Source organism: Corynebacterium sp. HMSC065H09 (genome assembly GCF_001812845.1).
Taxonomy (GTDB): Bacteria; Actinomycetota; Actinomycetes; order Mycobacteriales; family Mycobacteriaceae; genus Corynebacterium; species Corynebacterium jeikeium_D.
The window spans coordinates 115,343-173,013 of record NZ_KV810589.1 but is presented as its reverse complement, the minus strand read 5'-3'; the positions used below and the strand labels follow the sequence as shown (position 1 = coordinate 173,013).

General features: G+C 58.4%; 49 protein-coding genes and 1 tRNA gene (1 of these 50 cut by a window edge). 28 read left to right on the top strand and 22 right to left on the bottom strand.

Annotation, left to right across the window (positions count from 1 at the left end; translation table 11 throughout):
- The first annotated feature begins 22 nt into the window (after positions 1-22).
- The 3 genes from HMPREF2878_RS06735 to HMPREF2878_RS06725 are packed head-to-tail and all read left to right on the top strand — an operon-like array spanning position 23 to position 1,817.
- Complete coding sequence (locus tag HMPREF2878_RS06735) at positions 23-385, top strand: GntR family transcriptional regulator (protein WP_070549601.1); 363 nt, start codon at positions 23-25, stop codon at positions 383-385.
- Positions 382-1,101 (top strand): AAA family ATPase, encoded by a 720-nt coding sequence (locus tag HMPREF2878_RS06730; RefSeq protein ID WP_069358692.1) that lies wholly within the window; start codon positions 382-384, stop codon positions 1,099-1,101. The genes HMPREF2878_RS06735 and HMPREF2878_RS06730 overlap by 4 nt, the downstream gene beginning before the upstream one ends.
- Positions 1,098-1,817, top strand: coding sequence for a hypothetical protein (locus HMPREF2878_RS06725; RefSeq protein WP_070547097.1), 720 nt, complete (start codon positions 1,098-1,100; stop codon positions 1,815-1,817). Before HMPREF2878_RS06730 ends, HMPREF2878_RS06725 begins: the two co-directional genes overlap by 4 nt.
- Positions 1,818-2,085: 268 nt before the next feature.
- Here HMPREF2878_RS06725 and tal read toward each other — a convergent pair whose 3' ends face one another.
- Together tal and tkt are read right to left on the bottom strand one after the other, a co-directional pair.
- On the bottom strand, positions 2,086-3,201 hold the full coding sequence (gene tal, locus HMPREF2878_RS06720; RefSeq protein WP_070653086.1) for a transaldolase: 1,116 nt from the start codon (positions 3,199-3,201) through the stop codon (positions 2,086-2,088).
- Between the two features lie 170 nt (positions 3,202-3,371).
- Positions 3,372-5,471: a transketolase gene (gene tkt / locus HMPREF2878_RS06715; RefSeq protein WP_070653084.1), complete on the bottom strand. Its 2,100-nt coding sequence runs from the start codon at positions 5,469-5,471 to the stop codon at positions 3,372-3,374.
- A 290-nt stretch (positions 5,472-5,761) separates the two neighbouring features.
- Between tkt and HMPREF2878_RS06710 the strand changes: the two genes are divergently transcribed.
- The gene (locus tag HMPREF2878_RS06710) at positions 5,762-6,676 is read left to right on the top strand and encodes a heme o synthase (protein ID WP_187404188.1); all 915 of its coding nucleotides are present in this window, start codon (positions 5,762-5,764) and stop codon (positions 6,674-6,676) included.
- A gap of 373 nt (positions 6,677-7,049) precedes the next feature.
- Here the strand turns inward: HMPREF2878_RS06710 and HMPREF2878_RS06705 are convergent, their stop codons facing one another.
- The 4 genes from HMPREF2878_RS06705 to mptB form a co-directional block, all read right to left on the bottom strand.
- Positions 7,050-8,063 carry a COX15/CtaA family protein gene (locus HMPREF2878_RS06705; RefSeq protein WP_016422745.1) on the bottom strand — a complete coding sequence of 338 codons (1,014 nt, stop codon included), beginning with the start codon at positions 8,061-8,063 and terminating at the stop codon, positions 7,050-7,052.
- A gap of 93 nt (positions 8,064-8,156) precedes the next feature.
- On the bottom strand, positions 8,157-8,960 hold the full coding sequence (locus HMPREF2878_RS06700) for an ABC transporter permease (protein ID WP_070438410.1): 804 nt from the start codon (positions 8,958-8,960) through the stop codon (positions 8,157-8,159).
- Complete coding sequence (locus HMPREF2878_RS06695; RefSeq protein WP_070438414.1) at positions 8,960-9,928, bottom strand: ABC transporter ATP-binding protein; 969 nt, start codon at positions 9,926-9,928, stop codon at positions 8,960-8,962. The genes HMPREF2878_RS06700 and HMPREF2878_RS06695 overlap by 1 nt, the downstream gene beginning before the upstream one ends.
- Before the next feature lie 25 nt (positions 9,929-9,953).
- Positions 9,954-11,693, bottom strand: a complete 1,740-nt coding sequence (mptB, locus tag HMPREF2878_RS06690) for a polyprenol phosphomannose-dependent alpha 1,6 mannosyltransferase MptB (protein ID WP_048734179.1) — start codon at positions 11,691-11,693, stop codon at positions 9,954-9,956.
- 185 nt (positions 11,694-11,878) lie between these two features.
- Here mptB and HMPREF2878_RS06685 point away from each other — a divergent pair, with 185 nt between their 5' ends.
- From HMPREF2878_RS06685 to HMPREF2878_RS06655, 7 genes are all read left to right on the top strand, one after another.
- On the top strand, positions 11,879-12,577 hold the full coding sequence (locus tag HMPREF2878_RS06685; protein WP_048734176.1) for a helix-turn-helix transcriptional regulator: 699 nt from the start codon (positions 11,879-11,881) through the stop codon (positions 12,575-12,577).
- Positions 12,574-14,040 (top strand): Fe-S cluster assembly protein SufB, encoded by a 1,467-nt coding sequence (sufB, locus tag HMPREF2878_RS06680; RefSeq protein WP_016422750.1) that lies wholly within the window; start codon positions 12,574-12,576, stop codon positions 14,038-14,040. Before HMPREF2878_RS06685 ends, sufB begins: the two co-directional genes overlap by 4 nt.
- A 5-nt stretch (positions 14,041-14,045) precedes the next feature.
- Positions 14,046-15,236: a Fe-S cluster assembly protein SufD gene (gene sufD / locus HMPREF2878_RS06675; protein WP_016422751.1), complete on the top strand. Its 1,191-nt coding sequence runs from the start codon at positions 14,046-14,048 to the stop codon at positions 15,234-15,236.
- 91 nt (positions 15,237-15,327) lie between these two features.
- A complete protein-coding gene (gene sufC, locus HMPREF2878_RS06670; protein WP_070653080.1) occupies positions 15,328-16,089 on the top strand; it encodes a Fe-S cluster assembly ATPase SufC in 762 nt (253 codons plus the stop codon).
- Entirely contained in the window at positions 16,082-17,335 is a 1,254-nt protein-coding gene (locus tag HMPREF2878_RS06665; RefSeq protein WP_016422753.1) for a cysteine desulfurase, read from the top strand. The genes sufC and HMPREF2878_RS06665 overlap by 8 nt, the downstream gene beginning before the upstream one ends.
- Before the next feature lie 20 nt (positions 17,336-17,355).
- On the top strand, positions 17,356-17,871 hold the full coding sequence (gene sufU, locus HMPREF2878_RS06660) for a Fe-S cluster assembly sulfur transfer protein SufU (RefSeq protein WP_016422754.1): 516 nt from the start codon (positions 17,356-17,358) through the stop codon (positions 17,869-17,871).
- Positions 17,864-18,328 (top strand): metal-sulfur cluster assembly factor, encoded by a 465-nt coding sequence (locus HMPREF2878_RS06655; protein ID WP_016422755.1) that lies wholly within the window; start codon positions 17,864-17,866, stop codon positions 18,326-18,328. The genes sufU and HMPREF2878_RS06655 overlap by 8 nt, the downstream gene beginning before the upstream one ends.
- A 405-nt stretch (positions 18,329-18,733) precedes the next feature.
- Here HMPREF2878_RS06655 and HMPREF2878_RS06650 read toward each other — a convergent pair whose 3' ends face one another.
- Positions 18,734-20,197 carry an amino acid permease gene (locus HMPREF2878_RS06650; protein ID WP_042388689.1) on the bottom strand — a complete coding sequence of 488 codons (1,464 nt, stop codon included), beginning with the start codon at positions 20,195-20,197 and terminating at the stop codon, positions 18,734-18,736.
- 98 nt (positions 20,198-20,295) lie between these two features.
- A complete protein-coding gene (locus HMPREF2878_RS06645) occupies positions 20,296-21,504 on the bottom strand; it encodes a lycopene cyclase family protein (protein ID WP_070653078.1) in 1,209 nt (402 codons plus the stop codon).
- A gap of 20 nt (positions 21,505-21,524) precedes the next feature.
- On the opposite strand from HMPREF2878_RS06645, the gene HMPREF2878_RS06640 reads away from it, so the two are divergent.
- On the top strand, positions 21,525-23,156 hold the full coding sequence (locus HMPREF2878_RS06640; protein WP_038625400.1) for an ABC-F family ATP-binding cassette domain-containing protein: 1,632 nt from the start codon (positions 21,525-21,527) through the stop codon (positions 23,154-23,156).
- Here HMPREF2878_RS06640 and HMPREF2878_RS06635 read toward each other — a convergent pair.
- The 6 genes from HMPREF2878_RS06635 to acnA form a co-directional block, all read right to left on the bottom strand.
- Positions 23,153-23,911: a response regulator transcription factor gene (locus HMPREF2878_RS06635; protein ID WP_224433497.1), complete on the bottom strand. Its 759-nt coding sequence runs from the start codon at positions 23,909-23,911 to the stop codon at positions 23,153-23,155. The two genes, HMPREF2878_RS06640 and HMPREF2878_RS06635, sit on opposite strands and share 4 nt — an antisense overlap.
- Positions 23,904-26,180 (bottom strand): sensor histidine kinase, encoded by a 2,277-nt coding sequence (locus HMPREF2878_RS06630; protein ID WP_016422760.1) that lies wholly within the window; start codon positions 26,178-26,180, stop codon positions 23,904-23,906. The genes HMPREF2878_RS06635 and HMPREF2878_RS06630 overlap by 8 nt, the downstream gene beginning before the upstream one ends.
- A gap of 45 nt (positions 26,181-26,225) precedes the next feature.
- Positions 26,226-26,972, bottom strand: a complete 747-nt coding sequence (locus HMPREF2878_RS06625) for a glutamine amidotransferase (protein ID WP_080969614.1) — start codon at positions 26,970-26,972, stop codon at positions 26,226-26,228.
- A 47-nt stretch (positions 26,973-27,019) separates the two neighbouring features.
- Entirely contained in the window at positions 27,020-27,769 is a 750-nt protein-coding gene (locus HMPREF2878_RS06620) for a glutamine amidotransferase-related protein (protein ID WP_016422762.1), read from the bottom strand.
- Between the two features lie 142 nt (positions 27,770-27,911).
- On the bottom strand, positions 27,912-28,478 hold the full coding sequence (locus tag HMPREF2878_RS06615) for a TetR/AcrR family transcriptional regulator (RefSeq protein WP_016422763.1): 567 nt from the start codon (positions 28,476-28,478) through the stop codon (positions 27,912-27,914).
- Positions 28,479-28,700: 222 nt separating this feature from the next.
- Positions 28,701-31,487 carry an aconitate hydratase AcnA gene (gene acnA, locus HMPREF2878_RS06610; protein WP_080971469.1) on the bottom strand — a complete coding sequence of 929 codons (2,787 nt, stop codon included), beginning with the start codon at positions 31,485-31,487 and terminating at the stop codon, positions 28,701-28,703.
- A 367-nt stretch (positions 31,488-31,854) separates the two neighbouring features.
- Between acnA and HMPREF2878_RS06605 the strand changes: the two genes are divergently transcribed.
- The 6 genes from HMPREF2878_RS06605 (at position 31,855) to HMPREF2878_RS06580 (ending at position 38,807) form a co-directional block, all read left to right on the top strand.
- The gene (locus HMPREF2878_RS06605) at positions 31,855-32,364 is read left to right on the top strand and encodes an Rv1476 family membrane protein (RefSeq protein WP_048734147.1); all 510 of its coding nucleotides are present in this window, start codon (positions 31,855-31,857) and stop codon (positions 32,362-32,364) included.
- A 630-nt stretch (positions 32,365-32,994) separates the two neighbouring features.
- Positions 32,995-34,614 (top strand): DIP1281 family NlpC/P60 protein, encoded by a 1,620-nt coding sequence (locus tag HMPREF2878_RS06600; RefSeq protein WP_049193489.1) that lies wholly within the window; start codon positions 32,995-32,997, stop codon positions 34,612-34,614.
- Positions 34,615-34,668: 54 nt separating this feature from the next.
- Complete coding sequence (locus HMPREF2878_RS06595; RefSeq protein WP_016422767.1) at positions 34,669-35,673, top strand: AAA family ATPase; 1,005 nt, start codon at positions 34,669-34,671, stop codon at positions 35,671-35,673.
- Positions 35,673-36,521, top strand: coding sequence for a DUF58 domain-containing protein (locus HMPREF2878_RS06590; protein WP_016422768.1), 849 nt, complete (start codon positions 35,673-35,675; stop codon positions 36,519-36,521). Before HMPREF2878_RS06595 ends, HMPREF2878_RS06590 begins: the two co-directional genes overlap by 1 nt.
- A 115-nt stretch (positions 36,522-36,636) precedes the next feature.
- Entirely contained in the window at positions 36,637-37,629 is a 993-nt protein-coding gene (locus tag HMPREF2878_RS06585) for a VWA domain-containing protein (RefSeq protein WP_070438445.1), read from the top strand.
- A gap of 119 nt (positions 37,630-37,748) precedes the next feature.
- On the top strand, positions 37,749-38,807 hold the full coding sequence (locus HMPREF2878_RS06580; protein WP_070438448.1) for a ferrochelatase: 1,059 nt from the start codon (positions 37,749-37,751) through the stop codon (positions 38,805-38,807).
- Between the two features lie 40 nt (positions 38,808-38,847).
- Here the strand turns inward: HMPREF2878_RS06580 and HMPREF2878_RS06575 are convergent, their stop codons facing one another.
- Positions 38,848-39,705 (bottom strand): hypothetical protein, encoded by an 858-nt coding sequence (locus tag HMPREF2878_RS06575; RefSeq protein WP_070653076.1) that lies wholly within the window; start codon positions 39,703-39,705, stop codon positions 38,848-38,850.
- Between the two features lie 65 nt (positions 39,706-39,770).
- On the opposite strand from HMPREF2878_RS06575, the gene HMPREF2878_RS06570 reads away from it, so the two are divergent.
- From HMPREF2878_RS06570 to HMPREF2878_RS06560, 3 genes are all read left to right on the top strand, one after another.
- A complete protein-coding gene (locus HMPREF2878_RS06570; protein WP_049170585.1) occupies positions 39,771-40,625 on the top strand; it encodes a DUF3097 domain-containing protein in 855 nt (284 codons plus the stop codon).
- A gap of 60 nt (positions 40,626-40,685) precedes the next feature.
- Complete coding sequence (locus tag HMPREF2878_RS06565) at positions 40,686-41,123, top strand: NfeD family protein (protein WP_042388696.1); 438 nt, start codon at positions 40,686-40,688, stop codon at positions 41,121-41,123.
- 91 nt (positions 41,124-41,214) lie between these two features.
- Positions 41,215-42,615 carry an SPFH domain-containing protein gene (locus tag HMPREF2878_RS06560; protein WP_048734130.1) on the top strand — a complete coding sequence of 467 codons (1,401 nt, stop codon included), beginning with the start codon at positions 41,215-41,217 and terminating at the stop codon, positions 42,613-42,615.
- A 4-nt stretch (positions 42,616-42,619) separates the two neighbouring features.
- Here the strand turns inward: HMPREF2878_RS06560 and HMPREF2878_RS06555 are convergent, their stop codons facing one another.
- Both HMPREF2878_RS06555 and HMPREF2878_RS06550 read right to left on the bottom strand, forming a co-directional pair.
- Positions 42,620-43,192 (bottom strand): hypothetical protein, encoded by a 573-nt coding sequence (locus tag HMPREF2878_RS06555; protein ID WP_049190712.1) that lies wholly within the window; start codon positions 43,190-43,192, stop codon positions 42,620-42,622.
- 127 nt (positions 43,193-43,319) lie between these two features.
- Entirely contained in the window at positions 43,320-43,991 is a 672-nt protein-coding gene (locus HMPREF2878_RS06550) for a TVP38/TMEM64 family protein (protein WP_052317814.1), read from the bottom strand.
- Positions 43,992-44,377: 386 nt separating this feature from the next.
- Here HMPREF2878_RS06550 and HMPREF2878_RS06545 point away from each other — a divergent pair, with 386 nt between their 5' ends.
- The 3 genes from HMPREF2878_RS06545 (at position 44,378) to meaB (ending at position 49,677) form a co-directional block, all read left to right on the top strand.
- Positions 44,378-46,270: a methylmalonyl-CoA mutase family protein gene (locus HMPREF2878_RS06545; protein ID WP_049190710.1), complete on the top strand. Its 1,893-nt coding sequence runs from the start codon at positions 44,378-44,380 to the stop codon at positions 46,268-46,270.
- Positions 46,271-46,278: 8 nt separating this feature from the next.
- Entirely contained in the window at positions 46,279-48,498 is a 2,220-nt protein-coding gene (gene scpA / locus HMPREF2878_RS06540) for a methylmalonyl-CoA mutase (RefSeq protein WP_005510731.1), read from the top strand.
- A gap of 66 nt (positions 48,499-48,564) precedes the next feature.
- Entirely contained in the window at positions 48,565-49,677 is a 1,113-nt protein-coding gene (meaB, locus tag HMPREF2878_RS06535) for a methylmalonyl Co-A mutase-associated GTPase MeaB (RefSeq protein WP_048734122.1), read from the top strand.
- Between the two features lie 60 nt (positions 49,678-49,737).
- Here meaB and HMPREF2878_RS06530 read toward each other — a convergent pair whose 3' ends face one another.
- On the bottom strand, positions 49,738-50,070 hold the full coding sequence (locus HMPREF2878_RS06530; RefSeq protein WP_048734120.1) for an ArsR/SmtB family transcription factor: 333 nt from the start codon (positions 50,068-50,070) through the stop codon (positions 49,738-49,740).
- 186 nt (positions 50,071-50,256) lie between these two features.
- On the opposite strand from HMPREF2878_RS06530, the gene cls reads away from it, so the two are divergent.
- On the top strand, positions 50,257-51,750 hold the full coding sequence (cls, locus tag HMPREF2878_RS06525; RefSeq protein WP_070567081.1) for a cardiolipin synthase: 1,494 nt from the start codon (positions 50,257-50,259) through the stop codon (positions 51,748-51,750).
- 73 nt (positions 51,751-51,823) lie between these two features.
- Here cls and HMPREF2878_RS06520 read toward each other — a convergent pair.
- Positions 51,824-51,909 (bottom strand) — tRNA-Leu (locus HMPREF2878_RS06520).
- Between the two features lie 226 nt (positions 51,910-52,135).
- Between HMPREF2878_RS06520 and HMPREF2878_RS06515 the strand changes: the two genes are divergently transcribed.
- Positions 52,136-52,696, top strand: a complete 561-nt coding sequence (locus HMPREF2878_RS06515; RefSeq protein ID WP_049193504.1) for a YbhB/YbcL family Raf kinase inhibitor-like protein — start codon at positions 52,136-52,138, stop codon at positions 52,694-52,696.
- 135 nt (positions 52,697-52,831) lie between these two features.
- Here HMPREF2878_RS06515 and HMPREF2878_RS06510 read toward each other — a convergent pair whose 3' ends face one another.
- The 3 genes from HMPREF2878_RS06510 to HMPREF2878_RS06500 form a co-directional block, all read right to left on the bottom strand.
- Positions 52,832-53,932 (bottom strand): quinone-dependent dihydroorotate dehydrogenase, encoded by a 1,101-nt coding sequence (locus HMPREF2878_RS06510; protein ID WP_049193506.1) that lies wholly within the window; start codon positions 53,930-53,932, stop codon positions 52,832-52,834.
- Positions 53,933-55,096: a hypothetical protein gene (locus tag HMPREF2878_RS06505; protein ID WP_179078157.1), complete on the bottom strand. Its 1,164-nt coding sequence runs from the start codon at positions 55,094-55,096 to the stop codon at positions 53,933-53,935.
- Positions 55,097-55,204: 108 nt separating this feature from the next.
- Positions 55,205-56,140, bottom strand: a complete 936-nt coding sequence (locus HMPREF2878_RS06500; protein WP_016422785.1) for an aldo/keto reductase — start codon at positions 56,138-56,140, stop codon at positions 55,205-55,207.
- A gap of 132 nt (positions 56,141-56,272) precedes the next feature.
- Here HMPREF2878_RS06500 and HMPREF2878_RS06495 point away from each other — a divergent pair, with 132 nt between their 5' ends.
- Positions 56,273-57,154: an undecaprenyl-diphosphate phosphatase gene (locus HMPREF2878_RS06495; RefSeq protein ID WP_040361409.1), complete on the top strand. Its 882-nt coding sequence runs from the start codon at positions 56,273-56,275 to the stop codon at positions 57,152-57,154.
- Positions 57,155-57,172: 18 nt separating this feature from the next.
- Positions 57,173-57,671, top strand: the 5' portion of a protein-coding gene (mshC, locus tag HMPREF2878_RS06490; protein WP_049170567.1) for a cysteine--1-D-myo-inosityl 2-amino-2-deoxy-alpha-D-glucopyranoside ligase. The gene runs 857 nt beyond the window's last position; the window shows 499 of its 1,356 coding nt (coding positions 1-499); its start codon is at positions 57,173-57,175; the stop codon falls past the right edge of the window.

Below are 57,671 nucleotides of genomic sequence, written 5' to 3'. Positions count from 1 at the left end.
CCCATAAACCACGGAGGTGGATATGCAGGCGAAGGAGGCGGACCCTCGGCCCATCTACGTCCAGATCGCCGAGGATCTGAAATCAATGATTTTGTCCGGGGAGCTCTCGGCTGAGGATCGTGCCCCTTCAACCAAGGAGCTCTCGGAGTTCTATCAGGTCAACCCAACCACGGCCGCCAAGGCCATGACGGAACTGTCGATGGTGGGGCTTGTGGAGAAGAAAAGAGGACTCGGCATGTTTGTCACTCCAGATGCCCGTGAGCGCATTCGCGCTGAGCGTCGTGAAGCGTTCCAGCGCACCTACATCGAGCCATTAAAAGTGGAGGCCGGCATTCTCGGCCTCACGCTCCACGACATCATCGCCATGCTGGAGGAGGAGAAATGAGCATCTACGGCGTGATTGGCCCCAACGGCGCCGGCAAGACTTACTACCTGCGTACCCTCGCGCAGATGCCTACGGCGGCCCTGGCGAAGGCTGCACCCGACACCCAGGTCTTCGGTGCCACCCCGCGCGAATATTTCCAGATCCTGCGCACCGGCTGGGATCAGCTCGATGTGCCCCACGCGGAGTCCCTCCTCGATTTCCCCGCTGACACCCCTATCAAAAAGCTCAGCCTGGGCCAGCGCCAGCTGCTCATCGCCGCTGCCACCCTGGCATCGGGCAAGGAAGCATTGCTTTTCGACGAGCCCTTCAACGGCCTCGATGTCGAGCACCGCGCCACATTGCGCGGCATGCTTATCGACTCGGCCGAATCGGCCAACATTGTGGTCACCTCGCAGCACTCCCAGGATCTAGCCGGCCTAGTCGACACCTTGATTGTCATCCACAAGCAGGATGCGTACGGGCCCTATGACGTCGATAAGCTGCGCGCTAGCCATCCGGTGCTGCGAGGCCCTACGGATCTCGTGGCGCAGGTGGCCGGCCCAGTGCTCGCTAAGAAAACCCTCGGCGAGCGCTGCGAGGCAATCCTGGCTACAGAGCTCAGTTCGTCTGCCGCTGCGCATGCCCGCGCCCTCGGCGTTGAGGTGAGCTACCTCGACCCCGCGGCCCTCATCGACCTCGCAAGCACCTCCTCCTACATCGAACGGAGCAAGAAATGAGCACCGGAGCTTTCATCGCGACCAACAAGAAAACCTTCCTCGGTGTTGCCGCCGTGGCCATCCTGTACTCGGCCTTCGGGCGCATGCTCGTAGGCAGCGGAACCGGCAACACCTTGCTTGGCATTATCGCGCTGGGCATCCTCTTCCTCATCACAGCCCGGCGTTCGGTCACCCTGCGTGACTACGGCGTGAGCACCGCCCGCTGGGTACGCTCCGCAATCATCGCAATCTTGGGCACATCGTTGGTGGCTACCGCCTTCATCGTCACGGCGATGGTCATCGAGCAGAACAAGTCCGGTTACTACCGCGGATTCGATAGCTTCATTGTCACCTCCGGACCGGCCCTGTTTCCGGACACTAACGGGGAGCTGTACATGATTGAGGATTCCGGGCAGAACTACACCACAGTTCTGCTCACCGCGCTGTGCGTCTTCTTGAGCTTCCTCATGACTACCGTGGCGAGCACCGCAGTCGGCACCGTCGCCGGCGCGAAGGGCACTCGTGCAGGATCAATTACCATTGGCCTGGCCCTGGCCACGCTCTTCCTCTTCAGCTATCTGCTGGACGTGACCGACTCCGTACCGGGTGCCCCCTGGCCGGCTGTGCCGATCTTTGCCTCAATCATCGCCGTAATCTCTGCGTTCGTGATGGCCTGGGCTTTAAAGGAAGACAAACGCCCACTGCCCTCTGTGCGTCCCACCTTCGCCACGTCCTAGCACCAATAGAAAAGCTCCCCGCGCAGGGGAGCTTTTTCATGTCCAACGTTGAACATGCGGGTTAAGTAACACAACAGGCGAACCGAAACTGACAACCCCAAAAGTTACGGGCTGCAGATGTGAAACTGTGCAAGTTTATGACACCTTCAGGCTATTTTTCGGGCCGTTTTTGACATAACCGCAGTCAGTAACTCGGATCGCCAGGCGACCTGCTGGCGCCAGCCAGAAACGCAGCCACTACCAACAGGCACCTAGATAATCAGCAGGCTTACTTCAGCTGCTCCATGCGCTGTGCAATCGACTCGAGCAAGGACTGCCAGGAGTCCACGAACTTCTCCACGCCCTCGCGCTCCAGGACAGCGAAGACGTCATCGAGGTCGATGCCAATCTCGCTGAGCTGAGTCATAACGGCATTGGCTGCGTCACCCTGGCCGCTGACGGCGTCGCGAACCTCGCCCTCGAAGCCCGCGGCAGCACGCAGCGTCTTCTCCGGCATGGTATTCACAGTCTGCGGTGCAGCCAGCTCAGTGACGTAGAGGGTGTCCGGGTAAGCCGGGTTCTTCACACCGGTCGAAGCCCACAGCAGGCGCTGCGGCTTAGCACCGGCGTTTTCCAGCTGTGCCCAGCGAATATTCTGCGCCGAGAAAGTCTCCTCGAACTTGGCGTAAGCTGCACGGGCATTGGCCAGACCAGCCTTGCCGCGCAGAGCCAGGGCCTCCACGGAGCCGATCTTGTCCAGGCGAGCATCGATTTCGGTGTCAACGCGGGAAACAAACAGCGACGCAACAGAGTGAACCGAAGCCAGGTCCACGCCGTTGTCCTTCGCACGCTCAATGCCCTCGATGAACGCATCAATGACCTGCAGGTAACGCTCCACCGAGAAAATCAGGGTGACGTTTACCGAGATTCCCTCGGACAGAGCCTGGGTGACAGCCGGCAGGGAAGCATCGGTCGCCGGAATCTTAATCATCGCGTTCTGCTTGCCGACGCGCTCCCAGAGCTTACGGGCCTGCGCAATCGTGGCCTCGTAGTTGTCGGCGTAGCGAGGATCGACCTCGATGGAAACACGGCCATCGACACCGTCGGTTTCTTCGGATACACCAGCGAAAAGGTCACAGGCATCGCGGACGTCGTCGATTGCCATCGCGAACACAGCATCTGCCGGGTTCGCACCCTCTGCAGTGAGCTGCGCCAGCTGAGAGTCGTAATCCTCACCGGCGGTCATCGCCGAAGAGAAGATTGCCGGGTTAGTAGTGACACCGACAACCCGAAGCTCTTCAATAAGATTTTTCAAATCGCCCGAGGTGAGGCGCTGGCGCGAAAGATCGTCGAGCCACGCCGAAGTCCCTACCTTGGCGAGCGCTTCCATCGTGGTGTTTCCCATAGTGTTTAACGCCTTTCTGTCAATACCGCTTCGTTGCCTAAAGACTTCGCTAAAAGTTGTATGTCCTTAAACTACTGTGCGTCACAAACAATACTGGCGCTACCGGAGCGCGGTACGGTTTTCACAAATCCCGTCCCGACAACGGCCGATAGCGCCAGGTTTTAACAAACTTACTTAGCAGCCTCGATGGACTCCTTGGCGGCATCGACAACAGCCTCTGCTGTGATGCCGAACTTCTCGAACAGCTCCTTGTACGGAGCCGATGCACCGAAGTGCTCCAGGGAGACAGCGCGACCAGCATCACCCAGGTGGCGGTACCACGGCATTGCAATACCGGCCTCAACCGAGACACGAGCGCGGACGGACTTCGGCAGAACCTGCTCGCGGTAGGCATCGTCCTGCTGCTCGAACCAGTCAAGACACGGAACGGAGACAACGCGGGCGCTGACGCCTTCCTCAGCCAGCTTGTCAGCAGCTTCGACAGCGAGGTGAACTTCCGAACCGGTAGCCATCAGGATGACGTCCGGGGTCTCCTTGGCACCGTCGACAAGCACGTACGCACCACGACGGACGCCCTCAGCGGCCTTCTCCTTGGTACCTTCCAAGACCGGAACGTTCTGGCGGGTCAGGGCCAGAGCCTTCGGGCCTGCCTCGCCCTGAAGAACAGCGGCCCAAGCCTGAGCGGTCTCGTTAGCGTCAGCCGGGCGGACAGTGGACACACCCGGGATAGCGCGCAGTGAAGCCAGCTGTTCAACAGGCTGGTGCGTCGGACCGTCTTCGCCCAGACCAATGGAGTCGTGAGTCCAGACGTAAATAGGGGAGATGCCCATCAGCGATGCTAGGCGGACAGCCGGACGCATGTAGTCCGAGAAGATAAGGAAGGTGCCGCCGTACGGACGGGTGCCACCGTGGAGCAGAATGCCGTTGAGGATCGAGCCCATGGCGTGCTCACGGATACCGAAGTGCAGATTGCGGCCGTACGGGTCGGTGGTCCAGGTACCGGTGGTGATGGACTTCGGGCCGAAGGACGGCTCACCCTTCAGGACGGTGTTGTTGGAGCCAGCCAGGTCAGCCGAGCCACCCCACAGCTCCGGCAGGGTCTTGCCCAGTGCCTGCAGCGCGGCCTCAGAGGCCTTGCGGGTAGCAACGCCCTTCTCGTCCGGCTCCCAAGTCGGCAGCTCAGCGTCGAAGCCCTCCGGCAGCTCGCCAGCGGTCAGACGGTCCAGCAGAGCCTTGCGCTCCGGGTTAGCCGCAGCCCACTCGTCGAACTTGACCTGCCACTGTGCATGAGCCTCAGCACCGCGCTCAACTAGCTTGCGAGTGTGCTCAATGACCTCGTCAGCGACGTCAAAGCTCTTGTCGGTATCGAAGCCGAGAGCTTCCTTGATGCCGACAATCTCCTCGCCACCAAGAGCAGCACCGTGCGATGCGCCGGTGTTCATCTTCGTCGGAGCCGGGTAAGCGATCACAGTACGAACGCGAATGAAGGTCGGACGCTCCGTATCCTTCTTGGCCTCCTCGACAGCAGCCTCGAGTGCTGCGACGTCCTCGCCGCCGTCGACCTCAATGACCTGCCAGCCGTAAGCACGGTAGCGGTCCGCGACATTCTCGGTGAAAGCAATGGTGGTGTCGTCCTCGATGGAGATGCCGTTGTCATCCCAGAAGACAATCAGGTTGCCCAGCTGCTGAGTGCCGGCCAGCGAGCCGGCCTCGGCAGTGACACCCTCCTGAACGTCACCATCAGAAGCGATGACGTACACGTAGTGATCAAACGGAGACTCACCCGGAGCAGCTTCCGGGTCGAACAGCCCACGTTCCCGTCGCGAAGCCATGGCAAAACCGACAGCCGACGCCAGCCCCTGACCCAGCGGGCCAGTGGTGATTTCCACGCCGTCAGTGTGGCCGTACTCCGGGTGACCCGGGGTGAGAGCGTCCCACGTACGCAGCGCCTTCAGGTCATCGAGCTCCAGGCCAAAACCGCCGAGGTACAGCTGGACGTACTGCGTCAGAGAGGTGTGACCACAGGAGAGAATGAAACGGTCACGGCCGATCCACTTCGTATCCTTCGGGTCATGGCGCATAACGCGCTGGTAAAGAGAGTAAGCCAGCGGTGCGAGGCTCATCGCAGTGCCGGGGTGCCCCGAACCTGCCTTTTCAACAGCGTCTGCAGCCAGCACACGGGCCGTATCAACGGCCTTCGTATCCAAGTCAGACCAGTCCGAGGGGTAGTTGCGCACAACCCGTGCTTCATGCTCAGTCGACAGTGTCACGTGAATGACTCCTAGTATCCAAATGGATTAGTAAAATTCTCCTCCATACTAACTAGGATTGCGCGCTCCGGGTTCAAACCGGGCCGAATAGCTGAGAGATAAGTCTCAGAGGGCGCGCCGCACATGCTTTACGACGGTCATTATTGGAACCGTTATGATTACCGGTAAACTGATTGCCTGCCCCTCATTTAAATTTTGCGGAAAAACTCGTCGGGAACTTTCCGACCGTTACATCCGACTATCTGTAAACGGGGGGTTTGTTTATGGCGCGTGAAAGGGACATTGCTTTGTTGGAAACAGTCAAGGCGTATATTGCACTGACTAAGCCAAGAATTATCGAGCTCCTGCTCGTCGCGGCCATTCCCGCAATGCTTCAGGCTGATCGCGGTCATGTTCACGTTGGACTGATTCTTCTCACCTTGTTCGGTGGTTGGCTGGGTGCAGCGGCTGCGCACACCTTCAACATGGTCATGGATTACGACATTGACCAGAAGATGCGCCGTACTCGCCGTCGCCCGCTCGCGCGCAACCAGGTTAGCCGTCGAGCGGCAGCGATTTTCGGCACTGTCTTGATGATTGCGTCGTTCCTATGGCTGTGGTTGCTGTGTAACTCGCTGCTGGCCGCCGTTTTCATTCTGATTACGATTGCCTTCTACATCTTCGTCTACACGTTGTGGCTGAAGCGCCGTACTGATCAGAACGTAATTTGGGGTGGCGCTGCGGGGTGTATGCCGGTGATGGTCGGCTGGGCCGTGATCACTGACAACAACCCGGAGATTACGGGGCTGGCCCACTGGTGGCAGGCATTCATCCTGTTCCTGCTTATCTTCTTCTGGACTCCGCCGCACACCTGGGCATTGGGCCTGCGCTACAAGGAGGACTACAAGGCCGCTGGCGTGCCGATGATGCCAGTGGTCAAGCCGGCAATCGTCGTTTCCAAGCGCATTATTTACTACACCGCCGCGACCGTGATTACCACTCTGCTGTTGGTTCCGTACGCGGGTTGGATCTATCTGCTTGGCGCCGTTGGCGCTGGTGCCTGGTTCCTGTGGGGCGCCATTGACCTGCACCGCCACGTTAAGACCGGTGGCAAAATCAAGCCGATGAAGCTGTTCTTCATGTCGAACAACTACTTGTCTATCGTCTGTGTGGCGCTTTCCCTCGATGCCGTACTCGGATTGCAGACAATTTCGAGCATGTTCTAGGGCAGCTGCTGAGCTCCTTTGAAGAGGCCCTTTCCGGTTGCGGGAAGGGCCTCTTTTTGTGTGTGGAGATGGGCACGGGCTGCAAATGTGAAACTGTGCGAGTTTATGACACTTTCAGACCATTTTTCGCGCGATTTCTGTCATAAACATAGTCAGTAACTCGGATCGATAAGTGGGCAGACCGCCCCCTTGCACCGCCCGCGCAGCCCGCGCAGCCCGCTAGCCACTGGGAAACGCACATCCGAGCACACGGAGCCGAGCAGACAGCAGAACCGCCTAAACACGCACAACCAAAGCGCGTGTTTAGGCGGTTCGAGCAGGAATCAACGGCCGGTAACCACAGTCGTTAACACAGCCGCTGACCGGCAGCTAGCTACGCGGTAACCTCGACGTTCTTCTCCGAAGCAACAGTGGCGGCAGCCGCATCGCCTTCAAGCGAGCCAGTGACTTCTGCGCTCCCACCGACAGTGCGGTAACCGTGCTGGAAAAGTACTGCAGTCAAAGCGGTGCAGATACCAGATCCGGCAACGTGAACCGGCACCAATGCCTCCGGTACACCGGACCAGTACTGAATCATTCCAACTACGCCCTGAGCCAAAATGAACACAACGAGTGCGATGGCAACCTTACGCACAGGTGCAAAGGCTTCCGAGGCCAGCAGACCGAAAATGAGGCCGATAACCAGGCCAAGGTAGAGGTACATAAAACCAGCGTGGATATGCGCCAGGTCAACAATCGGTAGCTGGAGGCGATCCTCCGGGAGCACCGAAGCATCTCCAGCGTGTGGTCCCGCACCGGTGACCATAGTTCCGGTAATCAGCGTCATCGTCAGGGCCAGGCCGGAGGCGGCAGCCAGATAGCGCAGATAGCGCGGGTACATGCGGGTAGCAGTGCCGTCGTCAGGCTCCGAAATCTTGACGAAAAGCATGCCAGCGAGCCAGACCAGAATCATCGAAGGCAGGAAGTGCAGCGCTACGGCGTACCACTTCAGGTCAACCCAAACGGAGATACCGCCGATAACAGCCTGGACGATAACGCCGAGACCGTTGAGGAAGGCCAGCAACTTGATTTCCTGACGGCGACCGACACGCATAACCGAAAGGAAGAGCAGAAGTGTCAGAGCAACCAGCACAAAGGTGAGCAGCCGGTTGCCAAACTCAATAATCTGATGGAGCATTTCTGCTTCCCCCGCGACAGGAACGAAGCTGCCTGGGTGACATTCAGGCCACGAAGCACAACCGAGACCTGAACCAGTAACACGGACGATAGAACCGGTTACCGCAATTGCCGCCTGTGCAATCAAAACCAGCAGGGCATAGAGCTTCTGGCGCCCGATTGGTGTCAGCGGCAAAAACGATAGGGGCAAACTTCGATCTGCAGTATTCACATTAAGAAATTCTACCCATGCTGGCGGAAAATGGTAATAAGCGAAACCCCTGCGTTGGGCTGCGCTTTTCTATGCAGATTCCCCGACAGATTCCTAGTCATTCGGCATATCAAAACGGAACCAGCGGGCCGCGAATGCAGCGCCAAGGACGCCCCACACGAGTAGCACCCCGACAGCTGACCAATGGACGGACATGGCCAATGCCGCGGAGATCACGTCGGTAAGCGCGACGGACGGCAAGAGGTGTAGCAGTACAGAGCTGATGTCATCTAACGATGGCGCAACGGCCACATACGTAGTAGCACCAATGAGGATGAACCAGATCAAGTTGGCCAGACCTAGGATTAGCTCGGCTCCCAACGTACCTCCCATGAGCAAGCCCAATGAGGTAAAGACGAACGTTCCCAGAAGCATCCCCACATAAGCCAGCAGCCAGCCGCCAATCGACAGCTCTGCGCCAAGGGCGAGCCCCACGAGACTAAACAGTACGTACTGCAACGTGACGGTGGTGCAGACCGACACAATCTTGCCTGCGATAATGCCCCAGGGTGGCACGCCTGAGGCGCCGATGCGCTTCAGGGCTCCGTAACGGCGGTCAAAGCCCACGGCAATTGCCTGCCCGGTAAACCCTGCAGACATGACGGAAATCGCCAGCACCATGGGGAAGATACGCTCGAGCGGATCATCGAGCTCCAACACCGGCACCATCACCAGGCCGATGAGCATCGCCAACGGGATAATGATGGTGAGGAGCATTTGCTCACCATGTCGCCAGAAGAGCTTCGTCTCCAACCACGCCTGCGACATGACCAACTTCGCCATGTCCGAACGCTGTGGCGCTGGGGCGAAAATGCCCTTCGCAAAGCGGGAGGCATCAGACCTCGGTGCGGTAGTCATTAGCTCCTCATCTCCGTTCCAGTGATCTGCAAGAAGACATCTTCAAGCGATTGCGTCGCCCTATTCATCGAGGTGATCAGCACCTCTTGCTGCTCGCAACTCTGCGCCAAGACAGTCAAGGCGCGCGGTGAAGCCTCACCAATCAGGGAAAACTCTCCACCGCCAGAACGCTGCAGACGCTGTGGAAGACCGGACTCGCTGAAGTTGCGGTTGACCTCTTCGAAGTCAAGGCTGCCTCGAACGCTGATCTTCATAGCAGTGCTTGACGACGTTCCCTGGAGAGCCGATGCGCCTGCGCTAGTGATCTCCTCGGTGGTACCGGCCACAACTAAATGGCCCCGGTCGATAATCGCAACGTCGTCGGCAAGCGATTCGGCCTCGTCCATGAGGTGCGTTGTCAGGACCACAGTGACCCCATCACGGCGCAGCGACGAGATGAGATCCCAGACGGCTAGACGGGACTGAGCATCGAGGCCTGCTGTCGGCTCGTCGAGGAACACAAGCTCCGGACGTCCGACCAGGGCACATGCGAGCGACAGTCGCTGCTGCTGACCGCCAGAGAGCCTGCGGTAGTTCGTCTTACGATGGCGTTCTAGGCCAACGATTTCAAGGAGCCAATCAGTGTCCAGCGGGTTTGCGGAGTAACTGGCAACGAGGTTCAGCATTTCGCCAACGCGAACACCGGGGTAGGCACCTCCGCCCTGGAGCATGATGCCAATGCGGCTGCGCAGTGCTGTGGTTTGAGTGACCGGGTCGAGATCAAGAATGCGAATTCGCCCTTCATCCGGCTTGATGAAGCCCTCACACATTTCAACGGTTGTGGTCTTACCAGCGCCGTTGGGGCCGAGGAGCGCAAGAACCCTACCTCGATCCAGGGAAAGCGAAAGGTCTGATACAGCCTCAACGTCATCGAATTTCTTCGTTACGTTCTCAAGGCGCAGAGCAGGAGAATTGGCAGCGTTATTCACGGTTAGTCAGTCTAATCTCACAGTTTTAATGAAGGCGAAATACCTTAGATCGCGTCGAGTACGCCAAGATGACGAACATGACTGCGACGAAGAATACCAACGCCAGTAGGTAAATCTGAGCGACGGTGCCCGGAGGCAACCCCAGGCCGCGTGGTAGTACTACAAAACTGAAAATTGCCGAGTACAGAACCACGGCAATGCGAAATTGTACCCGGTTGGCCCAAGCGGACAGGGGCACGATGGCCCATAGCAGGTACCAGGGGTGCACGACGGGGAAGAGGATTACTAGAGCGAACATCGCGAGGCCGTAGCCGCCGAGCGGGTGAATGCGCCCACGGAACGTCGCTAACAGCATGCGCAGGAGCCAGGCAGCCACCAGCACTACGCCAATGCCGCGGGTAAACAGCAAAGCACTGTCGCTGATATCGCCGAGCCCCAGAAGCCTGCCGAAGAAACCAGCGATGATCCCGAGCAGGGTAGTCAACGACATCCAACTGCGCACCGTTGCGGCGCCACCCTGCGCGGTGATCCAACCAAAGCCCAGACCAGTTCCTAAGGAAACAACGACTGCCGTGACGACGGTTATTGCGCCCGTCACTACCGCGGAAAGAGCAACGGCCTTCCAAGTGCTGCCAAACTTTCGGGCCAGCCACATGCCGGCAAAGCCGAGCGCCACGAAACCGGTGACTTTGACCATTCCGGCAAGGCTGATGAGCACGATACCGCCTGCATACAGCGCCCACGATCTACCTCGGCTTTGGTTCTCGTGTCCGATCGGTCCGGGTTCTGGCAGCTCATCGGGCACCATCGATTGCGCAGGGCCGTGGATAGCTCGCAGACACAGTTCGAGACCAACGAGCAGGAGAGCCAGCAGCAGGGCCTCATTGTGGATACCGCCCACCAGGTGCAGCAATACCAACGGATTGAGCGTGCCCAGCCAGAGGGTGAACTGAGAGCTAACGCCGCAGCGGCGACCAAGCTGCACCAGCGCCCAGGACACCACGAGAAGCGAAACAATGGCGACAAGTCGATGCAGAAAGACGGAAGCGATGACCCCGTCGCTGGTTATCTTGGCGATACCCCATGCCACTGCGAGGGCCGTGGGACCGTATGGGCTCGGCGAGTGCGACCAAATCAATGGCACCGATCGGGCAAGTGGGTCGTTGGCTCCCAATAGGTCAACAGGTCCTGCGAGGTAGGGATCCATACCCCGCTCCACAATTGCAGCCTGCGCCAAATAGGAATAGATATCCTGCGTAAACAGGGGAGCGGTAAACATCAAGGGCAATACCCATGCCGCGTAGGTGCGTATGAGCATCGGAGTAGTCACTGCGGTGACGCGAGTCCGCGCACCGGCCAGAACGAAAGCGCCGACACCCAACCAGGCTGTGACTAACATGCCAATGCCCACGAAGGTGACGATTGTCGTTGCCACCAACATTCGACCGAGGATTAGCCCAAGTGGTGTACCCCAAAACTCATTTCCAACCACCGGTGTCGCGCCTGCGCCAATCCCAGCGACCATAATAAAGATCGCACCGAGAGCACCCAGCCAACGCAGCCAGGTGAAGCGTCTGAGTTCGCGGTAATTGATGCGGTGTTGGAGCGGCTGTTCTGAGCCCTGGTGGAGGGTTGCCGACCTAGAACCGGCCAGACCAATTTTCGGAATGGCGTCACGCACCCCGAGAGCGTCGTCGAAGGCGGACGAGCGGCGCGGGGTAGGTCGGTTAGTTTTCACAAAGTCACATAGTAGACGATTCGACACGCCGAAAGGGCGTTCTAATCAGCGACGTTGCATTGATATTTAAATGCGTTGGACATTGTGGCCCAATTACGACACAATTATGTTGTCTAATACACCAGCGGCGCAAGTGGGATACTTGCCTCGCTGAGCCACCTAGACACCCATTATTATCCAGCAGTCCAATCGCAGGAGGTGACTCACCAGTCATGGCAGATCGGAAGCCGACAGTCAATGATGGTGATACGCGCAAGCGCATTCTCCAATTGCTTCTGGAACACAACCCGGCGTCCGCGACTTTTATCGCAGACACCCTGGGACTATCCGCTGCAGGCGTCCGCCGTCATATTGACATTCTGGTGGACGAAGGTCTTGCCGAAACCGCTCCGGCACCCAGCACCGGCCCCCGGGGCCGAGGCAGGCCAGCAAAGTCCTATCGCCTGACAGATCGGGGCCGCGCTAGATTCGGGCACGCTTACGACGATCTTGCCAGTGCAGCTCTGACCGCACTGCGCAAGGCCGGTGGTGAGCAGGCAGTTGCCCAGTTTGCCCGTCAGCGCATTGATGACATTCTGCTCGGCGTCACCCCAGTGGGGCAGGACGCAGAGAAGGAAGAGGTCGTAGAGGCCGTCGTCGATGCTTTCCGACGGGCCGGGTACGCGGCAACTATCAACCAGAACACTGGCGGCGTGCAAATTTGCCAGCACCATTGCCCAATTAGCCACGTAGCCTCCGAGTTTCCGGAGCTCTGCGCGGCGGAGCATGAAGCCGTTAGTAAATTATTAGGTCAGCACACCCAACCGTTGGCGACTATCGCTGATGGAAACGGTATCTGCACTACGAATATCCCACTCACTCCCGTAACAAAGACACTTACTGAATCGCCACAAGAAAGGAGCGGAGAATGACCCTCGCCCATGAGAACTCCACCGACGTGGCTGAATCCACGAAGGCTGCCACTCCGCAGACTGACGAAGAGATTATCGAGTCCATTGGTGCCTACCAGTTCGGTTGGCACGACCCGGATACCGCTGGCGCTTCCGCGAAGCGTGGCCTGTCTGAAGCGGTCGTTCGCGATATTTCGGCTAAGAAGAACGAGCCGGAGTGGATGCTTGAACGTCGCTTGAAGGCTTTGGAAATCTTCGACCGCAAGCCGCTGCCCACCTGGGGCGCGGATCTGTCGGGCATCGACTTCGACAACATTAAGTACTTCGTTCGCTCCACCGAGAAGCAGGCCCAGACCTGGGAAGACCTGCCGGAGGATATTAAGAACACCTACGACAAGCTCGGCATTCCGGAGGCTGAGAAGCAGCGCCTGGTCGCAGGTGTCGCCGCTCAGTACGAGTCTGAGGTTGTCTACCACCAGATTCGCGAGGATCTGGAGGCCCAGGGCGTTATCTTCCTGGACACCGACACCGCTCTCAAGGAGCACCCGGAGCTGTTTAAGGAGTACTTCGGCACCGTCATTCCGTCCGGTGACAACAAGTTCTCCGCTCTTAACACCGCAGTCTGGTCCGGCGGCTCCTTCATTTACGTGCCGAAGGGCGTCCACGTGGACATCCCGCTGCAGGCATACTTCCGTATCAACACGGAAAACATGGGACAGTTCGAGCGCACGCTCATTATTGTCGACGAAGATGCCTACGTGCACTACGTCGAGGGCTGTACCGCTCCGATTTACAAGTCCGACTCGCTGCACTCGGCTGTTGTGGAGATCATCGTGAAGAAGGGTGGCCGCTGCCGCTACACCACGATCCAGAACTGGTCGAACAACGTCTACAACCTGGTTACCAAGCGCACCAAGTGCGAAGAGGGCGCAACCATGGAGTGGATTGACGGCAACATCGGTTCCAAGGTCACCATGAAGTACCCGGCAGTGTGGATGACCGGTCCGCATGCCAAGGGCGAGGTGCTGTCCGTGGCTATGGCTGGCGAGGGCCAGTTCCAGGACACCGGCGCCAAGATGGTGCACATGGCTCCGCACACGAGCTCCAACATCGTGTCCAAGTCCGTGGCCCGCAACGGTGGCCGCGCTGCCTACCGCGGTCTGGTGCAGGTCAACAAGGGTGCCAAGCACTCGCACTCCAACGTCGAGTGTGACGCACTCCTGGTGGACACGATTTCACGTTCGGACACGTACCCATACGTGGATGTCCGCGAGGACGACGTCACCCTCGGCCACGAGGCAACGGTTTCCAAGGTCTCTGACGATCAGCTTTTCTACCTGATGAGTCGCGGCATCGAAGAAGAAGATGCAATGGCCATGGTCGTGCGCGGCTTTGTCGAGCCCATCGCCAAGGAGCTCCCGATGGAATACGCCCTCGAGCTCAACCGCCTCATTGAACTGCAGATGGAAGGTTCGGTCGGTTAATACCAATGACTACGACGATTAACAACGAAAACCAGGCTGCTCATAGCCGTCGCGTGCTGGCGAACAAGGGCGACGTTTTCTCATCCTTCAACGTGGAGGACTTCGCCGTGCCGCATGGCAAGGATGAAGAGTGGAAGTTCACGCCGCTGCGTAAGCTCCGCGGTCTCCACAACGGCACCGCAGCAGAGCCGGTTGCAGCCTCAATTTCGGTCGAGACTGCTGGTCAGGATGGCGTCGCTGTGGACGTCGTCAAGCGTGACGACGAGCGCCTTGGTCGCGCCGGCGCCCCAACGGACCGCGTGGCAGCACAGGCGTACTCCAACTTCGACGATGCGCACATCGTGACCTTCGCGAAGAACTCGGTGTCCAAGGAGCCTGTCGTCATCGACATCGATGGTCCGGGCGAGGACAAGGTGTCCTACGGCCACATTGTCATTGACGTGCAGTCCCATGCCGAGGCCGTCTGCGTCATTAACTACCGAGGCAGTGGCACGTTCGCGGACAACATCGAGTTCGTAATCGGCGACGGCGCCAAGCTGGGCGTCGTGACCATGGTGAACTGGAACGAAGATGCCGTTCATGGCTCTGCGCACCACGTTCGTGTCGGCCGCGATGCTACGCTGCGCCACACTGTCGCAACGTTTGGCGGCGAGGTTGTCCGTATCGTTCCGCGCGTTGCTTTCACGGCACCCGGCGGCGACGTCGATCTGCTGGGCGTGTACTTCGCTGATGCCGGTCAGTACTTTGAAAACCGCATGCTGGTCGACCACGCTGTGCCGAACTGCCGCTCCAACGTGATGTACAAGGGCGCGCTGCAGGGCGAGCCGAATGTCGCTCATCGTGAGGCCCGCACCGCGTGGGTGGGAGACGTGCTCATTCGTGCAGAAGCGACGGGCACCGACACCTACGAGCTCAACCGCAACCTGCTGCTCACCGAAGGCGCGCGTGCCGACGCAGTTCCGAACCTGGAAATTGAAACCGGTGAGATTGCCGGTGCTGGGCACGCTGCCACCGTTGGCCGCTTCGACGAGGAACAGCTCTTCTACCTGCTCTCGCGCGGTATTCCGGAGCTGGCCGCTCGCCGTCTGGTGGTTCGCGGCTTCTTCAGCGAGGTCATCAACCTGATTCCGGTCGAGTCCGTTCGCGAGAAGCTTGAAAAGCTCGTTGACGAAGAGCTCAACACCGCTGGCTTCTAACCGCTTATCTTCTTTCTCACCCTTTCCGTCCTGTCAACCCGGAAGTGCCGGGGACAGGCCACTTACACCGATTAAAGGAAAAGATTTCACTATGAGCACTTTGGAAATCCGTAACCTCCACGCGCAGGTGCTGCCGACCGATGAGTCCGCCGAGCCCAAGGAGATTTTGAAGGGCGTCAACCTGACGATCAACTCCGGCGAAACCCACGCTGTGATGGGGCCGAACGGCTCTGGTAAATCCACCCTGAGCTACACCATCGCAGGTCACCCGCGTTACGAAGTCACCGAGGGCGAGATTCTCCTCGACGGCGAAAACGTGCTGGAGATGAGCGTCGACGAGCGCGCTCGCGCTGGGCTCTTCCTGGCAATGCAGTACCCGGTCGAGGTCACCGGCGTGTCCATGTCCAACTTCCTGCGCTCTGCAGCAACCGCTGTCCGCGGCAAGGCTCCGAAGCTGCGCCACTGGGTCAAGGAGGTCCGTGAGGCAATGGCTGACCTGGAGATCGATTCGTCGTTCTCCGAGCGCTCCGTCAACGAGGGCTTCTCCGGTGGCGAGAAGAAGCGTCACGAGATTCTGCAGCTCGACCTGCTGAAGCCGAAGTTCGCCATCCTGGACGAGACCGACTCCGGCCTGGACGTCGACGCTCTGCGCGTTGTCTCTGACGGCATTAACCGCTACCAGGACGAAAACGACGGCGGCATTCTGATCATTACTCACTACCAGCGCATCCTGAACTACGTGAAGCCGGACTTCGTCCACGTCTTCCACGATGGTCGCTTCATCACCTCCGGTGGCCCGGAGCTTGCAGACGAGCTGGAAGAGCACGGCTACGAGAAGTACATCAATGCCTAACGCCGAACTACTCAGCCCATCACTCCGCGAGGACTTTCCGATTCTGTCGCGCACTGTCCGTGACGGAAAGCGGCTGGTCTACCTGGATTCCGGAGCGACCTCGCAGCGCCCCAAGCAAGTCATCGATGCTGAGGTGGAGTTCCTAACCCACCACAATGCACCGGTGCACCGCGGTGCCTACGAGATTGCTGAGGAGGCCACGGACGCCTACGAAGATGCCCGCGAAGCCATTGCAGGCTTCATCGGCGCCGACTATGACGAGCTGGTCTTCACCAAGAACGCCACCGAAGCGTTGAACACAGTGGCATTCGTGCTTGGCGACGACCGCGCAGGTCAGTACCAGGTCGGCGAGGGTGACGAGATTGTCGTCACTGAGCTGGAGCATCACGCGAACTTGGTGCCGTGGCAGGAGCTGGCTCGCCGCACTGGTGCGACACTGCGTTGGTATGGCGTGACTGAAGACGGCCGCATTGATATGGACTCGCTGGAGCTCAGCGAGAAGACCAAAGTTGTGGCCTTTACCCATCAGTCAAACGTCACCGGTGCAGTAACCGATGTGAAGGAAATGGTGCGCCGTGCTCGCGAGGTCGGAGCGCTGGTAGTCCTCGATGCCTGCCAGTCGGTGCCGCATATGCCTGTCGACGTCAAGGAGCTCGATGTGGACTTCCTGGCGTTCTCCGGCCACAAGATGCTCGGCCCCAACGGGGTCGGCGCGCTCTACGGTCGCCGGGAACTGCTCGAGGCACTGCCGCCGTTCCTCACTGGTGGCTCGATGATTGAGGTCGTCACCATGGAGAAGACCACCTTCGCGGCGCCTCCGCAGCGCTTCGAGGCGGGTACCATGATGACCTCCCAGGTCGTCGGCCTGGGTGCTGCGGTGAAGTACCTGGATGCCATCGGTATGGATAAGGTAGCTGCTCATGAGCACCACCTGACCGCGCTCGCACTGGAGAAGCTGCAGGAAATTGATGGCGTGACCATCATCGGTCCGACTACTCCAGAACAGCGTGGCTCTGCAGTCTCCTTCAAGGTCGAGGGCATTCACCCGCACGATCTTGGCCAGGTTTTAGACGACCAGGGCGTGTGCATCCGCGTCGGTCACCATTGCGCGTGGCCAATTCACCAAATCCTCAACGCCCAGTCGACCGCCCGGGCATCCTTCTACATCTACAACACGGAAGAGGACGTTCAGGCGCTTGCCGACGCAGTGCGCCATGCACAGAAGTTCTTCGGTGTCACCCCGTAGCTTTAAGAAAGGAGAAGGACATGAAGCTCGAGCAGATGTACCAGGAAGTTATCCTGGATCACTACAAGCATCCGCAGCATGCGGGTTTGCGGGAGCCTTTCAATACGGAAGTGCATCACGTCAACCCGTCGTGTGGCGATGAACTCACGCTTCGCGTCACTCTGAACGACGACCTCACCGTCGTCAATGACGTCTCCTATGACGCCGTGGGCTGTTCTATCTCGCAAGCCTCCACCTCAGTTATGGCTGAGGAGATTGTCGGCAAGACTGTCGACGAGGCCATGGCCAAGCTTGCCGAGTTCGAGAAGATGGTCACGTCCCGAGGCAAGATTGAGGGCGATGAGGACATTATCGGCGATGGGATTGCCTTCGCTGGAGTTTCTAAGTACCCCGCCCGCGTGAAGTGCGCACTTCTCGGATGGAAAGCTTTCCAGGCCGCAACCGCTGAGGCCCTGGCCAACGCTGCTGAAGGCAACGGCGTTGGTACCGCGACTGTAACCGTTACCAATGACGAGGAAGGCCATCGCCATGACTGAACCAATCGCTAATGACGCCACCTCGCCCGCACAGCCTGATGCTGTCGACGAGGACACCATGACTACTGGTGCTCCCATTGATGAGGGGGATGCGTACGAGTCCATCACCGTCCCGCCGGCACCGGAGCAGACCGAAGCCGATAACAAGCTGGCTATCCAGGTTGAAGAGGCAATGTACGAGGTTGTTGACCCGGAACTTGGAGTCAACGTCGTGGACCTGGGCCTGGTATATGACATCTGGATTGAAGAAGGCGACATTGCCGCTATCTTCATGACACTCACGTCCCCGGCCTGCCCGCTGACCGATATGCTCACCGACCAGACTGCCTCCGAGGTTATGAAGGTCGAGGGTATCCGCGACTTCCGCCTCAACTGGGTCTGGTCCCCGGCATGGGGCCCACACATGATCACTGAGGACGGCCGCGAGCAGATGCGCGCTCTCGGTTTCTCGGTCTAGATGATCAGTGACAGCGGTGATTAGGGAACCGCTACGCTAAAAGTGCTTGGCGACGAGCTCCTGGCTCGTTCAGCTAGGCACTTTTTCGTTTGTTTTTTGAGTTGCTGACTGCGTTTATGGCCGGGATCGGTAGGGCGATGCGAGTTACTGACTGCATTTATGTCAAAAATGGCTCAAAAAATGGCCTGAAAGCGTCATAAAATTGCACAGTTTCACATCTGCAGCCCGTATTCACACGAGCATCCCCGCAATTTTTTCGAGCTGTCCGACTCGGAGCTAAAAACGACCCCACCTGGCGCTGAAAAGTGCCAAGCGGGGTCGCTATTGTCTTCGACTGCTAATCCAAGTTGTGAGAGTTAGATGCGAGATGCATAGCTACTCGCATCTATTCACAGCTCTTCGCAGCTATTCGCGACTCATGTCTGCGGTGGCCGGGTCAACGAGCTTGGAGCCCGTGACCTTCTTATGGATGAACCACAGCAGGACGAATACCGGAATACCCAGGTACGGAGTGAGGATAGCGAAGATATTTTCGCCAGTGCGGATCGGATCAAGTGCCTGTCCGGCCACCACAAAGAAGCACATAATCAGTGCCAGCACAGCACCGGCAGGGAAAAAGTTCGCCTTGTAGGGAAGCGAACCCAACGGGATGTTCTGGGCCTTCAGACACTTGCGGAAGCGGTAGTGACTGTAAGAGATGCCAAACCAGGTGATAAAGCCCGCGAGCGCAGAAAGTGTCAACAAGAAGGTGTACGCCACGCCATCGCCTACCAATGAAGTAATGAAGCCAGCCATACCGATCACAGCGGTGGCAATCAGAGCGCGCAGCGGAACGCCGTGCCCGGAAAGCTTGCCGAAGTAACGCGGAGCGTGTCCCTGGCGGGCCAGGGAAAACAGCATACGAGTGGACACATACATACCGGAGTTACCCGCGGACAAGACCGAAGTCAGAATGACAGCGTTCATCAGGCCAGCGGCAATCGCGATACCTGCGCGTTCAAAGACCAGGGTGAACGGTGAAATGGAAATGTTGTCCTCGGCGGCGTTCAGAAGATTCGGGTCCGTGTACGCAATAAGGAAACCAATAACAGCGATGGCACCGATGTAGAACAGCAGGATACGCCAGAAGATAGTGCGAATCGCGCGGGGAATCGTACGCTCAGGATCCTCGGCCTCACCTGCTGCTACACCAACCATCTCGGTGCCCTGGAAGGAGTATCCGGCTACGACGAAGACAGCCAACAGTCCCATTCCGCCATTGACGAATGGGGCGTCGCCCGTGGTCCAGTTTTCGAAGCCGGGGGAGGACCCGCCCAAGATGCCGAAAATCATGCCGACACCAAGAACGAGGAAGACGATGACGGTAATGACCTTGATGGTCGCAAACCAAAACTCACCCTCGCCGAATGCACGTGCGGACAGGGCATTCAGCCCGAATAGAATCGCGAGGAAGAGCGCGGACCAGATGATTGAAGGCACATCCGGGAACCAATAGCGCATCACCAGCGCAGCAGCGACGAGCTCTGCGGCCACAGTAATCGCCCAGTTAAACCAGTAGTTCCAGCCCATGGCAAAGCCGAAGGATTCTGAGACGTATCGGCGACCGTACTCCTGGAAGGAACCGGGCACCGGCAGGTAAGCGGCCATCTCGCCGAGAGACTGCATAACCAGCCACACCATGATGCCGATAAGAGCGTAAGCGATAAGCGCACCGCCTGGACCGGCCTGCGAAATGGTCGCACCGGAGGCAACAAACAGGCCCGTACCAATGGCACCACCAATGGCAATCATGTTCAGGTGGCGAGCTCTCAGCCTGCGCTGAAGCTTATGGTTTTGTGAGGAAGTCTCCTCAGATTGCGTCGAAGTCATTCATTTATCATAAGCGTTTGTACTCCGGTGAATGCAAAAACCACACCGCTTTAATTGTTGGTATCACCCCACAAATCGGCTGATGTATATGCTCCCGGTCAACGAGTTCTCCATCTCCCAGGTCCCCGCACAAACCCAGCGATGAGCTTTCCGCACGTACGCGGACTCATTTTCAGCAAAGGCACGGCCACTTTCGCCATAGCGCGAAGCGTCGTCAGTGGGGATGTCCCTATCAAATAGGCAAAAATGTCCTTCTCCGGCAACGAAAAGAACGCCCGGAAAAACGCACCCGTCTGTCGTGCATCGAACCCCAGCAACGCCGCGAGCCCACGTTCGCGTAGCCATCGCTGCAATCGCATGCTTAACGACGTCCCCAGCGTCCGGCTTCCCTTCTTTTCCATATCGGCCAAGAAGCGGTCGACATCTTCGATAACCGAACCCACCGAGTAACCAGTGGCAGGATGCATCCAACCACCAGCAAAGCCGAAGAGAGTGCCCATGGATGGTCCACTGTGCGTCACGTCACCGCGGCGAGAGGGAAGGTTTGCCAGTAGGGGAAAGGACACCACTTCTTCGTCGATGGCCAGATCTTCCGAAAGCCCCAGGGACTTCAACCGTGCACTTTGGCGTCTACGCAACAGCGCTAGAAGTACGGAGTCATCGGCCTCACCGCCGCTGCCGACTGGCGCACCGGCTTCGCCACGATACCCGTCAACCATAGGAGTCGGAGTAGCGAGAATGGTCTCTTCAATGAGGAAGGTCCTGTCATCCAAGAAAATGCGATAGGAGAAACTAGCCGGCTCTGTCGCTGGGTCAACCGGTTCAGCCGGAGTGAAGTCCATGAAAACTGCGCGGCGGTGGGCGCTGGGGACGTCGTCAAGCGAAAAGATGTGCCCGATGGCGAGCTGCCGTACCTGCCCACCTCGCCCGACTGCGGCGTGCGTGCGCCCGGTGGTGACAATTGTGATGTCAGTACCCGTGGTTTCGGAATCGGTGAGCGCGCGGCGTTCGATGTGGAAACCGCCCAGTTTTTGCAGGCAGTCCTTGTTAACAACGCCGTAGTTGCGGGCGAGCTGACGTTCGGTGCCGTCGGCAAGAATGACGCTGGGTTGAAAGGTGGCGGCAAGGAAGTCGCTGGGCAACCAGTCGGGGAGTTGGTCGCACCAGAGACCAATCGTCGAGGGCAGTGTGCCACCGGCTGGGTCATAAGCGGTGACATCCCAGCCGCGAGCGGATGCACGGTGGGCGGCGATTCTTCCGGCGGGCCCGAGGCCGACGACGGAGGCGGTCACGGGAAATGAAGTCATAACTGGTAGGCTACTCGTTCGTGATTGTGACCCATGACCTTGAAGTCCGAGTCGGCGCCCGTACCCTGCTCACTGCGCCGGGTGAGCAGCTGCGCGTCCAGCCGGGAGACCGGATTGGACTCGTCGGGCGAAATGGTGCTGGCAAAACGACGACTATGCGTATTCTCTCCGGTGAAACTGAACCCTATGGCGGTTCAGTAGTGCGCTCTGGCTCGATTGGTTACCTGCCACAGGACTCGCGCGAGGGCAACATCGACATCTCCGCCCGCGACCGTGTGCTGTCGGCGCGAGGTCTTGACCAAATCCGCCGCAGCATGGATCGCCAACAGGAGATCATGGAGACCGCGACCACTGACACGAAACGCGATGCGGCGATTCGGAAGTTTTCGCGTCTCGAGGAGCGCTACCACGACCTCGGCGGCTACGAGGCGAACGCCGAGGCAGCCCGCATTTGCGACGCGCTGGGGTTGCCGGAGCGCGTACTCGACCAGCCGCTGAAGACGCTTTCGGGTGGTCAGCGCCGCCGCGTCGAGCTTGCGCAGATTCTCTTCGCCGCTACCGAAGGCTCGGGCAAGTCCGCCACGACGCTGCTTCTCGACGAACCGACGAACCACCTCGATGCGGATTCGATTACCTGGCTGCGCGAATTCCTCAGTAAGCATGAGGGCGGCTTGATTATGATTTCGCACGATGTCGAGCTGCTCGAGGCCGTGTGTAACAAAGTCTGGTTCCTCGATGCGGTGCGCGCCGAAGCTGATGTGTACAACATGGGCTGGAAGAACTACCTGTCGGCACGCGCGACCGATGAGGCTCGACGTCGCCGTGAGTTCGCTAACGCGGAGAAGAAAGCCAGCGCACTGCGCAAGCAGGCCGAGAAGCTAGGCGCGAAGGCGACGAAGGCCCGTGCGGCCAAGCAGATGGTGGCTCGTGCTGAGCGCATGATGGACAGTCTCGACGAAGTCCGCGTCGAGGATAAGGTCGCCCACATTTCCTTCCCCGAGCCGGCGCCCTGTGGCAAGACTCCGCTCAACGCCACGGGACTGACCAAGATGTATGGCTCGTTGGAGGTCTTCGCCGGTGTTGATCTTGCGATTGACAAGGGTTCCCGCGTGGTTGTCCTCGGCTTCAATGGTGCTGGTAAGACGACGCTGCTGAAGCTACTCGCCGGTGTGGAGCGCACCGATGGCGAAGGCGGCATTGTCTCCGGCCACGGCCTGCGCATCGGCTACTTCGCCCAGGAGCACGACACGATTGATCCGGACAAGACTGTCTGGGAAAACACCGTCTACGCCTGCCCTGACGTCAACGAGCCGGAGCTGCGGAGCCTGCTCGGTGCCTTTATGTTCTCCGGCGACAAGCTGCAGCAGCCAGCGGGAACCCTCTCCGGTGGTGAGAAGACGCGTCTGGCGCTGGCGACGCTGGTTAGCTCCCGCGCAAACGTCCTGCTTCTCGACGAGCCCACTAACAACCTCGACCCGCAGTCCCGCGAACAGGTTCTCGATGCACTTCGCACTTACACCGGGGCCGTCGTTCTGGTTACCCACGATCCAGGTGCGGTCAAGGCGCTAGAGCCCGAGCGCGTCATCGTGCTTCCCGACGGCACCGAAGACCTCTGGAGCGACGACTACATGGAAATCGTCGAGCTGGCTTAAGACGGATCCATTGGCCCTGGCAGGTAACCGTCCTGCTGCGCGAGCCTATACATCTCCGACTTGTTAAGGCTGTTCTCGGCCCGGCCAGCTGCCGCATACTTGGCTCGAATACGGCCCAAGTAGTCCAACACGGTGTTCGGTGTCAGCCCTGTCATCGACGCGACTCGCTTCGTCGACTCACCGGAGGCGTACAGCTCCAGTACCTCACGCTGGCGTTCTGACAAATCGACAGAGTCGAGCAGGGGATCAGAGTCAACTACCGATGCCCATTCTGTAGTCAGCGCACCCTTGCCAAGTGCCGCCAGCCGTACTGCAGACACGATTGTCTCCGGGGTTTCCGATTTTTGCACAACCCCCATCACTCCGGTACGCACTGCCTTTCGGACAAGGTATGGGCTTTCAGCTGACGAGAGGATGAGCACGTGATCGGTAACCAATTCCAGCGACAGAACGTTCTGCGCTGGATCTGAATTATCCGCCAGCCGTAGATCCAGCACGACCACATCCAGGCGGTCATCGGTGCCCACATCGGCCAGTAGCTCCGGCACAGTTTGATAACAGCCGACGAGCTCAAAGTCTGGCTCTGCAGAAAGCAGGGTTTCGAGCCCCTGCAGAGTCAAGGCATGATCATCAATCGCAGCAACGCGAAGCAAACGATCCGACTGCACGCTGTAATCTCCGATGTTGTCGGAGTCAATTGCAGCCGAGACGTCGATGGAAGCATTGCTCATTCCCGCAATATTCTCCCTAGTCACGTGACATCACTATCCTCTCACCGGCTTCATCAAACCTTTGCACTCCATTGTCATCAGAAATAGATGCAAATGCACGTCTGCCCGGGGGCAATAGGCGAATTGTTACCGATCCTTCTTCGGCGTTATCGATTGCTTCGAGGAAGTTCGGCATCAACTTGGCCACCGCGGAATCGTCGTCGACAAGCGGAATACGGCGCACATCGGTGCTATCGGAAACGGCCTGCGTGTGATTGCGGTCATCGAGGAGCCGGACATGAACACCTCTTGCGCGGGCGTCCCAAACAGCTTGGTGAAGGGACCCAACATTTAGATGCGGCGAACGTAGGACGTCTCGGAGAAGCTGCTCTGTAAGCCGCGCACGCAACTGCAGTCGCGGGGTCGGTTCTTCCAAAACTGCAGCGGCGCTAAAAATGGGGCCGACCCGGCGCTGCAGCCATTCGTAGTTACTCTGGCTGCTAATTTCGTACTCTTTGGCGGCCCCGGCAGCGTACAGCGCACGATTATAATCCTGAATAGACTGCGGAACGGTGCGCATAAAAAAGCGGACCATGATGGACGTCAAAATTCCCGCGACCAACATCACGGAGCGAACTAACAGGTCAACTCCAGAGATACTGATGTGGGTCGTATCCGAGGGGGCAAAGGGGAAGAACTTGAGAAGCTCCACCATGATCGCGCCACCGAGCACTGAATTCAGCGCAACCCAGGGGCGGCCGCGGATGGCGAGCAATGCAGATGCAAAAGAAATTAAGCTAAAGTGCCAGAAATACGACCATTCCAAATTATTTGGAATGGGCTGGTAGAGCCCCACCACAGCTAATACAACGATCGCGACACCAGTTACGATTGCACGGGCTAACGGCAATTGTGAATGGCGGCCATACATAATCAGCCCGAGAAGGCCGATCGCTAATGCCAGACTGATTTGCCCGGCCGCGGTAAATAATTGTCCATTACTGACTAGAACCATGAACAACACGCCGACGATCGCGCCGTAGAACTGCCAGGAAAAAACAATTGACATTCCCATGAGGTCATACAGCGATGTCGTGTGAGCGGAGGAATCGACTACATCTTCCTCTTCCACAGGAGAGGTATTACCGTGCCATTTGAGAATAACCTGAGTACCTTTCCCAGGCTTTGAATTAACGAGAGCATCTCCACCGCGAAGGGCCTCCATTCGCCCTTTAACGCTCAACCGGATACCTGCACGATGCGGGTCAATTCCCTCGGGGTCGAACCCGGTGCCATCGTCACGAAAATCAATGGACACCTCTCCCGAGGCAACACGAATGTGGCATTTCTTTTCCGCTGCGGCACCTGCGTGACGCTTGGCATTATTTGCCACCTCGGTTGCGGCTAATAGGAACGTGTTAGCAACTTCTCCTGGCAGCCGAACTGGACCGCCTTCTTCGCTGGTGTCTAGCGTTACCGAAATGTCGGGGCTCACCGACATCAATTGCGCCCGTACAGCCTCAGCAAAAGTTCTACCGCTTACTGTTTGCCGAGGCGAGAAAAACAGCCCAGTCTGCTCGTCTAGCGAGAAGTCAATCTTAGAGCCCTTACCGATTGCAGACAGTGCGGCCAATACATAGTCATGGACATAGGCGTTGAAGCTGCTCATCGCCTCGCCGCGGACACGCATACGCTCCGCTCTCTCATTGACCTTCCGAGAGTTCTCGTAGGTGAAGTCAATAAGCCTTGCGACGGGTTGTGCAGAGCCTGCAATAATCACAAATGGAAAAGTGTTGATGAGATTGAAACCAACATCCGACAACATGTCGAGCCAAAAAGTGTGTCCCAGCAACCACGAATTAATGACCGCAATAAGTCCGGGAACAAATACCATCACGGACAAACTGATGTGGAGTGGCACTGTCAGAGCAAATGCAGCGAGGGCTAAACCTGAAAATGGGCTATACCAGAGCGCATTTCCAACGAGGTTATGAGGGAGATCCCAATAGGTTGAAACCAACATCAGGAAAACCAACATGATGTACATCGGCACACGCAGTGCGGTAATAAGGCCTCGCCGCGTATTATTAATCACAGCCCAAATCAGCAACATATCGCTGAGAATGAATATGAGCAGTGATGCAAAAGGGAACCAGTGGCTCAGAAAGTTTTCAAAGGGGACAGAACGAACAGCCGATTCAACCTGCCACAAAAAGCCGGTGACGGCAATAATAATCGCGCCGGATCGCAGCACAGACATTTCAATTGATGGTGACTGTCCGGCAAGTGCCGAATCGGGATTCCACCTCTCCATGCGACAATCACATTCCTTTTGCTTATTGCCACTAGATAAAACTAATTAGTCTCTACATGCGGTATGGAGCCGAGCGAAATTCTGAAGAATACGCCCACTTCGAGCAACATCCAACTGTCGCGCGGCCGACACCGCTTTAAGATCTGTTCCTGGTAAATAGTAGCCCTCATTTGCGTAAATCTGGAGACGCTGGGCAAATGTGTTGGCATCTAATTCCGGGTGAAACTGCGTCGCATATGCATTGCGGCCCAACCGAAACATCTGTACGGGGCAGTCCTTACCAGTTGCCAACAACGTAGCGTCGCCAGGCAGTTCTTCGATGGCCTCCTTGTGGCCGACGATGGCGTGAAAGTGGGCCGGTAAACCATCAAGAATTGGATCTGATTCGCCATCTGGAGTTGCAGCTACTTCGATTACAGCTGCCTGCTCCCCGTGCTTGCGGGAGACACGGCCATGGCCAGCAGTACCGAGCAGGCCGACGCCATAACAAGCTCCGAAGAAGGGGAAGTCTCGTTCGAGCACTTCTGCCAACAAATCCTCGAACCAGGTCTCGACTTCCTTCTGTAGATAGCTCTTATCGTCATCAGAGGCGTTAAAGGGTCCTCCGCCAACGATTACGCCCGAGTAGTTATCTAGATTCAGATTCCCCGGACGAGACTGTTCCAGGCGAATTTGATGCAACTTTGCCGGCGCCAATGCACACCTCCTGGCAAATGAGAGATGTTCAGCGTGAGCTGCGGCATCTTCGCCGCGTGTGGAAAGCAAGAGGAAGGGCTTGGCGGAGGTAGACATTTGCGGGAACAAATTTCGTGAAAAAGGGAGCTAGAGGGGGACGGAGACTACTGCACCACTAGCAGGCTCGGATTGGCTGCATGCGTACATACGTGCATAAATCGGGGGATGATTGACGAGACGGCCTGGAGGTCCACATCAGATACCTTTAGTCGAATCGCGTCGACTTCCAACGGGTCAAAGTAACCGACGTCGGTGTAGAAAGACATTCTGCGGAGCAGTCCGTTAGCATTCATCTCCGGATGAAATTGGGTAACCCAGTTATTCGATCCGATCGAGTACATCTGCACCGGACAGGTTGGACCTGTGGCAAGCAAAGTTGCGTGATTGGGAAGTTCCGCAACGGATTCCTTGTGGCCAGTCAACGCATAAAAAACCGGAGGCAACACCGAAGCTATTGGATCTTGAGTGGCGGCTTCGGTGAGCTCTACCCGGGTAGAACCCGCTACTTCGCCGTGGCGCAGGTTAACCAAACCACCCGAAGTAAAGGCTGTGTAGCTAGCGCCGTAGCAGATAAGCAGTGCGGGGACAGGACTCCTAAGTACGTCGTAAAGCACATCGTGCGAATACTTCTGCAAACCCGAATGCTCAAGGTCGGTGATGTTAAATGGGCTGCCTCCGACAAATACGCCGTCATAGGAGGTCAGGTCGGGCAACTTAGCGCCGACAGCGTCGATGGTAAACAGATCCAACTGGCTGGGCTCAAGCCCGGTGGAATCCAGAAAGTCCTGGTACTCGGCTTGCCCCGCACCATCTGCGGGGCGGAGCGCCACCAACAAAAACTTACCCACACTCATAAATAGACAGCTTAGTCCATATTGAGTGAAATCTATGCATCTTCACCGGTCAAACGGGGTAAATGCACGGCAGAAAGCCGAAACCCGCTCCCGTATTAGGGGAGCGGGTGGTACGTAACGCTATCAGGCCTAGCCTGAGTGGCTAGTCCTTGCGCCGTAAGCTGTCTTCAACTAAATCAAGCACGGAATCCAATTCGTCGACAGTGCGACCAGATGCCAGACGAACGATGATGCCATCGAGCATCAGCTCGAGAAAAAGCTGCATCGTGCGAACCGAATAATCCGACCGTAGGGAGCCGGATGAGGATGTCTGGGTCAATCGGTGGGCAACAGCGTCATCCAATTGATCCTGATGGCCCAACCATTGGCCCTTAAACTCCGGATCGCTGCGAAGGCGACGGGCAATCTCAAGGCGAGTTCCCAGCCAGCCATGCTTGTCTGGGTTCGCCACGATGTCACGCATTACTTCCACTAAGCCGGAAGCCTCCGCGACTTCCGCCATATTTGCGGCATCTTCTTCGGCCAATGCTAAGAACAGACCTTCTTTGGATCCGAAGTGATGGAAAATAGCACCGCGAGACTTACCGGTAGCGGACTCCAGACGAGAGACCGTTGCGCCGTCGTAGCCGAATTCTGCAAAGCACTGCCGAGCGCCGTCGAGAATTTCGTGCCGCCGTTGAGCTAAATCCTGGTTACTCACTTTTGGCATAAGGAAACTCTTTTCTTGCCGGCGACGCCCAGGGACATGTTTCACTGCATGACGTGGCAGCGCCATTCCTATACTTCCCAAGCCTCATTTTGGTTGGGGTAGAGAAACCCGAGGCCGGCAGGGCGCTAGCCCGTGGGGTATGAATCCGCGGGCTAGCGCTACCTACCGGCCTCTAGAAGCGCTGCTTGTAACAAGCCCTAGCGCGCACGAGTCAAAGGGAAACTAGTTGCCCTTGATCATGTTGCGCAGGACGTACTGCAGAATACCGCCGTGGCGGTAGTAGTCAGCCTCACCAGGGGTATCGATGCGGACCACAGCGTCGAAGTCGAAGGACTCGCCGTTTTCCTTGGTAACCGTAACCTTGACGGTCTTCGGGATGGAGCCGTTGTTCAGCTCCTCCAGACCAGCGATGTCGAAGGTCTCAGTGCCATCGATGCCCAGGGACTTCCAGGACTCACCCTCCGGGAACTGCAGCGGAACAACGCCCATGCCGATGAGGTTCGAGCGGTGGATACGCTCGAAGGACTCAGCGATAACAGCCTTGACGCCCAGCAGCAGGGTGCCCTTAGCTGCCCAGTCACGGGAGGAACCGGTGCCGTATTCCTTACCACCAACGACGACCAGCGGAGTGCCAGCCTCCTTGTAGTTCATGGCAGCGTCGTAGATGAAGGCCTGCGGGCCACCCTCCTGGGTGAAGTCGCGGGTGTAGCCACCGGTAACACCGTCAAGCAGCTGGTTCTGCAGGCGGATGTTAGCGAAGGTGCCGCGCACCATGACCTCGTGGTTACCACGACGGGAACCCAGGGAGTTGTAGTCCTTGCGCTCAACGCCCATGGAGTCGAGGTACTGCGCAGCCGGGGTGCCCGGCTTAATGGAGGAAGCCGGGGAGATGTGGTCGGTGGTCACCGAGTCACCCAGGGCAGCAAGGACGCGAGCGCCCTTGATGTCGGAAACCGGTGCCGGCTCCATTTCCATCTCGTCGAAGTACGGTGCCTTGCGGATGTAGGAGGACTTGTCGTCCCAAGCGAAGGTCTTGCCCTCCGGGGTCGGCAGGTTCTGCCAGCGCTCGTCACCAGCGAAGACATCCTTGTAGTCCTCGTCGTACAGCTCGGAAGAGATGGAGGCCTCGATGGTTGCTTCGATCTCTTCGGTGGACGGCCAAATGTCGCGCAGGAAGACATCGTTGCCCTCTGCGTCCTGACCCAGGGCGTCGGTTTCAAAGTCGAAGTCCATGGTACCGGCGATCGAGTAGGCGATAACCAGGATCGGGGAGGCCAGGTAGTTCATCTTCACGTCAGGGGAGATGCGGCCTTCGAAGTTACGGTTACCGGACAGAACCGCGGTAGCAGCCAGGTCGGCCTCGTTGATGGCGGAGGAAATCTCAGCCGGCAGCGGACCGGAGTTACCGATACAGGTTGCACAACCGAAGCCGGACAGGTAGAAGCCCAGAGCCTCGAGGTCCTTCCACAGGTCAGCACGCTTGAAGTAGCCGTTAACAACCTGGGAGCCCGGAGCACAAATGGTCTTGACCCACGGCTTAGCCTGCAGACCCTTCTCGACTGCCTTGCGTGCCAACAGACCAGCACCAATCATGACCGACGGGTTGGAGGTGTTGGTACAAGAGGTGATGGAAGCGATAGCGACCATACCGTGGTCGAGCGTGTACTCGCCGCCCTTCGGGGAAGTGACGGTAATCGGGGAGCTCGGGCGACCTTCAGCGCCGTTAGCGGCGGACTCGCCGTGGCCCTCGCGGGACTCGTTGTAGTCTGCGGCCAGCTCGGAGGTCGGTGCGGAAGCCTTGACAGCGCCCTTAATCTCGCCGTCGGAGTAGTTGTGCAGGTCCTTGCGGAACTGCTCCTTGGCGGAAGCCAACTCGATGCGGTCCTGCGGGCGCTTCGGGCCAGCGATGGACGGAACGACGGTGGACAGGTCCAGCTCGAGGTACTCGGAGTACTCAGCCTCCGGAGTGTTCTCGTCCAACCACATGCCCTGAGCCTTGGCGTAAGCCTCGACGCGCTCCAGGGTCTCCTTGTCACGGCCAGTCAGGGCCAGGTACTTGACGGTCTCATCGTCGATCGGGAAGATTGCGGCGGTGGAACCGAACTCTGGCGACATGTTACCGATGGTCGCACGGTTGGCCAGCGGCAGCTTGGAGACGCCAGCGCCGTAGAACTCTACGAACTTGCCGACGACGCCGTGCTGGCGCAGCATATCGGTGACGGTGAGCACAACGTCGGTTGCGGTAACACCCGGCTGAATGTCGCCAGTCAGCTTGAAGCCAACGACGCGCGGAATGAGCATGGAGATTGGCTGGCCAAGCATTGCGGCCTCAGCCTCAATACCACCGACACCCCAGCCCAGGATGCCCAGGCCGTTCTGCATGGTCGTGTGAGAGTCAGTACCAACACAGGTGTCCGGGTATGCCAGGCCGTTGTTCTCGAAGACAACGCGAGCCAGGTACTCGATGTTGACCTGGTGGACAATACCGGTTCCCGGAGGAACAACGCGGAAGTTGGAGAATGCGCCAGTACCCCAACGGAGGAACTTGTAGCGCTCATCATTGCGCTGGTACTCAATTTCGACGTTCTTAGCCAGAGCGTCTTCGCTACCGAAGGCCTCGATGATGACCGAGTGGTCGATGACCATCTCTGCCGGGTTCAGCGGGTTAACCTGATCCGGGTCGCCGCCGAGAGTCTTAACAGCCTCACGCATGGTAGCCAGGTCAACAACACAGGCGACGCCGGTGAAGTCCTGCATAATAACGCGAGCAGGGGTGAACTGAATCTCGATCGACGGATCAGCCGAAGGAACCCAGTTGGCGACAGCCTTGATGTGCTCCTCAGTGATGTTGGCGCCATCTTCGTTGCGCAGCAGGTTCTCACCGAGAACCTTCAACGAGTAAGGCAGCTTCTCCATACCCGGCACGGCGTCAAGAGCGAAGTAGTCATAAGACTTGTCTCCGACCTCAAGCTTGCGCAGGGCGTTGAAAGAGTTCTTGCTTTCAGCCACAGTCAGCTCCATTTCTATTCGGGTGAATTGTCGCCTTAACTGAAGAGTCCGGCACTCGAATTTCGGCTCTCCACAAGGCATAGGTGCGATCACGCCGCCCCTTATCAACCAATTAAAGCAATAATCACGACGCGGGGCACACGAGCCCACACACACGTTTTTAAGGAAGCGTTACCGTCCTTGCATCAACAATAACAGTACGAACGTTCTGTATGTAGATTGCTCGCGGCGCGCCGAGTCACGCTACCCCCGTTCACATCCAGAGCAGGCCATTATAGATAGGACAAACGAAGCAGCATCTCCGCCAAATTGGGGCGCGTGGAAACCATTCTCACGCAAAACAGGAGCACGATACGGAAGGCAATTAATGCATACGCCAGCAGATTCACAGGCAGCGAAAGAAACCGTCGAGAAGGTGGTCGCTCAGCTACGCACCGACAACATCGTGACAAATAACCCACAGCTCCGAGAAGCGGTCCAGCCAATTGTCGACGATGCAGCAAATCGGGGGGTGCCCAATTTCAATATCATCTACCTAGATAGCGAGAAGATTTACCCCGTCGCCGAACAAAAGAACACCGACATCTTTTCCTTTGCCCGCCAAGTAGCGGACCAAGTCGGCGGCACCACTGTCGTGCGCACACCGGGCAATGTGGCCACCGCATCTGCCGATTTCCCCCGCGCAGCCATTGAACGCGCCGACCACGCAATGATGGAGACTCCACGAGACTATCCGGCGGGTCTCGATGCCTATTTGCACGAGCTCACTAACTACGTCGTCCCGTGGACTCTTTACAGCCTCATCGCAGGCGTCGTTATCGTCGCACTCTTCGTCGGGCTGACGTTCTACTGGCTACGCACACGCCCAACCGCCTAAGAGTTCGCTTTACGACGGACGCTGGAGTTAACGGCCCCACTGAATACATTCACCGTCCCCGGTTTTCCACCTCACGGCAAGGGACAGGGTAAATGCCCCAAAAACTGGTAGCAGTGGAGAACTCAGTCACTATCTCAATTGGATAACACTGTTGCAGTCGCCGTAACCGTGTCAACGATTTTCGCCAAGGTCAAGCATGAGCGCTTGACCTTTTCTTATGTCCGGTACCCCAGGTAAAGGTCCGCGGCAGTCCGGCACGCCGATAAGTCATCACATAGTGACATAATTCACACAGAAAACTGGGGCTCATCATAACCGCAGGCCACGGCATATAACGAAACGGTTACAAAGTGGGGGACAGTTGGTAATTTTGTTACTTATGTTTTTTTAGAGCTTTTTGACCCGTAAAGTGCTTCGTGATGCCAATAGTGGACCCAAGGGTCCAGTATTGACCAATGAAAACTCGCGGGAGCGCCGCTGTTGCTTTTGGTTCTGGTTTCGGTTCGACGTTTTTCGAAGTTCCACTCAAGACCTGGAGGCAACAATGGGAAGATATCCAACGATGGGGAAGTCGCTGGTGTCGATTCTGAGGCGTGAACGCACCCATAGGAGAAATGTAGGAGTAACGCGGTGCCGAGTAATCGCAAAGTCCGTGCATCATATTGGACTCGTCCAATTGCCGGTATTATCACGGCGGGTCTTCTGGCGACGAACACTCAGGTCGCAGCTGCACAACCACTGAATCCGAGCGACGCCCAGATCCGTCAAGCGCGTGAGGCGGCCTCTAACGCCGAGTCGTACTTGCAGTCCCTGGTCGCCGAGGTAACTTCCAGCGAGCGCCGGGTATCTGACCTCGAGCTACGCATGGGCACTCTCCGCGAGGATGTCAACAAGGCCATGGTGGACCTTGAGAACGCTCGAGATGCCGCTAACCGTGCGCGCGAGGCGGTCGACGAGGCGCGAACCCAACTCGACCGTTCCCGCGCTGAGCTCGCTAGTGCCCAGAAGCAGTTCGACGAGCTAGCACGCACCATCATGCGCCAGGGACGTTCCAGTGGCTCGATTCTCGAGGGTGCGCGAGATGCATCCGAGGCTATTAACCGTCTGTCCGCTTTGCGTCGCGAAGCGGATCGTCAAGAGCAGACCGTTGACTCTCTGGATAAGAATCGAACCGAGGCTGCTAACCAGGAGTCCACGCTTCGCAAGAAGAGTGACGAAGCTCAGCAGGCGGAAGCCACCGCAAACCAGCGAAACACCGATGCTCAGAACGCGTACTCCGAGGCAAACGAGGAGCTTCAAAAGGAGCAAGCTGATTACCAGCAGGCTCAGGTCGATCGCGATGCCGCAAAGGCATCTTTGGATGCAGCCCGAAACGCGGTCAACGAGCTGAACTCCCAGCGCCAGAATTATGAGAACGAGCAGGCCCGCAAGGAAGCGGAAGACGCCGCTGCCAAGAAGGCCGCTGAGGAAGCCGCAGCTAAGACTCGCGCCGAGGCGCAGTCGAACCAGACTGATGAGGATTCCTCTTCTGAGTCCACAAATGAAAGCTCTAGCACCACTGGTTCTACGAGCTCGACTGGTTCCACTAGCTCCACCGACTCGACTGGTTCGAGCAGCTCCACGGATACTACCGGCTCGACTCGCTCGACTGGTTCTAACAGCTCCACTGGCTCCACCAGTTCCTCTGAGACGACCGAATCTTCGGACTCCTCTGAGTCCACCGAGACCTCGGAATCTTCTAGCACCGACAGCTCGTCGTCAAGCGGCACCCCGGCGCAGACTGTGGCGCCGACGAATCCAGAGACCGGTCAGAGCACCTCGGGTTCTTCCAGCCAGAAGGTCGAGACTGTCATCGCACGCGCGATGGGGCAGCTCGGTGTCCCATACGCATGGGGCGGCGGCAACGCCAACGGCCCGACCAAGGGCATCCGTGACGGCGGAGTAGCTGACTCCCACGGCGACTACAACAAGATTGGTTTCGACTGCTCGGGCCTGACTCTGTACGCCTACGCCGCTGTCGGCATTGACCTGCCTCACTACACCGGCTACCAGTACCAGCGCGGAAAGCACTACCCGGCATCTCAGATGAAGCGTGGTGACCTGCTGTTCTGGGGCCCGAATGGTCATGGCCACGTCGCTATCTACCTGGGCGATGGCAAGATGATTGAGGCACCGCAGTCCGGTTCTGTGGTTAAGATCTCGCCAGTCCGTTATAACGGAATGACACCGAACGTTGTCCGCCTCGTCTAGTTTCTAACGACGTGTTCTACAGGTCGGGCGACCGACCTAAAGAAGGGTTTCTCTGTGACCTACCCAACGCCCACTGACCACACGGACCTCGAGCGCGCATACGCGGAGCTGGGGAAGGTTGTGGTTGGCCAGGAGCACCTGATTAAGCAGCTCTTCATCGCGATGCTCGCAGGAGGTCATGTCCTGCTCGAAGGTGTTCCGGGTGTTGCGAAAACTCTGGCAGTGTCTACTTTTGCCACAGTGATGGGTGGGTCCTACTCCCGCATCCAGTTCACTCCGGATTTGGTGCCATCAGATATTGTCGGCACCCGGATTTTCCGCCAGGACACCTCGGAGTTCATTGTCGAGCCCGGCCCGGTCATGTCAAATATCGTGCTCGCTGATGAAATCAACCGCGCACCGGCGAAGGTGCAGTCGGCACTGCTGGAAGTCATGGCAGAGCACCAGGTGTCCATCGCAGGGGAGTCCACGCCAGTACCGGAGCCGTTTTTGGTTCTGGCCACGCAAAACCCAATCGAAAACCAGGGTGTCTACCCACTGCCGGAGGCCCAGCGGGACCGTTTCCTATTTAAGGTCCTCGTGGGTTACCCCACTCCGGCGGAAGAGCGGGAGATTGTCTACCGCATGGGAGCCACCCCTCCAGTCGCGCAGCAGATTCTCACCCCAGAGAGTGTTCGGGAACTGCAGCGCGCTACCCGCGAAGTCTTTGTCCACCACACACTGATTGACTACATCGTGGCCGTCATCGAACTCACCCGCAATCCGATGCGGGCGGAGTTGAAGGATGTCGACCGCTGGCTTTCCTATGGCGCATCACCGCGTGCAACTCTTGGTGCTGTCGCGGCTGCCCGCGCCCACGCGCTGTTTTCCGGTCGCGACTATGTCGTGCCGGACGATGTGGTCTCCGTGCTTCCCGACGTGCTGCGTCATCGCTTGGTCCTTTCCTATGAGGGCCTGGCCGATGGCGTTACTCCCGAACGGATTATTGACATCGTGTTGTCTCACGTGCGCCTTCCCCAAGGCGCGAGCACTGGCTCCGATGAGGGCACTGCCTCCTAATGTCAGCTCGTGAAGACGATCTTGCACGCGTCCTGGCGTACTTAGAGCTAACTGTTACGCGTAAGCTCAACGGACTTTTGCGCGGCAGCTTTCTCTCCACCGCTACTGGAGATGGCTCTGAGCCGGTTGGCTCCCGCGAATATGTTATCGGCGATGATGTTCGCCAGATGAACTGGGCAGTGACAGCCCGCACTGGAGTGCCGCACGTTCGCACCTCCGAGGCCGAGCGCGAGCTGGAGTGCTGGATTGTAGCCGAACCCGCCGCACGTCTGTCCACCGGCTTGGCCGATACCACCAAACGACATCTGCTCACCGCCGCTGCCGGCGCAGTAACGATGCTTAACGACGCCCCGGGGTCCCGAACTGGATTAATCGCCGGTGGCACTCCAGTGCCCGCGGGCCAGGGCCGTGCCCACAGCTTGATGCTGCTCAAGCAGTTGGCTGACGCGACTGCTGAGCATAACCTCGCAGCGGATATTGACACAGTAATGACTCAGGCTCCGCGCGCTGGGCTGTTGGTTGTCATCTCGGATTTCCTTGGATCACTCGATTGGGCGCGCCCGCTGCGCGTTGCCTCGGCCTCGACAGAGATTATGGCGATTCGCCTGGTAGATCCAGCCGATGAAGCCTTACCCGGCGAAGGCCCGGTGGTCATGGCGGATTCAGCAACCGGCGAGACCATTGAACTCAACATCAACGACAAGACCCGCGCCGAGTATGCAGCTCAGGCTCGTGCCCACCACGAGCGTGTAATCAATGAACTGCGCAAATGCCGTGCTCGCGTTATTACCTTGCGTACGGATTCCGATTGGGTACTGGATTTTGCTCGACAAATTGGCCAACATTAGCGTCTGAGTAGCCGCTTGTTAGTGCTATCTCTTTTGGGCCACCGACTAACCGGCTATAGCCACTGGTTTATACGCGACTGTTTAGGCGACTGGATGTGAGGAAACTGATACCGCGATGACGTTCCTAAACTCAACTTTTGCGCACCCAGGTTGGCTGCTCGCGCTCGCTCTGCCTCTCGTGGCAGCCGTGGCCTATTGGATCAGTACTAAGCAGCGAAAGCAACGTGCCATTGCCTTTGGCAACTTCACCATCGTTGGGTCACTGGGGAATAAGTCGTCGGCACGCCTGCGCCATGTCGTAGCTATCAGTGCGCTGTTGTCACTTGTTCTGGTCATCATTTCATTAGCTGGTCCGATTTCGGAGACCAAAGTCGCCCGCAACCGAGCGACGGTCATGCTGGTGGTCGACGTTTCGCTGTCCATGTCGGCCACAGATGTTGCGCCCGACCGCATCACTGCCGCTAAAGAAGCCGGCCAAGAGTTCGTGGAGAACCTTCCCGACGACCTCAATATCGGCCTGGTGACGTTCTCTGGTCGCGCTCGCACTGCTGTCAGCCCGACTACCAACCATGACACCGTGAATCGAGCGCTCCAGGCTGCTGAGTTAGATCAGGCGACTGCTACCGGTGATGCCATCGCTGCCGCGCTGGATGCCATCAATCAGTTCAGCGACTCGGTTCAGGGCGGGGGAGAAGGCGCCCCGCCAGCGACAATTGTGCTGCTTTCCGACGGCAAACAGACCGTCCCACAAGAGCTCGACGATCCCCGCGGCGCGTATACCGCGGCCGCCGAAGCCGCCAAGACCGGGGTGCCTGTCAACACGATTTCGTTCGGTACCGCGCAAGGCGCAATCACGGTTCAGGGCGAATTGATTCCAGTGCCTAACGACGACGATTCGCTGCGAGAGATCGCCCGTCGAACAAAAGGTGAGTTCTTCAGCGCTGGTTCCCTCGAGCAGCTCCGCGATGCCTATGGCTCACTGGAAGATGACATCGGTTACGAACTCAAGCGGGCCGAGAATCCGAGGCCCTATCTGATTGCAGCCTTCACGGTGCTGCTAGTGACCGTGGGCTCACTGCTTGTGACCAATCGTCGAATTCCGCAGTAGGGCTGGGTTAGGGTGCCGTCGTCAAGCGATTTGTATGGAACCCGATTGGCAGGAGACGCCGGGGGCATTGAGCAGTCGTCTTATGGAGTCCTCAGACTGCGCTACTAACATGATTAGCTATGTCTTCTGATAATTTTGACGCTATTTTGCTGTTGTCTTTCGGCGGTCCCGAAAAGATGGCCGATGTGCGTCCCTTCCTGGAGAATGTCACCCGCGGCCGCGGAATTCCGCCGGAGAGGTTGGACGAAGTCGGTGCACACTACGCGCACTTTGGCGGTAAGTCCCCGCTTAACGATTTAAACCGCGAAATTGTCTCCAACCTTAAGGCTGAGCTCACTCGCCGTGGCTATGACTTGCCTGTTTATTTCGGCAATCGCAATTGGCATCCGATGGCTGAAGACACCGCGGCAAAGATGGCTGATGACGGTGTTAAGCGAGCGCTCGTTTTCGCCACTAGCGCCTGGGGCGGCTACTCCGGCTGCCGCCAGTATCACGAAGACATTGCTCGGATGCGCGAATCTTTGGGCGACCGTGCTTTTGACATGGAGAAAATCCGGAGCTTCTACGATCATCCGCTCTTTATAGAAGCCTATGCAGACGCAGTGCGTGAGGCGTTTGCCAAGCTACCGGATGACCGCCGTGAGGACGCCCGGCTTATTTTCACCGCTCACTCTATTCCGGTCTCTGCGGACAAGGCATCCGGGCCGGTAGAGCTCGGCGGAAATCTTTACTCCCGCCAGGTCAACGAAGCAGCACGGCTCGTCGCCGATGCAGTGGGTATCACCGACTTTGACGTCGTCTGGCAGTCCCGCTCCGGCCCGGAGCACGTGCCGTGGTTGGAGCCTGACATCGTCGACCACGTTGAAGCGAAGGTCGCCAACGGCCTCCGATCCGCAATAGTGTGCCCGATTGGCTTCATCTCGGATCATGTTGAGGTCGCCTGGGATTTGGATGCTGAGCTTCAGGATGAAATGGCTCATCACGACATCGTCATCGAGCGGGTCGCAACGCCTGGTCCGACGGCTACTTTCACCGACATGCTCGTGGAGCTCATCGAAGAGCGCATCGCAGATGCCGAACCCCGCCGTCTGGGAAGTGAACCGCTACTCGGCTCGGCCTGCAACGGCGCCCCCTGCGCCGCATCCTGTTGTACTCCGGCAAAGCGCCGCCCACACTGATTCCTTTGGCGCCAATTGGGCCGCGGGGCAAGGCAAATCCCTAGCGAGTCCACTCCTGAATCGCGTATTCCACCGCGCTCATCCGCGCCTGCCGAATCTTCCGCCACAGCGGGATGAGCTGCGCATCAAACGCGGCGCTGCCGTGCCCCGACTCGCTGCCCTGTGCCACCGCCAGAATCGACGACACCCGATCAGCTCTGGCGAGCACTCCCAGTGCACGGCGTGGCACATCATCCGGCACAAAGGCCATGTCCAGGTGGTCATCGAGCATGCCGACCATCAGCCGGGGATCCACTTTCGGGGCACCACTGCTTGACGACGTCAGCGGTGAACGCGGCATCGCCGCAATCGTGGCAGCCGCAACCCGCGCCGCATCTGCCAGCTGTAAATCCGCCTCGCCAGGGGAGAGATAGGCCGGCTCGGGAATGTGGCCTTCCAGTGTGTACCAATGCCACTGCGGTAGGCCTGGCACCGGCGTTGTCACTGGTATGAGCACATGGTTCCAGCCCGGCTCCGCATCCGCAATCACAATGGCCGAGCCTGCTGCGCGTGCAGCTTCAGCGGCGTCGGTTCCCGCAGGCAGTGCAGGTGCATCACCGGGCCCGGAGAGAATGAGGCGGACGAGGGGACGGTGGTCACTGTGCCAATCTCCCGCTTCAGTAACCGCTCGAAGAAGGCGGAGCATGTCGCTTCGATCGAGATCAGCGTCGCAATCGATGACATTCGGAACCGTGGCGTCGGCAAGCACGAACGTCCCCGGAACTGACGTGGGTCCGCCGAGCGTGTCTAGCGCGTCGAGGAGATGATCGTAGTTTTCCAAACCCGACAACCACGCGCCCAGCCAAAGGGCGATGTGCTGAGTTGGACTCCAGACCTGGTCGAGAACACTGCGCTGCATAGTGCAGCTCATCCTAGTGCAGCGTGTCGTTGGTCCCGTAACCGATGCTGTTAATCTCAGTACCCATGAGCTTTCAAGACCCGTACCGCAATCAGGACGTGTTCGCTGGCGCACGTGGCCACCGCCGCCGTATCCCACAGCCGGCACGCGAGGTGACAGCAGAAAATGGTGTTGTCGTCGAGGCGTCCTATGACGGATTCGTCGGTGCAATTATCGGGTTGGAGAAAACTTTCGACGGCTGGTGCGTCCGGCTGGAGGGCCGCCACGGCAAGTCTCGGCTGTTTCCCATGCACGAGCGCGGTTTTCTCATCGACGGCAAACCTGTGACTCTGGTGCGTCCGAAAGCACAACCCAAAAAGCCCTCGCAGGATCTGTCGGCATCGGGCTCGCGCAAGGTTCACAACGTCAAGGCCAAGGTTGCTCTCCCCAGCCGTATTTGGGTCGAGGGTATTCATGACGCGGCAATTGTCGAGAAGGTATGGGGCCACGATTTGCGTGTCGAAGGCGTAGTCGTGGAGTATCTGGAGGGCTTGGACAACCTTCCAGAACGCTTGGCCGAATTTGGTCCGGGTCCGAAGCGCCGCGTCGGAGTCCTGGCAGACCACTTGGTGGAGGGCAGTAAGGAAAGCCGCATGACTCAGCAGCTCGGCCCGCACGTGATGGTCACAGGCCACCCGTTTATCGATGTCTGGCAAGCGGTCAAACCCTCGTCGGTAGGCATCGAGGCATGGCCGGAAGTTCCCTACGGGGAGGACTGGAAGACAGGAATCTGCCGTCGCTTGGGCTGGGGAGACGACCCCAAGGAGGGCTGGCGACGTGTCTACGCAGGTGTACACACCTACCGTGATCTGGAGTCAGATTTGATTGGCGCAGTTGAGCGCCTGGTCGACTTCGTAACTGAGCCACATATGCAGTACTGACCCCGGAATACTGGCTCCACTCGCCCCACATTTGTTCTGCAAAGTAGGTAGGGTGAGGGCGTGATTCCTCTCCTTTGGCTCGGAGCAAGCCTCCTACTGGTTCTCGGTGAACTCGCAGTCGGAGATTTAGCACTGTTAATGCTCGGAGGTGGTGCACTGGCAGCGTCCGGTGCGAGCCAGCTTGGAGCGCCGCTTTGGCTATCAGTGGTTATCTTCGCCGTTGTGTCCGCCGCACTTGTGCTGACAGTTCGCCCTGTGTTGCGCAAAAAGATGGCAAAACCGGACAAGTCCGCCGAACTGGAGTCGCGTCCGGAACTGCTAGCGGGCCGTCATGCTGAGGTCATCGAGCCAGTTTCTTCGTCAGCGGGTCTGATTAAGGTCAACGGCGAGTTGTGGAGCGCGCGCAGTCTTCTGACTGCGCAGACCTTCGATGCGAAGGAAAGAGTCACGATTGTAGAGATTTCGGGCAATACCGCAGTAGTGGACAAGCTGCTCTGAGCAGTCAACTCACTTAAAGGGCGCTCGGAGCACTCTTAGTTACTGACCATTAAATAACTGACCACACAGTTTCTAGCTACGGGGGAATCTCATGGAAGGCTTTATCATCCTCGTCGTTTTCATTCTCGTGGTTGTTACCTTGGTTCTCAAAGCGATTGTCCTGGTTCCTCAGGGTGAAGCGGCAATCGTAGAGCGACTGGGACGATACACGCAGACACTGAACAGCGGCCTGAACTTCATCATCCCGATCATTGACCGAGTGCGCGAGAAGGTTGATACCCGTGAGCGTATGGTTACCTTCCCGCCACAGGCAGTGATCACCGAAGACAACCTGACTGTGGCTATCGATACCGTCGTGACCTTCCAGGTCAACGAACCGGATCGGGCAATTTACGGTATCGACGACTACATCTTCGGCGTCGAACAGATCACCACCGCAACGCTTCGCGACGTCGTGGGTGGCCTGACACTGGAAGAGACACTGACTTCCCGTGACTACATCAACCGCCGTCTGCGCGGCGAGCTGGACGAGGCCACTGCCAAGTGGGGTCTTCGTATCGCTCGTGTGGAGCTGAAGGCCATTGAGCCGCCACCGTCGATTCAGCAGTCGATGGAAAAGCAGATGAAGGCCGATCGCGAGAAGCGCGCCATGATTCTGACTGCGGAAGGTACCCGCGAAGCCGACATTAAAACTGCTGAGGGCCGTAAGCAGGCACAGATTCTCGCCGCCGAAGGTAACAAGCACGCAGCAATTCTGGCTGCTGAAGCTGAGCGTCAGGCAACCATTCTGCGCGCTGAGGGTACTCGCGCCGCTACCTACCTTGAGGCACAGGGTAATGCTCGCGCTATCCAGAAGGTCAACGCAGCTGTTAAGGCTTCACAGTTGACACCTGAGATTCTTGCCTGGCAGTACCTGGAGAAGCTGCCTGAGCTGGCAAATAAGGACGGCAATACTGTTTGGATGATTCCGTCGCAGTTTGGCGACAGTCTCGAGAGCTTCGCTAGGGCTTTCGGCAAGAAGGATGCCGACGGTGTCTTCCGCTATGAGCCTCCGGCCGTGAGCCGAGAGACCAAGGAAGAGGCTGAGCAGGGCCGCGACGAGAACTGGTTCGACATGTCGACTAATCCGGAGTTGGCTCGTGCAGTTGCCGCGGCGAACGAGGTCGCTAACCGCCCGGTTGATGATCCGGTAGCTGCAGCAGCTGGTAATACCCCTGAGAGGAAGAAGAATCGCCGCGCTGATTCGGCTCAGCCCGCTCAGCCTGAACAGTTGGGTGGCCAGAACGGCCCGGCAGCGGTTGAACCTGCGACACCGGCTGCGCCCGCTGCGCCGGCCACACCGGCTGCGCCGTCAGTTCCTTCCGGCAAACGTGACCTGCCCTCGGCTCCTGGCACCGGCAATACCAATGCAGGCGGCGGTACACACTCCGCCGAGCGTCCAGATTTTTCAGGATGGTCACGTGACCCTTACGCCCCAGAAAATGGGCAGTAAGCTTTTATAACTCATCAGCTCGCTGAAGCAGGTGGACGGCCAGGTTCCATCCGGCCAGCTCCGCCTGCCAGCCAGCTGCTGCGAGGCGCTGATTGACGGCCTGCTTTGAAACTCCCAATTCTTCCGCGGCCTCTACCTGTGAATAACCAGCGCGAACCAAACCAGTTGCCTCGCGGCCTTCGGGGGACCTGCGAGAGATAACGTGGTGCAGCAATGTGAATGCTGCACCAATATCCTCCGAGTAATCCTTACCACGCGGATTGTTAGTCCGAATGCGGGTTTTTACCGTGCCGGCCCTGCCTCCCTTACCGATGACTGAGCTCGATGCCAGATGCGCTTGCTCAATGTCGTCCTGAGGACAAACACCGATACCTATCGCCCAGTCACCTGCGGCCAATAGCGCCAGCACAAGCGTGGTGACTCCCACAGCATTTTCAGGAGCTGCGCGAAGCTCTTCGATACCTGCAACCTCAACAGTTCCTACGCCTTCCAGGCCGGAAAGTGCCTGCGCAGAGGCCTGAACGTGATCTGCCCTGCGAGTAGATCGACCGCGATACCTGGCAAAGACTGAATACATACGCTCTAGTCTAGCCCCACCCCTTGACAGTTGGGCTAAGACACTTTCCTTCCCTCCGCACACTCACGGGCGCCCCACACCAACTCGCCGAAAACTCACGTCTAGCTCAAGAGCGCCAAGCGGTGTTTTAACGTTTCGAAGAACCGGTTACGACAGGGAACTTGGCGTCCGCAAGAAGTCCCAGCAAGCCAAGCACGAGCAGAATTCCCGTGGCCACCGCAAAGCGCACGTCGAAGCCGACCAACAGCGCGTCGCCAAGCAGAACGACGGCGAGTGTGTTCGGCGCCGAACCTAGGGCAGTGGCGATGATATACGGCACGATGCGTATCGACGACAGTCCACAGGCGTAGTTGAGAAACGAAAATGGCACGCCAGCAATCATGCGCAAGCTGAGCACTGTGAGCCAGCCGCGTTGCTCCAACCGATGGTCGAGACTGAGAAGACGGCGGTTGGTCAGGTGCGTGCGAAACCAATCGCGTCCCAAAAACCGCACAATACAGAGGGAGAGAAGGGCAGAAACCGTCGTCGCAGTAATTGCCAGCAGGAAACCGAGCACTGGCCCGAAGAGAATTCCGGAAGCCAAAGTGAATACGGTGCGGGGGATTGGGAACTGAGTCAGTGCAACGTATGCGAGAAAGTAGAGGAGCGGGAACCAGTCACCGGCATCGATGGACCACTGCCGGATGGTAGCGACGGTGGGAACATCGACGTACAGCGTGACGACGACCCCCACACCTACGGCTAGCACCAGCAGAACCTTTTTGAGTGTAGGGGTAATTCGCACATCGGATACGTTCACCCATTTGAGGTTACCGGGGATTGCGGGGAAGCGTGTGACCTGCGCGTTGGAGGCTCTGCGAGGAGGGCTAGTCAGCGGCTAAAGGCGTTTGCCCATTATTTCACTAGGATGGGAATCAAGGTCACTATGCCTTGGCTCGAGCACTTGACGTGCCCGTCAGCACAAAACCGAACGTAAGGGTATTGCACAAATAGCTGAAAAGTTCAGTGCATGGACACTCGGGTGAGTCTTAGCGTCTGACTAGTGGCTCTTATTGACTATTGGAGGAAGCCAACGCCTTTAAATCCCTTTCCGTCGCGGAGAATTCGGAAATTGTCGCAGCCGAATTTCCTCGGTTATGGATTGATAGAGGCGTTGCTTAGAACATGTAAGGGAGAAGGTCTGTCGTGACTGACCGAACGACCCCCGAATCACCTTCCACGCTGCCACCAAACTTCGAGGAATTGCAGAATTCCTGGTATCAGGGCGTGGCCAAGGTATTCGCGCGGGTGCACAAGCAAGACGTTGCAGATGTACCGCTCGATATTTGGAAACGACTGATTCAGACCACCTATGACGGTGTCGATGTTCGCCCGCTCTACACCCACGCGGACGAGCTCGCGGAAAGCCCAGCTCCGGGCCAGTTCCCATTCGTCCGTGGCGCAAAGGTCACTTCGGACAACACCAACGGTTGGGGCGTTCGGGAAACCTTCGGTCGCCAGTACCCAGGTGAGGATGCACTTGACCCAAAGGCCGTCAACGAGACTCTGCTGACTGCACTGGAAAACGGCACCACGGACATCCGCCTGGACTTCACCGGCTCCCTCGAAGCCGCTGATGTGCCGGCTCTGCTCAACAACGTCTACGTCGACCTTGCTCCGATTGCCGTGCATGCCGGTAAGAAGACTGCGCAGGTTGCGGAAGCACTGACGTCCTACATCGAGCAGGCAAACCCGACTAATCCGGACGCCGTCGCAGTCGAGCTTTCCGCGGCTCCGCTGACCTCCGCTTTTGCCGGTATTGACGATATTTCTCTCGACGAGGCCACGCAGCTGGCCGTCAAGGCGGCTAAGCAGCCGGGCGACGTCCGTGCCCTGCTTGTCGACGGCGTTGTTTTCTCCAACCTGGGTGCAAACAACATCCAGGAGATTGGCTACAGTCTCGCCGTTGGTGTCGCCTACTTGCGTGCGCTGACCGACGCGGGCTTGAGCGCTGAAGAAGCCCTCGGCCAGATCGCTTTCCGCTTTGCCGCTACCGACGACCAGTTCGACACCATTGCGAAGTTCCGCGCCGCTCGCGTTCTCTGGGCCCGCGTTGCTGAGGTTATCGGCGCCCCTGAAGCTGGCCGCGCTCCGATGCACGCCGTGACAGCCCCGGTCATGTTCAGCCAGCGCGATCCGTGGGTCAACATGCTGCGTGTGACTGTCGCCTCCTTCGCCGCAGGTGTCGGCGGTGCCTCCTCAGTTGAGGTTCTGCCGTTTGATTACGCAGTTGTCGGCGGCATGCCGAACGTCTCCAAGACTTTCAAGGCTCGCATCGCTCGCAACACCAATCTGTTGCTGCTGGAAGAGTCTCACCTTGGTTACGTCGCCGACCCAGCAGGTGGCTCCTACTTCGTCGAAGACCTGACCGAAGAAATGGCCGACAAGGCATGGGAGATCTTTACCGGCACTGAGGCCGGCGGCGGTTTCGCCTCCGCGGAGGCCGATATTCGCGCCGCCCTGGACGCTACCTGGGAAAAGCGCCGCGCCGACATCGCACACCGCCGCACCAAGGTCACCGCCATCAACGAGTTCCCGAACCTGGCTGAGGCCCCACTGGCTCCTGAGGCCCGCCCGGAGGGCGACCCGATTCGCCGTTGGGCCAGCGACTTCGAGGCGCTGCGCAACCGCTCCGATGACTTCCTGGCTGAAAAGGGCAACCGTCCGCTGATTGCCATGCTGCCGCTGGGTCCGCTGGCCAAGCACAACATCCGCACTGGTTTTACCTCCAACCTGCTGGCTTCCGGCGGTATCGCCGTCGCCAACCCCGGCCAGGTTGTGCCGGGCGAGGCAGGTTTCGAAGAGGCAGTGAAGGCCTCTCCGATTGTCGTGCTGTGCGCAGCCGACAGCGAGTACGAGGCCTCGGGCCAGGACGCTGTCAAGGCCGCCCGCGCCGCCGGCGCTAAGGAGGTCTTGGTGGCCGGCTCCGAGAAGAGCTTCGCCAATGCCGCTGAGGACGCTCGCCCCGACGGATACCTGAACATGACCATCGATGCTGTCGCGGAGCTGTCCCGACTGCTGAACGAACTGGGAGCGTGAAGGAAGTAATGACCACCATCCCAAATTTCGCTGACATCTCCCGCAACACCGACGACGCAGCCGCTGCCACCAACAAGGCAGCTGCCGCGGAAGCTGGTGAAGTGTGGACCATTCCAGAGGGCATCGATGTCAAGCGCGTCTACGATCGCGCTGACCGCGACGCCGCTGCTGCCGAGGGCCACCCGGTAGATTCTTTCCCGGGTATCGCCCCATTCATGCGCGGGCCGTACCCGACCATGTACACCAACCAACCGTGGACTATTCGCCAGTACGCTGGCTTCTCCACCGCAGCTGAGTCCAATGCCTTCTACCGCCGCAACCTCGCGGCCGGCCAGAAGGGCCTTTCGGTCGCTTTCGACCTGGCTACCCACCGTGGCTACGACTCGGACAACCCGCGTGTGTCCGGCGACGTCGGTATGGCCGGCGTGGCAATTGACTCGATTTACGACATGCGTGAGCTCTTCCAGGGCATTGACCTGGGCGGCGTCTCGGTGTCTATGACCATGAACGGCGCTGTGCTGCCGATTCTGGCCTTCTACATTGTCACCGCTGAAGAGCAGGGCGTTTCGACCGAGCAGCTGCGCGGTACGATCCAGAACGACATTCTCAAGGAATTCATGGTTCGTAACACGTACATCTACCCGCCGAAGCCTTCGATGCGAATCATCTCCTCGATCTTCGAGTACACCTCGGCAAAGATGCCGAAGTTCAACTCGATTTCGATTTCCGGCTACCACATTCAGGAAGCGGGCGCGACGGCCGACCTTGAGCTCGCTTACACGCTTGCCGACGGCATCGAGTACCTGCGGGCCGGTATTGACGCTGGCCTGGAAGTTGATAAGTTCGCTCCGCGTCTGTCCTTCTTCTGGGGCATCTCGATGAACACCTTCACCGAGATCGCCAAGCTGCGTGCAGGCCGCATCCTCTGGTCCGAGCTGGTTGGCAAGTTTGGCCCGAAGAACCCGAAGTCCCAGTCCCTGCGTACTCACTCGCAGACCTCTGGTTGGTCGCTGACCGCTCAGGATGTCTACAACAACGTCGCGCGTACTGCTGTTGAGGCTATGGCCGCAACACAGGGCCACACCCAGTCGCTGCACACCAACGCACTGGACGAGGCTCTGGCACTGCCGACTGACTTCTCAGCCCGTATTGCTCGTAACACTCAGCTGCTGCTTCAGCAGGAGTCCAACACCACGCGTCCGGTTGATCCGTGGGCTGGTTCCTACTACATCGAGTGGCTGACTAATGAGCTGGTCAAGCGTGCACGCCAGCACATCGACGAGGTCGAAGAGGCCGGCGGTATGGCACAGGCCACCATCGAGGGCATTCCGAAGCTGCGTATTGAAGAGGCTGCAGCTCGTACGCAGGCCCGTATTGACTCGGGTCGTCAGGCTCTCATCGGCGTGAATAAGTACCAGGTCGAAGAGGACGAGGCCATCGAGGTTCTCAAGGTTGAGAACTCCCGCGTGCGCCAGGAGCAGATTGACAAGCTGGCTCGCCTGCGCGCCGAGCGCGACGAGGAAGAGGTTCAGAAGGCACTGGCCGCTCTGACCGACGCTTGCCGTAACCCGGGTGAACCGGGGGACCTGGACAAGAACCTTTTGAAGCTCGCTGTCGACTGTGCTCGCGCCATGGCCTCCATCGGTGAAATCTCCGACGCCATGGAAGAGGTCTTTGGCCGCCATCAGGCCGAGATCCGTACTCTCTCCGGCGTCTACAAGGACGAAGTTGGCAAGGAGGGAGCCGTGTCCAACGTCTCCAAGGCCATCGCCATGGCCGATAAGTTCGAAGAGCAGGAAGGTCGCCGTCCCCGTATCTTCCTGGCCAAGATGGGCCAGGATGGTCACGACCGTGGCCAGAAGGTCATCGCGTCCGCCTACGCGGACCTCGGCATGGACGTTGACGTGGGACCGCTGTTCCAAACTCCGGAGGAGGCCGCCAAGTCGGCAGTCGACTCGGATGTCCACGTCGTCGGTGTTTCTTCGCTGGCCGCCGGACACCTGACGCTCGTTCCTGCCCTGCGCGATGAGCTGGCAAAACTGGGTCGTGAGGACATCATGATTGTTGTCGGTGGTGTTATCCCACCGGGCGACTTCCAGGAACTCTACGATGCCGGCGCCGCGGCTATTTACCCGCCGGGCACTGTCATCGCTGATTCGGCAATCGACATGATGACCAAGCTCTCTAACGAGCTGGGCCTCGACCTTGCCGTTGACGAAGAGTCCTAAATAACTACCGCATCCGCGCTGGGCTGACTGTTCAGCTCAGCGCGTTGTCGGAATTGAGAAGTAGCGATGAACGAGTATCTTGAAGAAAACCTGGGCACCCTCGTCACTACCGCTGGCACGGTCGTTGAGGGAAAGACCGCTGTAGCCCCCGAAGTCGTCCGCCGTGCGCGACGACGGATCGATGTCGACGACCTCTTTGAGGGCGTGCGGGCTGGAAACCGCACTAAGTTGGCCCGGGCAATCACGCTGCTGGAGTCGACTGCTCCGGCGCATAAGGTGCTGGCTCAAGAGCTACTGGTGAAGTTGCTGCCATTTTCCGGCAAGGCCATGCGTGTCGGCCTTACCGGCGTCCCCGGCGTCGGTAAATCAACCACGATTGAAACCCTCGGACTGAAGCTGATCGAGGAGGGCCACCGCGTTGCAGTGCTGGCCATCGACCCGTCGTCGACGAAGTCCGGTGGTTCGATTCTGGGCGACAAGACCCGTATGTCCCGACTCTCGGCCGCGGATGAAGCCTTCATTCGTCCGTCGCCCTCTGCGGGCACACTCGGTGGTGTCGCCAAGGCAACGCGTGAGGCCATGGTGGTGCTCGAGGCCGCAGGCTACGACATTGTCATCGTCGAAACTGTCGGCGTCGGTCAGTCCGAGGTCGCGGTGGCCCAGATGGTGGATACGTTTGCGTTTCTGGCACTCGCCGGCGCTGGTGACCAGCTCCAGGGCATCAAGAAGGGTGTGCTGGAGATGGCCGACGTGATTTCTATCAACAAGGCGGATGGTAAGAACTTGCGCCCGGCAAAGCGCGCTGCGCGTGATCTGATGACGGCCATGAAGATGGTTCGTTCCTCAGACCAAGTCTGGACGCCACCGGTACTGACTATGTCGGCATTGGAGGACGACGGCATCGACAAGTTCTGGCAAGCCATCGAAGACCATGTCGAGGCTATGCACGAGAATCATCTCTTTGATGAAAACCGCGCTAACCAGCAGATTAAGTGGATGTGGTCCATGGTTCACGAGACGCTCTTGCAGCGGCTCAACACCAACGAGGCTGTGCAGACAGAGAGCACCCTGGTGGAAAAACAACTCCGCTCGGGGCTGCTCACACCGACGCTCGCCGCCCAGCGCATCATGGAGGCATTTGACCAGGGAAGGGCATCGAACGCCGGGCTCGCCAACTAGGTTCAGAAAGGCGCGGGGTTTTCGTCGTAAAGCGAGTAAAGCGGGCGTATCCGTGTGCGCCTACTGACCGCGGTGATGGGGCGGATCGCTGTAGAGCGTGTGTTCGGCGAAGTGGAGAGCGTTGACCACGAGGTTGGTAAGGTGCTCGTCGGGCTGAGAGTAGAAGCTAGACGTGCCCTCCTTGCGGGTCTGCACCATATTGGCCATGCGCAACTTCGCCAGGTGCTGAGAAATCGCGGGGACGGGGCGATCGAGCGCGCTAGCGATGGCGGTGACGGTCATCTCCCCGTCACGGAGGAGCGACAGGATCGAGAGACGCGTCTTGTCGGCCATCAACTTCAGTACGTTAGTGGCAACGTCGAACTCGGTGCTCGTAGGAGCCTTCTCAGTCATTTGGAGGGGTAGTCCTTTCGAAGTCGACATGCCAAACGCTTGCGATGTTCAATGAGTTGAACCTTACTACGTATTGATACCAGTATTCAATTTCAGATGTCACAATAGGCTGTCACGAAAAGGGGAGAGTGCACCTAAGGGGCCGCGACCAAAGGTACTGAAAATTCCTTCAGTAATATCATCTGCATGGATTGGTTGATGGGTACCTTCCCGTGGCTGGTGGAGGACTTAACGTGGTGGCAAGTACTATTTTTCGCACTCGACTACACGATTAAGTTCATCGCGATTGGATGGGTGCCGGAAAACCGAAGCCCATCGGCTTCGACGGCGTGGCTGCTGCTGATTCTGCTGATTCCATTTATCGGCCTACCTCTGTTCCTCTTCCTGGGCTCGCAGCAGATTACGGGCCGTCGGCATGAGGTACAGGCACTGGCACAGGAGCTCATTGCGGAACGTACCGAGCATCTGCCCGACGTACCGGACGATGCCGAGATAGAAGATGACGTTGTCAACGTATTCAAGCTCTCGCGCCAGCTCACGGGAATGCCGGCAATTGCCAGCGCGGAAAAGGGACTTTTCACCGAATACGACGCCTCCATTGACCGCATGATTGAGACCATCGATGCGGCCCAGAAATCAATCCACGTGCAGTCCTACATCTTTGCACTGGATTCCAGCACGGAGCCTTTCATACAGGCTCTTGAACGCGCGCACGACAGGGGACTAGAGGTCAAGGTACTGGTCGATCCAATTGGTTCGTGGAAGTACCCCGGCTACTACAAGCTGAAAAAGCGCCTGGACCAGGCTAAAATCTCCTGGCACCCGATGCTGCCCGTGAGCTTGCTGAAGCTCACCTGGCGCCGCCTGGATCTGCGTAATCACCGCAAGCTCGTAGTTGTTGACGGCGACATTGTATTCATGGGCTCGCAGAATTTGATTGAGCCCGAATATCAGAAGAAAAAGAACCATAAGATCGGCCGTCGCTGGGTGGACACGTGGATTGAGCTCGAGGGCGATATTGCGCTGGCCTTCGACGCAATTTTCGCGGTTGATTGGACCAGCGAGCTATACAAGACCCCAGACGCCACCAGGGACTATTCACTCCACAACACCGAAGTCAACGACAACTACAACGTTGTCCAGGTGCTGCCGTCGGGTCCGGGCTTCAGCACGGAGCCGAACCTGCGCGTCTTCAATAACATGATCTACCAGGCACACGAGCGGATTATCGCCGTCAGCCCGTACTTCGTCCCCGACGAATCCATGCTCATGGCGCTGACCTCTGCCGCATATGGAGGCATCGACGTCCAGCTCTACGTCAACGAAGAGTCCGATCAGTTCATGGTCGGCCACGCGCAGCAGTCCTACTACCAGGCACTGCTAACCGCTGGCGTGAAGATCTACCGCTATCCGGCGCCTGCGGTCCTGCACTCCAAGTTCATGGTTATCGACGACCGCATGGCCATGTTCGGCTCCTCCAATCTGGATATGCGCTCGTTCGGCCTCAATTACGAGATCACGCTTCTTTCCGCCGCCGGTTCCATCGTGGACAAACTGATCACGCTTGCCGACGAGTACCGTGACAAATCTTTCCTGCTCACACAGGAGGAATGGAATGACCGGCCCCTTCGCCAGCGCTACCTGGACTCTGTTTTCCGTTTGACCTCGGCGCTGCAATAGGCCAGTACCGTACGACAGATAAAGCAAAAATCCCGAGAGCTGCATTTGCTGCAGTTTCTCGGGATTTATCTTGTGTCCGGAGGGGGACTTGAACCCCCACGCCCGTTAATAGGGCACTAGCACCTCAAGCTAGCGCGTCTGCCATTCCGCCACCCGGACCGGGTAGGAAGCACTTCCGTGCTGACCTGTGATACTGTATCCCGACTACATAATGAAACACAAATTGGCAGGTCAGCAGGGTATTAGCGCGCCAAACCTGGGTGTAATTACATCAGCGGTGTTAGCCCCGCATCCGCCTTGGATTCGCACTGAGAATCAGGCCCTGCAGATAGGGAGTCTTGTGAAGTCCCTGCAGCGCGCTCATAAAGTAGGCACACTGGTAGTTATGACTACGAATTCCAACGACACCGCAAATGCTCCGGTTTTCCCGGGACCAGATCCGTACGCACCGCTGAAGGATTTGCCAACCTTCGAGCTGTCCTCGCCAGATATCAAGGACGGCGAGAAGATTGCGGATGAATTCCGCGCTCCGTCGAATGTTTCCCCACAACTGGATTGGGCAAATCTGCCGGAGGGCACTAAGTCCATTGCCGTGACCTGCTTCGATCCGGATGCTCCGACCGCTTCGGGCTTCTGGCACTGGGCTGTCTTCAACATTCCAGCGACCGAAAAGGGTCTGCCACAGGGAGCTGGCTCCGAAGACGGCTCTAAGCTGCCAGAAGGCGCTATCCAGCTTGTCGGCGACTCGGGCATGCGTGGTCACTACGGAGCTAACCCACCGGCGCAGCATGCCCCACACCGTTACATGTATGCGGTGCACGCGGTCGACGTGGAGAAGCTTGAAGTTCCGGGAGATGCGACGCCGACCGTGCTTGGCTTCAATCTGTACTTCCACTCGATTGCGCGTGCCATCATCACGCCGTGGTGGGAGAACGTCGGGGAGTAAGGATACGACGCCCACACGGGCAACTACCGACCGGGCGCGCTACTCATACAGAAAACCCGGGGCCAGCGCCTTCATGGCAGCTGGCCCCGGGGTCACGTGTTTATTGGGTTAGGAAGCCTCAACGGCTTTCAGCAGTTAACCACGCCACGGCAGACCACAGCCGACTGCCTCCGAAATGGAGTAGAATCCCTGAGCTCGAATCTGGCGAGCCAACCCTTGGTGAATGTCACGAATCCAGTCCGGACCGCCATAAATCAACGGTGTGTAGCCCTGCAGTAGGGAAGCGCCGTTGGCAATCCGCTCCCACGCCTGCTCAGCAGTTTCAATGCCGCCGACGCTGATGAGAACTAGTTTGTCTCCGACGCGCTCGTGCAGCAGCTTCAGCACCTCTAGTGACCGAGCTGCCACAGGAGCACCCGAGACTCCACCGGCCCCCATCTCCGCGACCTCATCCGCGGGCGTACGCAGGCCCTCGCGAGAAATGGTGGTGTTGGTGGCCACAATGCCTGCCAGCCCAAGGTCAACCGCCAAGTCAGCAACTGCGATGACATCATCGTCGGAGAGATCAGGAGCAATCTTGACCAGCACCGGCGAGTCGGTCTCCTCAGTCACCGCTGCCAGAATCGGGCGCAGTGACTCCACTGCCTGAAGGTCGCGCAGACGCGGCGTGTTCGGTGAGGAGACGTTAACAACAACGTAGTCCGCCAAGCCGCCGAGCTGGCTAGCCGATTCTCGATAGTCATCGACGGCCTCTTCCAGCGGAGTCACCTTTGTCTTACCAATGTTGATACCGATGACGTCGTCACTGCGACGCGCCCGCAAGTTCTCCGCTACAGCAGCGGCGCCGGGGTTGTTGAAACCCATGCGGTTCAAAATGGCGCGGTCTTCCTTCAGACGGAACAGACGCGGGCGATCATTGCCCGGCTGCGGCTTGGCAGTCACGGTTCCCAGTTCCGCGTAGCCAAAACCAATTGGCCCCCAGCAATCCGGAGCAATAGCAGCCTTGTCGAAGCCTGCGGCGAGCCCCAGCGGACGCGGGAAGTCCACGCCGAACACGGTTTGACGCAGCACAGCATCGTCAACAACGAGTAACTTGCTCACCGCCCGCTGTAGACTCTCCGACTTCTGCAGCCCCTTCAGGGTCTTCGAGATGGCCTCGTGAATCTGCTCCGGTGGGACCTGGAACATTGCCTTTAGCGCGAGTTGATAGGACTTGGCGCGAAGTTTCGAAGGCATCTACTTAGTCTCTCCCTCGGAGTCGTCTGCTCCCTTGGTGTCACCTGCACCGGTCGGTAGTTTATCGGCTGGTTCCCGAACCGACATCTCCTCACGAATCTTCTCTGCATCCTGCTTGAAATCAGCAATTGCCTTATCGACGTCCGCGGAGTCAAAAATCTGGGCCCCGTCACCGGTAGCCGAGAAGACGCCAATCTGGCCATCCTCGGTGGCAACAATCGACTGTGGATCTGCAACCGTGTTGATGTCCGCGACCTTGACTGGGGTACCCGAGCTGATGTCGTAGCCAGTCAGCTTGTTCACCTTCGTCGAAGTCACCCAGACAATTCCGCGCGATTCATCGACCGCTACCGCCCACGGAGCCTCCGGGGCCGGAGCTGCCTGGTGGAGGCGAATGACGTCAGTGGCAGTGTAAATAAGAAGCTGGTTGCCCTTGGTGTCTGCGGCAGCAATGACATGATCACCGGAAGCTACCTTGCCGACGCCGATACCCGCACGCAGCGCAGAGCCAGCGCGGGACTCATCGAGCTTGAGCTCATGCACCGAAGTCTCCGGACGGTTGACCTCTAACAGCTTGACGTCCGCGTCATTGTCCGCTTTGGGAATCTCAACGAGCTGCGACCCGTTATTGGCAGCCTTGAAGTCACTGGCCAACTCACCATCAGCGCCGAACACATCGACGACATTGCTATCCGCATGGGCACCGATGATGCGGCCGCCTTCCAGGCCAACTGCGGCGGAGTAGTTGGTGCCACGGCCGACAACGGCCGTTTCCGTAGCCTGGTCAGTAATGACGTGGATGCCATCTTCACACGGCAGCAAAGCGTTAGGGCCGCCCGGCGCGAGCTCACCACACTTCGCGCCCAGCTTCATTGATCGCTCAATTGGGTTATTCAGCGGACCGGCAAAGATTTTGTCCCCGGCCTTCAGGACAACTCGGTCGCCGACCAGCACGGCATCGGTAACGTCCTCATCAATCTTCTTGGCCCTCCCGATAGCAGTATCGGGAGCAGCGGGTGAAGCGGCCGGCACTGGCGTGGCGTTGCCCATTCCGGCATCGATGTCTCCTTCCACATCGGAGGAGCACCCTGCCAGGACCACTGCGCTAGCGGAAAGCCCCGCTAGAAGGGAGGTTATGACACGTCGACGACTGTTTTCACTCACGCTATAGAAACTACCACCCCGGCCTGATTACTTTGTGGACGCCTCCAGCCGTGGGAGGCTCTCGCATTCGTTGTGCCTTATAAGTCTTTATAAGAATGCGGTTACTGATTACAGCGTGACGTCGTCAAGCGCGTTGCAAATCTGCGGTGGCAGCGTGAGTTGTTCGGCGGTGAGGTTTTCGCGTAGCTGAGCGCGGTCTCGAGCGCCAACGAGGATCGAGGTGACGCCCGGCCGATCGCGTGCCCAGGAAATCGCTGCGACGGCAGCACTGACGCCGAGCCCCTTGGCTGCGGTGGTCAGCGCGCCTGCAACCGTGACGCCGCGCGTGTCGAGATAGTCCTGTACCTCTGCGTCGGCGTGTTCGGAAGCAGCGCGGGAGTCCTCGGGAATGATGTGCTGGTATTTGGCGGTCAAAACGCCTTGGGCCAGTGGGGCGCCACCGATAAAGCCGAGCCCCAAATGCTCACAGGCGGGCAGTAGTTCAGCCTCAGGGCTTCGCTGGAGCAGCGAGTACTCATGCTGCGCGAACACCGGAGCGATTCGATCCGCGGCGGCATGCGTCACCGCCGCCTGCCAACCGCTGTATCCACGCACTCCGGCGTAACGTACTTTCCCCGTGAGCACAGCCCATTCCAGGGTATCGGCGACCTCTTCCGGTGGGGTCAGCCCATCCCAGTAGCCGGGCGACCACAGATCAATGTGTTCGACGCCGAGGCGTGCGAGCGTATCGTCGAGGTCCTTTTGCAGTGTCTTACGCGAGCAGTCCACGCGCCTGCCGACGGGCCGCTCGGGGTGTATGCCAGATGCGACCGAGAGCACCAATTCGTCGGCGACACCGCGCTTTGCGATGACTGCACCCAGCATGTCGGCAACAGTGTCGCCGCCGTGGAGTGGGGAAGCGTCGACAAGGTTGCCTCCGGCGTCGAGGAAGTCCGTCAGGATGCGTCCGGCTTCGTCTTGCCTGGTACCCGCACCCCAGGTGGCCGTACCCAGCCCCAAGGCGGAGACGCGTAAACCGCTGTTGCCCAGAATTCGTTGTTGCACGATTTTTACTTTAGGACACCCGTGTGCGGTCGCGGGAAAAGTTCCGCGGGAGAGGTCTCGCTATCGCCGCACCGAAACCTCGCTATAGCCACAACACAAACCGGACGAGTAGCCTATACACCCGTGACTATCATGACGACACTAAGCGCCTCAGCAGATACCGCTGCCGATACCGCCGGCACCGGTATGACCTGGGCGCAGACAATCATCCTGTCCGTAGTGCAAGGTCTGACGGAATTTCTCCCGGTGAGTTCCTCGGGGCACCTTCGGATTGTCTCCGAGCTGCTGTGGGGCCAGGACGCCGGTGCATCCTTCACCGCTGTGGTGCAGCTTGGCACCGAATTGGCTGTGTTGGTGTTCTTCGCCAAGGACATCTGGCAGATCCTCACTGGCTGGTTTGCCGGTCTGTTCAATAAGGAAGCCCGCGGTTTCAACTACCGCATGGGTTGGATGGTGATTGTCGGTACGCTGCCGATTGCCATCATCGGTGTGCTGGGGAAGGACCTCATCCGCGATAACCTGCGCAATCTCTGGATTACAGCCGCTGTGTTGGTGCTTTTCTCCTTTGTCTTTATCGCCGCAGAGAAGTTCGGCCGTCGTGAGCGCAACTATGAAGAGCTGACCATGCGAGATGCCATCGTCATGGGTTTCGCGCAGTGCCTGGCGCTCATTCCGGGTGTGTCGCGCTCGGGCGGTACGGTGTCTGCCGGCCTGTTCTTGCACTTGGACCGAGAGGTTGCAACGCGCTTTTCCTTCCTGCTGGCTATCCCCGCTGTTTTCGCTGCTGGAATTTTTTCGCTTCCAGACGCGTTTGACCCTGCGGCGGGACAGGCCGCTAGTGGTGCGCAATTGGCCATCGGTACGCTGATTGCCTTCGTCGTCGGCTATGCGTCTATCGCATGGCTGCTGAAGTTTGTGTCGAACCACTCCTTCGCTTGGTTCGCCGCGTACCGCATCCCGGTCGGTTTGATTGTTATGGTGTTGCTCGGCTTCGGCACGATCAACGCTGTTTAGTGAGGTAGTGAGTATTTAATGCATTCGTGGCCCCAACCACAGGTTCCCAGTCTCGGCGATGCGCGTTTCGATGTGTTCAACCGCGCCAGCAATACAGGTAAGGCGCATTCGCTTGACGACGAAAACTCAACATCGGTACCCCTACGCCTCTACGACACCGCGGATCAGAAGGTCTCCCAGGTGGAAGCGGGACCGGAGGCGACCATGTACGTGTGTGGCATCACACCCTATGACGCCACGCACCTGGGGCACGCAGCAACCTACCTCACCTTTGATCTGATTTACCGTCAGCTGCTGGACAATGGACACTCGGTGCATTACGTGCAGAACATCACCGATGTCGATGACCCGTTGTTCGAACGTGCGGAGCGCGATGGGGTGGACTGGCGCGAGCTGGGCACCTCGCAGATTGATTTGTTTCGCTCGGATATGGAAAACCTGTCGGTGATTCCACCGCGCGACTATATCGGCGCCATTGAGTCCGTGGGCGAGGTCGTGGAAATGGTCGAGAAGCTGC

Coding starts and splice junctions, on each gene's coding strand:
- HMPREF2878_RS06585 (WP_070438445.1), top strand. CDS start 36,637: ATGACGTTCCTAAACTCAACTTTTGCGCACCCAGGTTGGCTGCTCGCG.
- HMPREF2878_RS06615 (WP_016422763.1), bottom strand. CDS start 28,478: ATGCCAAAAGTGAGTAACCAGGATTTAGCTCAACGGCGGCACGAAATT.
- HMPREF2878_RS06590 (WP_016422768.1), top strand. CDS start 35,673: ATGTCAGCTCGTGAAGACGATCTTGCACGCGTCCTGGCGTACTTAGAG.
- HMPREF2878_RS06495 (WP_040361409.1), top strand. CDS start 56,273: ATGACGACACTAAGCGCCTCAGCAGATACCGCTGCCGATACCGCCGGC.
- HMPREF2878_RS06735 (WP_070549601.1), top strand. CDS start 23: ATGCAGGCGAAGGAGGCGGACCCTCGGCCCATCTACGTCCAGATCGCC.
- HMPREF2878_RS06575 (WP_070653076.1), bottom strand. CDS start 39,705: ATGCAGCGCAGTGTTCTCGACCAGGTCTGGAGTCCAACTCAGCACATC.
- HMPREF2878_RS06650 (WP_042388689.1), bottom strand. CDS start 20,197: ATGACTTCGACGCAATCTGAGGAGACTTCCTCACAAAACCATAAGCTT.
- HMPREF2878_RS06700 (WP_070438410.1), bottom strand. CDS start 8,960: ATGACTACCGCACCGAGGTCTGATGCCTCCCGCTTTGCGAAGGGCATT.
- HMPREF2878_RS06515 (WP_049193504.1), top strand. CDS start 52,136: ATGACTACGAATTCCAACGACACCGCAAATGCTCCGGTTTTCCCGGGA.
- HMPREF2878_RS06570 (WP_049170585.1), top strand. CDS start 39,771: ATGAGCTTTCAAGACCCGTACCGCAATCAGGACGTGTTCGCTGGCGCA.
- HMPREF2878_RS06605 (WP_048734147.1), top strand. CDS start 31,855: ATGCATACGCCAGCAGATTCACAGGCAGCGAAAGAAACCGTCGAGAAG.
- scpA (WP_005510731.1), top strand. CDS start 46,279: ATGACCACCATCCCAAATTTCGCTGACATCTCCCGCAACACCGACGAC.
- meaB (WP_048734122.1), top strand. CDS start 48,565: ATGAACGAGTATCTTGAAGAAAACCTGGGCACCCTCGTCACTACCGCT.
- HMPREF2878_RS06685 (WP_048734176.1), top strand. CDS start 11,879: ATGGCAGATCGGAAGCCGACAGTCAATGATGGTGATACGCGCAAGCGC.
- HMPREF2878_RS06560 (WP_048734130.1), top strand. CDS start 41,215: ATGGAAGGCTTTATCATCCTCGTCGTTTTCATTCTCGTGGTTGTTACC.
- sufD (WP_016422751.1), top strand. CDS start 14,046: ATGACTACGACGATTAACAACGAAAACCAGGCTGCTCATAGCCGTCGC.
- HMPREF2878_RS06645 (WP_070653078.1), bottom strand. CDS start 21,504: ATGACTTCATTTCCCGTGACCGCCTCCGTCGTCGGCCTCGGGCCCGCC.
- HMPREF2878_RS06730 (WP_069358692.1), top strand. CDS start 382: ATGAGCATCTACGGCGTGATTGGCCCCAACGGCGCCGGCAAGACTTAC.
- HMPREF2878_RS06725 (WP_070547097.1), top strand. CDS start 1,098: ATGAGCACCGGAGCTTTCATCGCGACCAACAAGAAAACCTTCCTCGGT.
- HMPREF2878_RS06630 (WP_016422760.1), bottom strand. CDS start 26,180: ATGGAGAGGTGGAATCCCGATTCGGCACTTGCCGGACAGTCACCATCA.
- HMPREF2878_RS06530 (WP_048734120.1), bottom strand. CDS start 50,070: ATGACTGAGAAGGCTCCTACGAGCACCGAGTTCGACGTTGCCACTAAC.
- HMPREF2878_RS06620 (WP_016422762.1), bottom strand. CDS start 27,769: ATGAGTGTGGGTAAGTTTTTGTTGGTGGCGCTCCGCCCCGCAGATGGT.
- sufB (WP_016422750.1), top strand. CDS start 12,574: ATGACCCTCGCCCATGAGAACTCCACCGACGTGGCTGAATCCACGAAG.
- sufC (WP_070653080.1), top strand. CDS start 15,328: ATGAGCACTTTGGAAATCCGTAACCTCCACGCGCAGGTGCTGCCGACC.
- HMPREF2878_RS06510 (WP_049193506.1), bottom strand. CDS start 53,932: ATGCCTTCGAAACTTCGCGCCAAGTCCTATCAACTCGCGCTAAAGGCA.
- HMPREF2878_RS06655 (WP_016422755.1), top strand. CDS start 17,864: ATGACTGAACCAATCGCTAATGACGCCACCTCGCCCGCACAGCCTGAT.
- cls (WP_070567081.1), top strand. CDS start 50,257: ATGGATTGGTTGATGGGTACCTTCCCGTGGCTGGTGGAGGACTTAACG.
- sufU (WP_016422754.1), top strand. CDS start 17,356: ATGAAGCTCGAGCAGATGTACCAGGAAGTTATCCTGGATCACTACAAG.
- HMPREF2878_RS06665 (WP_016422753.1), top strand. CDS start 16,082: ATGCCTAACGCCGAACTACTCAGCCCATCACTCCGCGAGGACTTTCCG.
- HMPREF2878_RS06580 (WP_070438448.1), top strand. CDS start 37,749: ATGTCTTCTGATAATTTTGACGCTATTTTGCTGTTGTCTTTCGGCGGT.
- HMPREF2878_RS06625 (WP_080969614.1), bottom strand. CDS start 26,972: ATGTCTACCTCCGCCAAGCCCTTCCTCTTGCTTTCCACACGCGGCGAA.
- tal (WP_070653086.1), bottom strand. CDS start 3,201: ATGGGAAACACCACGATGGAAGCGCTCGCCAAGGTAGGGACTTCGGCG.
- HMPREF2878_RS06555 (WP_049190712.1), bottom strand. CDS start 43,192: ATGTATTCAGTCTTTGCCAGGTATCGCGGTCGATCTACTCGCAGGGCA.